Raw genomic sequence first — 57274 nt, 5'->3', positions numbered from 1 at the left:
AAAAAAAGCCGTCGTATCGCAGATAGATTTTCACGCGCCTTTGAAGCGGTGGCTTTGATTTTTAGAGCCGCCGCTTCTTTTTGTCTATTCTTGAACCAACGATAACACAGAATAATGAGTAGTGGCATTTAGGAGGATTGCCACTATGGGGATTTCTTTGTTGCTGTACAGCATACATAAGTTACATTCATTAAAAAAAGTATAGCTCCCCCACTGTGGAAGTCCGACTTTGAATATGAACTGACAAGTCATATTTATTCTACTGTTATTTCTTATGCACTCATTTTTATTTTAAAATGGGTGTATTTTTTTATTCAAAAATGCAACTGCACCCCCTGTCCTGTCGGGACTAAGAGCGAAAAGGGGGAAAGAAGCAGAAATTCCTATCAACTCGCTCCCTTTCAAGGCTGGAAAGGGGGTGAGTAATGATGAAGCCATCTGAATTTCAGACAACCATAGAGAACCAGTTTGATTACATCTGTAAAGTCGCTATGGAAGATGAACGCAAAGACTATCTCAAAGCGTTGTCCAGACAGTGCAAACGGGAAACCCTGTTTTGTGATATGGACGATTACACCGTTAATCTGTTTTCTTCCGAAGACACCTATCCATCCCACTTCCATACTTTTGAAATGGATGGATTTACTGTCCGTATTGAAAACAGCCTGTTAGCAGAAGCATTAGAAAATCTGGATGGAAAGAAACGTGATGTTATCCTGAGATATTATTTTCTTGGATTTGACGATACGGAAATTTCAAAAATTCTGGAAGTCAACCGTTCTACTATCCAGAGAAGAAGACACGCCGGACTAGAATTTATCAAAAAATTTATGGAGGAGGAAGCATGACAGCAAAGCACCCTATGATTCCGTTTCCTGTGATTGTAAGGGCTGCGGACGGCGATATTGAAGCAGTCAACCAGATTGTACGCCATTACAGCGGTTTTATTGCCAGCCGTTCCATGCGTCCCATGAAAGACGAATATGGGAATACCCACATGGTTGTAGATGAAACCCTACGCCGCCGGATGGAAACACGTCTGATTGCAAAGATTTTATCTTTTGAAATCAGGGAACCAAAATAAAAATAACGCTCTCCTGTGGAAGCATGGACAAGCCCATGCTTCCCAGACAGAGCTTGCCAGTCTATTAAAGTGCATTATCACCAGTGCATTTTAACAGGCTAACAAAGCCGGATTGTTCCTTGAAAAAGAAAGCGTCTAATCAACGCAGCATAAAGCAGCCGAATACGTTTCGATAGAAAGAGAGCCGTTGGGCTGGCACGCCGTAACCCACCAAAGGAGGGATGAAACCGGATAGCGATTCCTGCCAGCGTTCCATAAGCAGCTTACCGCAGAGCTGCCGCCATGACCTTTCTATCGTGATAATGATACTTCCGTACAGCCTTAGTCCGTGTGATGATCTAGCACCGTTGGCAAAGGGTACGGCTGGATGAGAACCATGCAGGGGTGAGATTCCCATGAGCTTTAGCGAAAGCTGTTCGGTTTGCTTCAAAGAAAATAACAGGAGGTTGTTATCTTATGGAAAACACAAAGAATCCTGTCCCTGAAATGATACGGGAATACCAGATAGGAAACACCTGTTATGTGGTAAAATCCCGTTCAAAAGAACAGGCACAGGAAGACGCAGTAACGAAAGTAAAAAGGCTTATCCGTAATGACTTGAAACAATAATTTTGCTATAAAACAGGGCAGACAGAAAACAGAAAATGCGGTACAATAAAGTTGCAAAAGCATTGTCTGTTTGACTGTCGGATAGGAGGTATTTATGTTACAGCAGTCAAACAACACTATCACTTCCATTTATCCGATTGGAAATCAAACAGAGGAATTAACCGCATTATACTGTCGGCTTTCACAAGATGATAAACAGGAGGGTGATTCAAACAGTATTATTAACCAGAAAAAAATCCTGAAGCGTTATGCAATCGAACATGGGTATCAGCCTTATGTGTTTTTTGTAGATGATGGATTTTCTGGTACAAATTTCAACAGACCAGATTTTCAAAGAATGATTGCAGAGGTCGAAGCAGGAAGAATCAAACGCGTTATAGTCAAAGATATGTCAAGACTTGGGCGTGATTATTTGCAGGTGGGAATGTACACAGAAATTATGTTCCCGAACATGGATGTCCATTTTATTGCTGTCAATGATGGCGTGGATAGCCATGTGGGGGAGAATGAGTTTACCCCATTTCGTAACATAATCAACGAATGGTACGCAAAGGACACCAGCAAAAAAATCCGTGCAGTCAAACGTTCTAAAGGAATGGCAGGCGAGCATATCGGTTCTCACGCTCCTTATGGCTACATGAAGAATCCTGACAATAAAAAGGAATGGCTTATAGATGAAGAAGCCGCCGAAGTGGTTCGGGAAATCTTCCGTTTATGTGTCAATGGTTATGGACCGACACGAATTGCAAATATTCTAACGGAAAGAAAAATTCTTTGCCCTACTTATTATGCGTTAGAGCATGGGGAAAAGCCACGAACCGTTCTTCCACCTGACAAGTATCTGTGGAGCGCAACTGTGGTATCTCACATCTTAGAAAGAATGGATTATTTAGGACATACTGTGAATTTTAAGACCCATGTTAAGTCTTATAAAAATCGCAAAAAAATTGATAACAGTCCTGAACAATGGAGGATTTTTGAGAATACCCATGAAGCAATCATTGACAAGGAAACCTTTGAGATTGTACAGAAAATCCGTTCCGGAAAACGCCGCCCTACCAAAATGGGGGATATGCCTATGTTCTCTGGTTTGCTCTACTGTGCAGATTGCGGAAGCAAAATGACATTTCATAGGCAAATGGCACAGAGCGCAGAGAAACATAATTTTGTATGCAGCAATTACCGGCACAATTCAAAATCATGTACTATGCACTATATTCGTAATGTAGTAGTCGAACAAATTGTGCTGGAAAACCTGAAAGAAGTTATCCGCTATGTATCAGATTATGAAGATGAATTTGTTCAGATGGTCATGGATACGGATATGCGGCAAAGAAATAAAGAACTGTCGCAAAAGAAAAAACGGCTTACAGAAATCCATTCCCGTATTCAAGAGTTGGACAAAATTTTTCAACGGATTTATGAAGACAATATTAGTGGAAAACTTTCAGATGAGCGCTTTATGAAACTTTCAAAAGGATATGAGGAAGAACAGCATACTTTGCAGAAAGAACAGACTTCCTTAGAGAAAGAATTACAGAAAGAAGAAAAACAATCTGTGGATGTAAAGCAATTTCTTTCAGTAGTCCGCAAGTACACTAACCTTACAGAACTAACACCAGAAATTGTACATGAGTTTATCGACAAAATTATTGTCCATGCTCCTGATAAGAGCAGCGGTAAACGCTTACAGGAAATTGAAATTATCTATAACCATATCGGAGTATTCGACCACTCAAAGGTCACTTTGTGGAAAGGGAAAGCGGTATAGTACGCAACATACTATACCGCAAAACCTAAATCTTAAAAACATCCTTACCAAACCCTCACATTATCAGGGGTTTTCGGCATTGAACCTGGTGTCCTTGGCGGGATTCGAACCCACGGCCTTTCGCTTAGGAGAACAACTAACTCTTTGCCCTACGATTCCCTTACACTGCATTCCACTTCGTTTTGTGTTAAATTAGCCCAATAGGTTTTTGGTTTTTCACGCCGTTTTGTGTCATTTTGCACAATTTCAAGGTGCTGGAGTACCTTTCGCGCAATTAGCAAAAAATTAGCAGACGGCATTTTTAAGCTTAATGCGAAAACGCAAATTAGCAGATTATTAGCAAAGAGGCCGCCCGGGATGTGTTGCTTTTATGCACATCCCGGGCTTATTTTATCATTTTTATGCAATAGAATCAACCTTAAAATTAGGAGGTTCCCATGCCAGCTTATCAATTACAAATTAAACAGGTGGTGGACTACCCACGCTGTCGAATTTATCGACAATTCATCCGCCATCTTATGGAAGACCGGAGCATTCGTGTAAGCGGAGGCTCCGGCCTTTTTTATTTTACGGCGCTTTGCAGCTATGCAAATTTTCGCACCTCATACCGCCGTATTGATGGTATCAGCTATACCGTCTACCCCGGCGAATGGGTCTGCACCTTGAAAGAGCTGTCGCAATGGTTCCGCACCCGGTTCCAGTGCCAGGCGCTCACGGTACTGGAGCAGCTGCAAAAGCAGCACCTTATTTCCTTTCAGACGCTGGGGCGAGGCAATGTGATCCGCTACAAGATCCGCGATTGGTCCAAGCACAACACCGTGCTGGAGTATAACGCCCCCTGCCAAAAGGACACCGGTTTCTTTTTCCTGCCGGTTTCTATCGTCACCGATCTGGTCAGCTCTGGACGATGTTCTGAGATGGACATCGTACTGGACCTTTGGGTATCGGCCATTTACAACGATAGCCAGGTCCAGGGCTCAGACCTTGGCCCGGTGGCCTATTTCCGCAACGGCACAGGGAATCCGCTGGTTACTTACAGTGAGTTGGCTGCCCGCTGGGGACTATCCCGCGCCACAGTCGGCCGCATTCTCAAAAAGCTGGCTGGCCTGGACTATATCTCCCTGATGGCTTTCCCAGGCCGGCATGGCAGCGTGATCTATTTACAAAATTACCTGTCTACCATGTTCGAGATTTCTGATGTGATGGTGGACAAAGAGGAGGTCGCTATGACGCTCAATATACGTCTGGAGCTCCCGGACGACGGTGAGACCGTGCAAAATGAACTGGCTTTGGAGCATGAAGTTACCGTTTCAGATGAACTCGCCAGCGTTTCAAAATCGCACATTGAAATTATCCTTCAGAAAATGGCGGAAATCCTGATGGCACAAGGGATTTCCTGCTTTGGATGCCAGCTCTCTTACTACAAGTTATATCCCTTATCGGGCGACTGCCGGGAAGATTTATTTCCCCGCGCGCGGGAACAGCCCCCGATCCGTTTCGGCCTTGCTGTTTTGTGCGGCAATCGGCAAGTCACTTCGTTTGAACTTACACTTACTCCCAATGCGGAGTTTTGAACCAAAGGAGGCATAACCATGAAGAAATTTGTTGAAAAAGATGTTGCTGAAAACCCTCTGTACCATGATACCTGGAAACTGCTCAAAAAATACCGTGATGTTGTGTGGAGCCTGGAGATCTCCGTCCAGCATGTGCGGGCTAAGTTCGAGATCGAATACGGTACCTCGATTGAGGACTTCCTGGATTCCGTCTATCTCGCTGGCGCCGATTTGAACGGCAGCGATATCGAACACCATGCCAAGTGCATCGAGCGCAGCCACAAGATGCTGAAACTCCTGGATTCGGCAATCGAATTGCTGCGCAACCGGCACAAGAACGGCGAGGCATATTATTGGCTGCTGTATTATTCCTTCCTCTCCCCGCAGCAGCTCAAAAATGTGGAAGAGATCATCGAAAAGCTGCGCCCGCACATTCGGGACATCTCCTTCCGCACTTACTATCGCAGGCGGCGGGAGGCCATTGACGCCCTCAGCTCCGTGCTGTGGGGCTACACCTCCAAGGACAGTCTGGATATGCTGGAACAGTTTTTCCCGGACTCAAAGACCACCGAAAAACCAGCAGGCAAATAATTGGCAGAACACGGGAATGAAATTGGCGCAGTCCTGCCCTTGAGCCGTAAATCCAGATGTGTTAGACTGAATATGCTCAAATTTATATCCAAACCCGAACACGGGCAGTCGCCGGCACCTTTTTGCAAAGTGCTTTTTTGCTGCCCGTTTCGGCTGGGAAGAGGTCCATATCTGCAAGGATGTGGGCCTCTTTCTGTTTTTGAGCAGTCAATATCACATTTGGATTGGAGGTCCGCAAATTGAAAAAACTGAAAATTCCTCAACAGCAGCACCGGGAAAATGACAGCAGCCCGCCTCGTCGAGTTCCCGTCGGCCGGATCGCCTACACGGCGTTTCTTTGCATTACGATGGCGATGATGTTTTGCCAGCCGGCCTTTGCCGCAGACGATGTTTGGACAAAGGCCAAGGAGATCATGCAGGATGTCTACACGCAGATCCTCGCCATCTCCACCATTGCAGCCATTGTGACCGCTTCGGTGGCATTACTGCTTATGAACTTCTCCCGCTCCGGCAGAACAGTCGATGAAAGCCGGGCATGGCTCAAGCGAATCGTCATAACCTGGGCTATCCTGAACAGCCTCGGTTTTATCCTGTCCTATGTCGTTCCCTTCTTCGAGGGAGGTCAGTGGACAGACGTATAACCGCCGCATTGATACCCATTGGAAGGAGGCATGAACTATGGGTATTCTGGACGGCATTGTTGAGTGGATCGCGGAACAGGTCATGGCAGGCCTCGACTTGATAAGCATCTCGGTTTTAGGCGCTCTGGGATGCGATATGGCGGTATTTCTCCGTTATTTCCCTGCTGCTGAAACGATGTACAGTGTTTTTGTGGCGCTAGGCATCGGTATCATTCTGCTCAACTGGGTATGGCAGCTGTTTAAGAACTTTGGCTTGGGAGCCGGCATTGAAGCGGAAGATCCGCTCAAATTGAGCATCCGGTCCGTCATTTTCATTCTTCTGGCGTTTTTCTCCAACGAGATCGTCGATTTAGTCCTGACCATCGGCGGCACGCCTTACAACTGGATCATGGACTCGGAATTGCCGGCGCTCAGTTTTGCGGACTTCAACTCCGTGATGCTGGTCATCATTGGCGTATGCGCCAACGGAGCTGTGGCCCTCATCACCCTGATTTTAGTCATCATTCTGGCATGGAACTACCTCAAACTGCTGCTGGAAGCGGCGGAGCGGTATGTCCTGCTGGGTGTGCTGGTCTACACAGCGCCGGTGGCTTTTTCTATGGGCGCAAGTCAGACCACATCGAATATCTGGAAATCCTGGTGCCGGATGCTGGGCGGGCAAATTTTCCTTCTTTTGATGAATGCCTGGTGCCTGCGCCTGTTCACGAGCATGGTTGGTTCGTTTATCTCCAACCCGCTTTCTTTGTAAGGAGGGGCGCTTTGAAAAGATTCAAAAAAATTTTATTCCTTGCGCTGATGGTTACGGCGCTCTCCTGCCTGTTCTGCCAGCCGGCCTTCGCCATTTCCGAAGAAGAAGTTCAGGCGCAGGTGGATGCCGTGGGTAAAGAAGCGGTTTCAGGAAATGTCCTGATCTGGTTCATGTGCGCAATCGGATTCCTCAAAGTATCGCAGAAGATCGATTCTTTCATGGCTAGCTTGGGCGTCAACGTCGGCCATACCGGCGGCAGTATGCTGGCAGAGGCCATGATTGCGGCCAGAGGGATCGGCGGTTTCAGAAGTTTCGCCAGCAATCATTTTAGTGGAGGCCGCAGCAGCCATTCCACCCATGTCAGTGCAAGCGGCGGTGGGAAAGGCGGCGGCGCCGGATTTGGCGCTGGTTTTGCCAGCGGCGGCTTGGCTGGCGTGATCAAGCGGAATGTTACCAACAATGCGGTCAAAACAGCTACAACTCCTTCTGATGCCAAACCTTCTGGATTAAGCGGTCTGGTCGGCGGTGCCGCAGGCGGCGTCGGTGGGCATATCTACTCCTCGTCGGTGAGCAAGGGAGGCAGTTTTGCCAATAATGTCATCGGCTCGGTCGCAACCGGAAATATCACGCAGATGGGGACCATTACCGGCGACAAGGCTGTGGAGGCCCTGCATTCCTACATGGGCCATGCGGCTTTGGAACCGGGAGCAGAGAACATCCCCACCTACCAGAATGTTGAGATTGGCGGTGGGCGGATTACTGGCACGGAAGTCACGCCGGAACATCCTGAAGGCATCGCTTTTGGTATGTATCACGCAGACCAGTATGTGGCGCCGGAAGGTCAGTACACAACCGTTCATGCGGTTGATGGCACCGCCTGGTACAAGCAGTATGCGGCCGATGCGGTGGATAAGACGCCTTACATGGCTCCGGACGGCTCGATTGCTTACAACGAGTCTATCGTGAAAAAGCTGCCGCCCACTCCCAAACGAAAGGATAAGATCTGATGGCTGAAGAACACAAGGACGGCTTTGCCGAAACGGTTGACACCGCCGCTTCTGCGGCGCACATGGTCAAAGGCGCCATCAAGGCCGGCAAGGCGATTTCCAGCGCCGCAAAGGGTGCGGCCGCCGGCGGCCCCTATGGAGCTGTCGCCGGAGCAGTCTGGGCCGGGCGCAAACACATCGGCAAGATCATCGCCGTCATCGTTATTCTGCTTTTGCTTCCGGTCCTGTTTATTCTGATGCTGCCTGGATTGATTTTCGGCGGCTTGCTCAATGCCTTTTCGCCATCGGACACGGAACAGCCTATCCTCAATAGCGAAACTGCCATTGTGGAGAGCGCCAATGACATCACTTTTACCATCAATTCTATCTTGGGTGAGGCGCTGGACGATGTAATGGTTCGCATCGAGGCGGACTTTGCTTCTTCCGGGGCTGACCAGATGGAAGTCAAAAATCCCTATTCCTCCGGCCTTGTCTATAATGCTAATCTCATCATCTCTCAGTATTGCGCTGCACGGGATGAGGATTTTGAGCGCATTTCACTGGATGACCTGGCTGCCGTCCTGCGGGAGAACAAAGAACATCTCTACTCCTATACCAGTACGCGGGAGAACCGTGAGGTCACAATCGAAGACCCGGAGACCGGGGAGGATACCATAACCATTGAGGTTTGGATGGTCTATACCATCCGCTACAACGGTGAGTCCTATCTTGCCGATAGTGTCTTTTCCCTTACCGACGAGCAAAAGGAACTGGCTGCGGATTACGCTTCTAACCTCAGTCTGTTCCTTGGCGATGGATTGCTGCAAAATCTGGTTGAATGGACCGGAAACAGCATCCCCTCACTGGGGGATGTGACCTTCAGCGATGGAGTGACGCCGGTGGTTTACTACAATCAGCTGGATGAACGCTACGCCAGCCAGCCCTACGGCACCGACAACATCGGCGGCTATGGGTGCGGCCCTACCGCCATGGCTATCGTTGTTTCCTCGCTGACAGATGACATGGTGGACCCCATAAAAATGGCACACTGGTCCTATGAAAACGGGTACTGGTGCAAAAGCAGCGGTTCCTATCACGCATTGATCCCCGCCGCAGCAGAGGAATGGGGGCTTCCGGTATCAGGCTGTACAACATCTGAACCCCAGCGGATATTGGACGCCCTTGCTGAAGGTAAACTGGTCGTGGCGATCATGTCCGAGGGCCATTTTACCTCCTCCGGCCACTTCATTGTACTGCGCGGGGTAAAAGACGGCCAGATCATGGTCGCTGACCCAGCCAGCTATAAACGCAGCGAACAGCTCTGGGATCTGTCCATCATCTTAAATGAAGCAAGCCGCCGTGCGGCAGCAGGCGGTCCTTTCTGGATTATTGGCTGACTGTACCGCACCTCGGCATCAGAAACGAGGTAATCAATGAGCAACAAAAATGACCATGATATTTACATCATACCGCCGAACTTCATAGAAACAGGCACCTTTTTCGGCGGTATGTTTCGTGCGCGGAATGTGATCGAGGCCGGCGTCCTGGCATTTGCCATTGGAGCGCCGGTCTTTGTGTTTCTTCCGTTTGGGCTGACCACCCGCATTATTGCTTTGTGCCTGACCGCTCTTCCGGTGGCTTTGGTTGCCCTCATTGGCATCTCAGGAGAAAGTCTGTCGCAGTTTCTGGTCACTTTTCTGAAATACCTGCGGAACCGCCGCGTTGTAGGCGGAGACAGTCAGCAACACAGCGAAAAAGCGGCAGGCTCAAAGCCCGCTGGCCGGCATCTCAAGCAGCGTCCTCCCCGTGAAAAGACGCCCAGAACCCCAAAACACCGGCGAACCAGGGAAACCGACTTCCCCGCCGAGTTTGATGAAGTCCGCAGCTATGAGATCCGTGAAAAGCTCCGGCCTAAGAAAAGTTCTAAAAAGAAGCCTTCTGTCAAGAAAACAGATAAAAAGGCAAAAAAGGCGCACCGGAAAGAACACCCGCCGAAACGGCCCGCCCGCATCAGGGAGGAAAAGCCGGCTTGCATCAATCCGGTGGCGGACTATCTTCCCATTGAGAAGATCGCAAACGGCATTATTTATACCAAAGATCATCGTTTTGTGAAGGTTGTAGAGGTCGTTCCCATCAACTTTATGCTGCGCAGCGCCAGGGAGCAGCGGAACATCATCTATTCCTTTGTATCCTATTTGAAGATCTCTCCCATCAAGCTGCAGATCAAGGTTTTGACCCGCCGCGCGGATATTGACCGGCATTTGGACACTGTGCGCCGTGAGATGGCCCAGGAAGAAAACGAGCAGTGCCGGCTGATGCAGGAGGATTACCTGAACTTTGTGCAGCAGGTCGGCTCCCATGAGGCGGTCACACGCCGTTTCTTCCTGATTTTTGAGTATGAACCCTGGAACAACACCCGGCGTTCCGAACAGGAGGATGAGGCGATCCAATCCCTGCAGAATGCGGTACACACGGCCTCCAATTACCTGCGTCAATGCGGAAACGAGGTCATTGTCCCTGAAAATGAAGATGAATTTACCGTAGATGTTCTCTACAACCTGCTGTGCCGGAATGAGAGCGCGGTCAAGCCGTTGTCGGTGCGGGCGCAGGAAGTCGTATCGCAGTATCGCGCCAAGGGCCGGGAGGATGAAATTGACCGTATCCCGGCGGCGGAATTTGCCGCCCCCCAAAGCATCGACTTCACCCACGGGCGGTATATCTGCGTGGATGGGCTGTACTACGCCTATCTGCTTGTCCCGTCGGATGGGTACAAAACTCAGGTGTCCGCCGGCTGGCTGAGTCTGATCGTCAATGCCGGCGATGGCATTGACCTTGACATGTTCCTTTCCCGCCAGCCCAAGGAGCGCATTATCCAGCGGGTCGGCCAGCAGCTTCGCATCAACCGCTCCAAAATCAAGGATGCCAGCGATACGAACACAGACTTTGACGACATCGACGGCGCCATTCGGAGCGGCTATTTTCTAAAGGAGGGCCTTGCCAATAACGAGGATTTCTATTATCTGAACCTGTTGATTACTGTGACCGCCCCCTCCGTCGAGGATCTGGAATGGAAGGTCAGCGAAATGAAAAAGCTCCTTCTTTCACAGGATATGGATGTCTGCACCTGCCACTTTCGGGAGGAGCAGGCATTTTGTTCTGCCCTCCCGCTGGTTTCTCTGGAAAAAGGGCTGTTTGAGCGTGGCAAGCGCAACCTGCTGACCGGCGGCGCAGCGAGCTGTTATCCGTTCACTTCCTTCGAGATGTGCGATGACAACGGCATTTTGCTGGGCGTCAACAAATACAACAGCTCTCTCATCATCGTGGATATTTTCAATTCCGCGATCTACAAGAACGCTAACATGGCGATTTTAGGCACCAGCGGCGCGGGTAAGACCTTCACGATGCAGCTCATGGCGCTGAGGATGAGACGAAAAAACATCCCTATTTTCATCGTCGCACCGCTGAAAGGGCACGAGTTCCACCGGGCCTGTGCCAATGTGGGTGGGGAATTTATTCAGATATCCCCTGCCAGTCCCCATTGTATCAACGTGATGGAGATCCGCAGGGTGGACCGGTCGGTCAGCGAACTGCTGGATGGCCCCGGCATCCAGCTTTCTGAGCTGGCGGCGAAGATCCAGCAGCTGCATATCTTTTTCAGTCTGCTCATTCCCGATATGAGCCACGAGGAGCGCCAACTGCTGGATGAGGCGCTGATCCGCACCTACAATGCCAAAGGGATCACCCATGACAACGCCTCGCTGGAAGACCCGTCCAATCCGGGGCAATATCGGGAGATGCCGGTTCTTGGTGACCTGCATGAGATTTTGAAGGCATCACCGGAAACCACCCGTATGGCTCATATCCTCAACCGGCTGGTACACGGTTCCGCCAGTACCTTTAACAAGCAGACCAATGTACGGCTGGACAACAAATACACGGTACTGGATATTTCCTCCCTTACCGGTGATCTGCTGACTGTGGGGATGTTTGTGGCCTTGGATTTCGTCTGGGACCGCGCCAAAGCTGACCGGACTGAGGAAAAAGCGATCTTTATCGACGAATGCTGGCAGCTGCTCTCCGGCGCCGGCGCCACTGGCACCCGTCTTGCCGGCGACTTTATTCTGGAAATCTTTAAAACGATTCGCGGCTATGGTGGCTCGGCGATTTGTGCCAGCCAGGATCTCAATGACTTTTTCAATCTGGATGAGGGGCGTTTTGGCAAGGGCATTATCAACAACAGCAAGACTAAGATCATTCTCAATCTGGAGGATGACGAAGCGGAGCGTGTCCAGGACACCCTCCATCTCTCTGACGCAGAAACGATGGAGGTCACACACTTTGAACGGGGCAACGGCCTGATCTCTACCAATAACAACAACATTATGGTGGAGTTCAAAGCCAGTCCGCTGGAGAAGGATCTCATAACCACAGACCGCAGGGAGCTGCGGGAAATTCTGGAGCGTAAGCGCCAGGAGCAGTCGGCCTCTGCTTAAAAGGCATTGGGGAGGTGCTGCCACACCTCCCCTTATTCCGCGGAGTGGTGTAAAGAACATGGTTGGATGCTTTACCAACAGATGGCGGGGCAGTACCGCCCTCCGCAACCATTTCGTATGAGGTGAGTCCAATGTATCTGATAGCAATGTAAACGAATTTCTTTTTGGAGGTGATATGAAGCGAATTCAAAAGCTTCTATAAACAAGTTGGTGGCAACGAAGGCGATAAATGCAAATATAACATCCGTCTGGATACTTACGGCTGTGGCTGCCAGCATAACTGCAACTACTGTTACGCCCGCTCATTGCTCCATTTTCGAGGTTTATGGGACGCAGCGCATCCCCGTGTTGCAGATATAGAAAAGGTGCGGCGGAAAATCCGCAGTCTTCCCGCCGGCAGCATCATCAGGCTGGGAGGTATGACCGATTGTTTTCAGCCCTGTGAACTCCAGTACCGCACTACCTATCAGGCCATTCAGGAAATGAACCTGTGCAGGGTAGGCTATCTCATAGTTACGAAATCAGCACTGCCCTCTTCCCCGGAGTATTTGGCGATTTTGGACAAAGACCTGGCCCATATCCAAATTACCGTGACCTGCTTGGACGATGAGAGGACAGCCCAGTATGAAAAGGCCAGTCCCCCCAGTCAACGCATTCGTGCGATCCAAACTCTGCAAGCGGCAGGCTATGATGCGGCGATTCGGTTAAGTCCCATCATCGAAGAATACATGGACTTTGATGTGCTGAATTCTCTGGAAATCGAGAAATGCGTCATTGAATTTCTGCGTGTAAATGCTTGGATCAAGAAATGGTTTCAAGGTGTTGATTTCTCTAAATATACTGTACGGCAAGGCGGTTACTGTCATCTTCCATTGGAGGAGAAACAGCGGATCATAGAGAAGATCCATATTCCGCAAAAAACAATTTGTGAGGATGTTACGGAGCACTATCAGTTCTGGAGGGATTTTGTTAATCCCGACAAAGAAGATTGCTGCAATCTCCGGAAGCATCATCACTGACAGACGATTTCAATACGCCGATAAGACGCCTTCTGCCCCATTATTTTGAGATAACGCCAGTTTGACGCTTTGATGGCGTCTTTCTGGTTTTCCTATGTTGGATAAGGCGCTCTGATGACGCCTTTAAGACGCCCATAAAGCAAAGGAGGTGAGCCCCGTGAAGACCAGGGCTGAAATCTATGCAAACGAGGCTGCGGATTTACTGCGAACAGTGACGATGTACCCCGGCCTCAGTGAACAGCAGCTTCTTTGTTTTCACCCTGGCAAAGAAGATATTGCAAAGGCCCTGCTTTCTCATTTGGAGAGGCAGGGCCGCATTTTTCAGGCGGATAGCGACGGCTTTTTTCTGACCGGGCAGACGCCCAAAACTGACCGGACGCTTGTTCGGGCAGTATGGGTCCTGCTGGATTTCATTCAGCGGGTGGATTACCACGCTCCGGCTGATTTTCCTGTTAAGCTCGTGTTTTTTGCCGACGGCGAACTATACGAAGTCGCCTGTGTCACCGCTGGGCAGGAGGCGCTTGTCTGCCATGCCCTGCGGAACAACAAGGGCGGGAGCCGCCGCATCATGCTGGTCGATACTCCAGCGCAGATCGCCAAAATCGACTGTCCGGGCGTATCCGGGTTTTGTACCGTAGATGCCAATGGACAAACAAATTACTTCAAGAAAGCAGGAGGCACATGATTGGACCGAAAACTAATATCCCACCGCATCGGGAGCATTCTCGACGACATATCTCGCCTGAGTAATGCGCTGTACGCACTGGACACAACCGACATCCAGCGTTATCCCGATAACTATGAGACTCTTTCTACAGACGCCGCCTTACGGGCGGAGCGGATCGCCTGCCGTCTGCGGCATCTGATTTATTCCAGCACCACCATCTGCAAAGGCGATTATCTCAGGTCCGCCGGCGTGATGCACGGCATTGTCGTTGCCTGTGCAGACGGGGTGCTGGAGGTGACGCTTCCCTGTCTGCTGCCGAAACGCAGGCAGCGGCAAAGCGATGAATTCCTGTTGGACCCGCTCTACTTTGCTCTTGAGCAGTATGCAAAGGAGCATCCGCTTCCGCACTACCGGGACTGCGTTGTCTGCTTCGCTCAGGTCTATGACCGGGCCCTTCCCGACAGACGGATACGCGATTACGATAACCTATCAGAAAAGCAGCTGCTGGATCTCCTGTCTTCCTTCGTAATGGCGGATGATACCGGCCTGCTGTGCGATGCCTACAACACGGCCGAGCTGGGTGACCAGGATTGCACCAAAATCTACATCATGGAAAAGCAGCGGTTTCCACAATGGCTGTCGGAGCATAAAGCGAGCCTAAAATCCATCTCGGATTTTTGACCATTTTGGGCCCTCCTCGGCCCGACATTCAGTAAAGCGGCTGAAATGCCCGGTTTCTCTGGGATTGCCCCGTATCGGGGAGGCCGTTTTTTACCGAAGTCCTCAGTCATTACGGTAAAAATCCCGCACCTGCAAAGGAGGTGACTACTTGGGAAAAGCACCAACACTTTTCCACAGCCGGACACGCTTCCGTTCCGGCTTTTATCTCTGACCGCGATTTCAGGAGAGTTCCCCACCAGCCAGCTCAACCGTCTCCCGGCCAGCCCTTACTATTTGGAGGCGGTCGTGACTGCGCTCAAAAAGAGCGGGCTGCTGCGCACCTACTACCGGGACAGGCTCCGGGGCTACCGGTTGGGCGCCAGGGCCAAGTCCGCTCTGCTGGATGGATGGCCTGAGCGTTTTGCATCCTACCTCACGGGAGAGGCAGAGACCAACCGGCTCAAGAGCGAGATGACTCGCCGGCTCCGGCTCCACCGCCTTGCGGAAACCTATGTCACCATGGACAATGCCGGAGTGGGGATTTACCCGGATGAAAAGCCGAAGGTTTTTGCTCCGCAGGGCTTTAACGGCGAAGCGGTCATTTATCCCGCATTTTACAGTTCCCGCGAAGTCAAAGACATGGGGGTGGATACCACCCAGATCCGAAGTTCCCGGTTCGCGGGAGTGCTTCTGTCGCCTACCGGCATCTATGCCACCTACAACAGCGGCGCCGCCTTGATGAAATGGCGCTACAAGTCCGAGCTGCGGGTAAAAACGCTGCTCTGGAGCGTCCTGTGTCAACAGCGCCTTGCTGGGCAGTACCGTACTGAGAATGTGTACGGGCTTGTGCTGGGCGACAGCATGGAGCTTGGCTACCAGATCCTCACCAGCACCGGCGGAGCTAAACACGATTATTTCATGCTGGATGGCAGCTATGACCACTTTTATTTTCTGACCAATGACCATCAGGGGGAGGTGATACTGGCTTTACTGTGCGACCCTGTAAAAACTGCGGAACTTGACCGTATTCTGTCCCAGGGGCTTACTGTCGGAAATCCCGGCAGGGCCATAGAGCAGGATGCCGCAGAACCGGATGGAACGCCGGTGCTGTTCGGTTATTTCTGCGATTTGCCCAGGATCGTGCGCTTCAACACCTCCCTCGAACTGATGGAACGCCCCGGCACGCTGATCTGCTTCGATTTCCAGGCAGATGTGTTGCGCCGCTACTGCGGTGGCCGGGTGCGCCTGCAAACCATTGACTTCACAAAATTCGAGGGGAGGTTATTCCCATAAATAAGAAGAAACTCATTGTCGGCCTGATAGCTGTGCCTTTGGCCATTCTCACTATCCTCTATGCCGGTGGCTTTTTGGCACAATTATTGGGCAATTACGCAGCTTGGAAACAGGGCGGCGGCATCCCTGGAGACGGAACTTCTCCGGAGATGGCGTCGCCCGATTTTTTTACCTGCCTGACATCTGTGCTCCATCCGCCCTATGGGGTGTACGGGGCGCTGATCTGCATTGGCCTACTGGCAATTTTGCTGCTCATGGTCATGCGTATGGGCTATAGCGATACCGGCGAATACGACACCGACCGGAATTTTATCTATTCGGCCAAAGGCACCTACGGAACTTCCGGCTGGATGAGCCGCAAGGAAATGGCCGGCGTGCTGGACCTGGTTCCTGACCTGCGCAAGCATAAAGGCGTTGTGCTGGGGATGCTGGACGGCAAAGCGGTCTGTATTCCCGAAGAGCCCCGTATCAACGGCAATTTGGCCGTGTACGGCTCCAGCGGCAGCATGAAGACCCGTTCGTTTTGTATGAACCGCATCCTTCAGGCAGTGGTGCGCGGAGAGTCACTCATTATCTCGGACCCGAAATCGGAATTGTACGAGAAGTCAAGCGAGTATCTCAGAGATCAGGGGTACTGCGTAAAAATTTTTAATTTAGTCTCACCTGAAAATTCGGACAGTTGGAACTGCCTTTCCGAAGTGGAGGGGCAGGAACTGCTGGCTCAGATATTTGTAGATGTCATTATCAAAAATACGACGAACAACGGGAAGAGTGACCACTTCTGGGACAGCTGCGAAATGAATCTGCTGAAAGCCCTGGTCCTCTATGTGGATCAGAGCTATGCGGAGCAGAACCGCAACATCGGCGAGGTGTACCGCCTGCTGACTTTGAGCGGGGAGTCTGATTTGGACAGCCTTTTCGAGAACCTGCCTCCCACGCATCCGGCAAAAGCGCCGTACAGCCTGTATAAGCAGGCCAGCGACACAGTGAGGAGCGGCGTCATCATCGGCCTTGGCTCCCGGCTGCAGGTATTCCAATCAGAACTCATTAAGAAGATCACGACCCGGGATGAAATTGACCTGGAACTGCCCGGTCAAGAGCGGTGCGCCTATTTTCTCGTCACCAGCGACCAGGACAGCACCTTTGACTTTCTGGCAAGCCTGTTCCTATCGTTCTGCTTCATCAAACTCGTGCGATATGCAGATAAGAACTGTGAAGGCGGCAAGCTGCCGGTGCCTGTTCATATCCTGGGTGAAGAATTGACGGCCTGCGGCACTATTCCGGATCTCTCCCGCCGGCTGAGCGTCATCCGCTCAAGGAATATCTCCATGAGCTGTGTGTTCCAAAATTTGGCTGGCCTGCAAAACCGCTATCCGCTCAACCTTTGGCAAGAGATACTGGGCAACTGCGATGCGCAGCTGTTTTTGGGCTGCACCGACGAGCTGACAGCGGAGTTTATTTCTTCGCGCACGGGCCTGGCTTCTGTGTCAGTGTCCAGCAAATCGAAACAACTTGGTACTTGGCGCATCTCCAACTACACACCGGAATACCGGGAGACCTCCGGCGTCGGTAAGCGTCCCGTCCTCACTCCGGATGAAGTCCTGCGGCTGCCTATCACCCAGGCGCTGGTCATCATTCGTGGGCAAAAAGTCCTCAAGGTAGACAAAATGGACTACTCCAAACACCCGGAGGCGTCGAAGCTCCGTTCCTGCAAGGCATCCGCGCACATCCCCGACTGGCAGAGAGCAGCGCAGGAAACCCCGCCGCCTTCTGCTACATCGTCCACCTCGCAGGCTCCCACTCCCAAGAAGCCCGTGAAGAAAAAGCCGAAAGCTGCCACTACTTCGTCCGGCGCCAAAAAGGCCGCGGCGGCTCCTGTTGGAGATACCCCTGATGGCATTATCACGACAGACAAGGACTCGATCCTTTCTTAAATATCAAAATATAGGAGGTTTTTCATTTTATGGCAACCAAGAAAAAAGTATTGCAGGAACAGGAGATCCCTGTTCCCGAAAACGCTGTCCCCATGGACGGTACCGTTTCTTCCGATGGCATCCTGGCCGATGCGGCGGCTCCGCCTGACAACGACGATCTGAATGCGCTGCTGGCCTCTATGGATCAGGCTGATGACGATACCTCTATGGGCCAGTCTGACGGTGGCGCCACTTCGGAAGGCTCTGATCCTCTCCCTGAGTTTTCGGAAACGGAGGAGCCTGACGAAGCTGCCAGCGAAGATGGCAGCGAGGATGGCGGCGCTGCCGCCGGCACTCCTTCTGATTTGGATGAGCCTGCCGAACCGGTGGCCGGGGAGGACGGTGACGGCGAGGGGGAAACTTCTGCCGATTTGTCTGCGGAAAGTGCAGATGACACCCCTGCGGAGACCGCTTCTGAAGATGCCGGGGAACCGGCTCCCCCCAAACCCAAACGGTCCCCTCGCCGCAAAAAGGCCGCGCCTGCAGAAGACGCGGCTCCTGCGGAGGATGAAGCCTCTGCGGAGGAGCCGATCACCGAAGATGAGAACGAGGTTTCCCTCGCTCCCTCCGAAGATCTGGTGTCCCCTGGTGAAGATGTGTTTCCCGCATCAGCAGATGAGGCCCATCAGGAAGGCTCTACGGCGGAGGATACTCCTGCTGCTCCCCGGCGGGCCGCCGCGATTCGCCGCAGCGAACCCTCCATTTTGACCATTCGCAGCCGTGAAGAGGTGGAAACGCAGGAAGACCGGGAGGATGTCATTTGGCATGAGATCCACAACGCCTACCGCACCCGCCGCATCCTCACAGGGCAGCTGGGCGGCATCGAGCAGCTGGACAACCGCAAAACCGTGGCCGTAGTGGATTACAAGGGATTCCGCATCATCATCCCCCTCAAGGAGATGATGATCAACCTTGGCCGCAGTCCTTCCGGTCAGGAGTACGCTGATTTGATGCTGCGCCAGAACAAGATTTTGGGGAATATGCTGGGCGCGGACATTGACTTTGTGGTGCGCGGCATCGACTCCAAGACCCGCAGCGTAGTCGCAAGCCGCCGTGAGGCCATGATGCGGAAGCGACAGACCTTCTATTTTGATCTGGATTCCGAGGGCAAGTACCGCATTTACGAGGGGCGCATCGTTCAGGCCCGCGTCATTGCGGTAGCGGAGAAGGTCGTTCGTGTAGAGGTGTTCGGCGTCGAGACGTCGATCCTGGCCCGCGATTTGGCATGGGACTGGATCGGCGACGCCCATGAGCGTTTCTCCGTAGGCGACGAAGTGCTGGTCCGCATCCTCGGTGTGCGGCGCAACAGTCTGGAGGATCTTGGCATCCGTGCCGACATCAAAAGCACATCGGAGAACACGGACCGGGACAACCTGCAGAAATGCCGTATCCAGGGCAAATACGCCGGGAAAGTGACCGATGTACACAAGGGCGTGGTCTATGTCCGGCTTGCCAATGGCGTCAACGCGGTGGCCCACTCCTGCTATGACTACCGGACGCCCGGGAAAAAGGATGATGTATCCTTTGCCGTCACCCATTTGGATGTGGAGCGGGGCATCGCCCTGGGCATCATCACGCGGATCATCCGGCAGAACCTGTAAATACAACAAAAGCCCCCATTCTGATCGCACATTACAGTGCGTAACCAGAATGGGGGCTATATTCACTAAGGAACCAATATGTTATCGTCATCCAAGCGCAAGCAGGACTTCTCCGAGTTTTCTCCACTGTTTCACTACATAGTCAAAAGATAGCACATCTTCGTTCTCAAAAACATAGTTCTGCTGCATACTTTGATAATTCTTATAGAGTGCATCGTTGTCAGCAAACCCTTTAAGCAACTGAAAGTCGGAAAACTTCTTTTCGGCCAAATCGCTGCCTGTTCTCCTGGTCTCTTCCAGCCTTTTATACCCCAGCATCTCAAGGAACATCTGTTGATTTCCAAGCATTCCCTGAATCTGTTCCAAATCCAGCATGATACTGACATCATAAAGGTGTTTTGCCACGTCAAAATACATCTCACGTTCATAATAAAACTCGGCAGCAAAAATCTTGTCTGCAAAAATTCTCTCCAACCGAATCGTGTTGATCAAAAACGGTTCAACCTGATATTGTGTCTGAAGGATTTTTCGTTGTTCTTCCGTGGCATAAGTATAAAGTATGGGCTCGATCTCAAGCGCCGTAAAAGGTTCACTGACGGTGAAAGAAGTCCCTTCTACTTTTACATACCCGAAACGCTGGAGTGGATCATCCGAGTCCACCTCCACAAGCGGAGTATAGTCATAAACTGTCGTGATACTGCCCTTCCGATCATCTTCCAGCTCTTTTCGGGCTGTACGAGGCAAAGCCTGATACTTCTTTGTTGCCAGCTCTAATCGCTTCTTTGCCTGACTGTTACTGCAATTATCAATGCACACCGTTAAATCAATATCTTCCGAAAATCGGCGGATACTTTTCTGTGCTTTATACAGGGCTGTTCCCCCTTTGAAATAGGCCGGCAGCTCTGCCTGCTTATCCGCCAACTCCCTAAGCAACAGCGTGACATAATAGTCTTTTTCTAAAATATCAGATCGAATGCCGCTGGCTTCGTGAATCAAATTTATGATATTCAAAAAAGCAAACTTATCCTCGTGTAGCTTCATAACTGCCCTCCAACATAATATCTATTGTCCTAATCAAAGTCTTTTGTCCGTAATATTTTCGAGCCATCAGAATCAGCTGATCCGTTTTTAACGCAAATTCCTGAGCAGTTGCTCTTACCACATCAACAGGTTTTGCAGTATCTACCGGCGCCATGTCCAGCTCTCTGATTGCATCCAAGATTTGCAAATATCGAAAATTGTCCGCATTGACTCTGATCGGTGGTTTCCGAATCTCTATCTGCATTCCTTTCGGAATCCTTTTCGTATGCAGGTTCGTTGCAATGCATCTTTTCTTTGGCATCTGAGAAACCAAGCCGATGCGATTAAGCGCAGACAATCCTGTTTCGTATCCAATCACTTCGTTTTCATCCCGAAGCAGCTGCTTGCAAAAAAGTATTTCTTTATCTGGGGTATAGTATCCAAATGCTGTTTTCACTTTTCTGCAATAAACACCTTTCGTCAACCGCATAATTTGCCCTTCTTTTTCAAGGCGGGCCATATTTACATTGACGGTCTTTTTTACTGCCGCTGTTTCCAGATGAAGTTGCATTGCCACATACTGAGCGATTTTTTCTGTTGTAATTACTTGATTGGGGTCCAATGCAGTAAGATACTGCATGATTAAATCTTTATATTTTGTCTTCTCCATACAGCTCTCCTTCCTGCCGCAGATATGCTCGTTATTATAATAACCATTTTGTTCTCGTTTTATGTAATCATAATAACACTTTTTTCTGTTGCAGTCAACGCCGAGTGAGAAAGTAAATTGAAACACCTTCCACAGAGCAGTAGCGAAATGATCTCTCTTTATAGTATGCAGCCGATTGGCACAGGATTGCCCCTACATTGGCACGGTCCTGCCCTTGAGCCGTAAATCCATATCTGTTATACTTTGTACAGTCAAAACTTTGTAATGCAGCCGCTCCGGCAGGGGCGGCTGCTTTCTATTTGTAAGAAAGGGTGGTGGTTCACATTCATATTTTCCTGCAAAAGCTCCGCAGGACATTAAAAAACGAGCGGGGTGAGGCCAACTACTTCTCCACAGTGGTGTTTATCTTCATCGCTGTTATCCTGCTGGCCTTTATCATCGACTTGTTCAGCATCATCTCTACGAAACAGGAGCTGGACCATGCGGCCGATCAGATGGTGAAACAGATCCAGTTGTCCGGCGGTATCAACCGAGAGACCGAATCACTCTTTGACTTTCTGTGCTCGGAGATCGAAGGCGCGGAGAATATCACATATTCTATCGACGCCACATACAAGTCACCCACTCCGTCCGGGATGTTGCGGGCTATCCAACTGGGTACGCCTTTCTACATCACTATCGAAGGCGATGCCAAGCTGGGCGGTTTCTGGAACCTGGATCTGGTCAACATCACGGTGGTGGCCCGCGGCTCCGGCGTCAGCGAGCACTACTGGAAGTGAGGTGGCCCCCTATGAAGCGTTTTTTCTCACGGCTGCGCCGGCCACTTCGCAACGAGAAGGGCGAGATCACCTTCTTTGCCTGTTTCTTTGTGGTCGGAGTCGTCATGCTCATTTCTTTTCTGCTTCTGTATGCCTCTGTACGGATCACTTGCATCAACATCCGCAACGGGGCTAAAATGGAGCTGAACAACCTGAGCGCCACCATCTATGCGGACACCTACCGCTCTCAGCGGGAAACCAACTTTGAAGAGTACCTGCGCACTCTTTACTCCAGCAATGACTATACGGAAATGCTTGAGGCCACTGTCGCCGGCGGCCTGGCGGAGAAGATCTCGCTCTCCACGGATGACTATGAAGTCTCCAATATCAGCCTGGAGTTCAATGTGGTGGGTGACCGGGTAGAGTACATCTTTTATTGTGATGTGGAGTTCTATGTACGGATGTTCGGACACAGCTACCCTACCATCACTCAGCGCGTGGAGCTGACCGGCTACCACAACACCAAATTTTAGCGGTGCTGTTGAAATTTCAGTCAGCTCCGCAGTATAGGCTTAATATAACGCAAAAAAGGAGTGTGGATACACATGAAGAAGTTTTTTCAATCCAAAGGCTTTATTGTTTCGGCTCTGGCCGTCCTCTGCGTCGCCATTCTGGGCGTGTGCTGGTTCGTGAGCCGAGATCGCTCGGAAGAATTTCGGCCGGATGAGTCCCCGCCCAGCAGCACCAGCAGCGATTGGTCGGATGGCGGCGTGCAGTCTGGTGACGGGAGCGGGGGCGCAGACGCCTATGCACCCGGCCAGTCTTCTGGCTCTGAGGAGGAATACCCCAAGGTGACCTCGGAAACGGATGATGAAGTCGTGATCGACTTTACGGATACCCAAAAGCCGGAAGATACCCCTCCCGCAGTGCCGGAGGGCAAAACCGAGCTTGAAGATCCCGGTGAAGACCACCCCGTCAATCCCGATCCGGCTGTGCCGGAAGTCACGGCGCCGCCGGCGGAGGAATCCCCCTCCAGCAGTGAGCCCGCCCCCGGCTCCAGCAACGGCAGCGGCGCGGTGTATGACCCTGTGTTCGGCTGGGTAGTTCCGGGCAACGTGCAGCAGTCCACTGGCGACAGCGATGGTGACCTGAACAAGCAGGTCGGCAATATGGGCGGCTGAGAAGAATACAACTGAATATTGAGCAGGAAGGCCGTCACGCAGTTGTGGCGGCCTTCCTAATTTTAAAAAGAATGGAGTGTGATGCAGTTGAAACGATTTCTCGCCCTCCTGTGCAGCCTTGCCCTGATGCTGTGCCTCCTGCCCTCTACTGCTTTTGCGGACGGCGGCAACGGAAACATAGATGGAGGCGGAGGCGGTATGGGCCAGGGAACCAGCAGCAACTTTTGGAACCCCGGAAACGATGGCGTTCGCATCACCGTTGTAGATGCGGACAGCGGGGCCGCGGTATCCTCTCCCCTGGACTTCTCAAACAGGACTCAGAAAACCAGTATCCTCCACTTTGGAAAGGTCAACAAGCTGCAATACCTGAGCGGGACAGGCCTCTCCCTCCAATCCGGCGCGGCCTATTCCTGCATCAAGCCGGCGCAGTCCATGCCCACCATCGTCAGCAGCAAAGGGCAAAACAATATTGACGCCATCAAGCGGTACTTCTGTTCGGAATATGCCTGCATGATGGTCGCCCAAGCGGCGGGGGTGGACTATGAGCGAATGATCGCCGGTGAATATAAGCTGCTGATCGAGCCCATCGCCTATTTTACTCATAATGGGCAGTATTACTGCATGACTGCCACAGAGGCCGGTCTTTATGATCAGATGTCCGGCGGCGCGCTCAGGAAGACCATGACTTCGCTTACCCATAAAAACCTGCCTCTGGCGATGTTCCTGGAGTTCAGCGATCTTGGTATTTCCGCGTGGACAGGCAACACCACTGGAACACAGAACAACTCCGACATCATCAGCACGCTGGGCGTCGGCATCGTCTGGTTTGATGAAGCTCCGCCGGAAGGCGATATCGAAGCGCCCGATGTGGAGTACCGGGTAGACACGGATGTGATCACCGCTGTCACTCTGCGGACAGATACTGACCTGACGCCGGACAACCCGGCTTCCGTAACTTTCCATATCCTTGGCACCACCTACCGGGTCAATGATGTGGTGATCCCCGCAGGCGACAGCCAGGTGGTTTGGGTCAAGTGGCATACCCCCTCCACACCGCAGACTGTTATCATTACCGTGTCCGTCAGCGGCGCCTATACTGCCCAGGACACCTTTGTGGCGGAAATTGTGGATCTGAATGAGCATATCCCGCCCGATCCGATGGCAACAGACACCAGCCCTGGTTATTCCATTCCCGCCCTGCCCAATGAGTCCCAGAAGCTCACTGCCAACTGGGGCGTCTGGAGCTGTTACTGGGTGCCGGTATGGGTCTGGTGTGACCATGGAGAAGATGGCGGTCACTGGGTCGATGAAGGGTACTGGGAGTATGAATACACCGGCTATTCCGCCTCCATCAGCGGAGTGATGTCCCTGATGCCGGACGATATTGTTCCAACGGCATCCGGTAAGAGCATGAAAAGCGGGTACGGCGTCAAGCAGGATGTGACGGCTACGCTTTCCACCGACGCGCCCACCAGCCACATTACTCATCCGCAGACCGCGTTTTCCGTATTCCCGGAATTTCAATATGAGACTTACCTGCGCCTGCTGCAGCGGGTATCCGGCGGCCGGAGCGCGAAATTCACCTTCCAGCCCAATGAGTTCTCAACCTACAACCGAACGGTGCATTTCACACCCATTTGGTTCCCGGATGCCACAAGCTACACGATCTTCACACAGGTCTGGGATACCTGGACGCCGGATGGGATGCTGAGCATCAATCTCAACGATTATGTATCCATTGACGGGAGCCTTTATGATGACTGGTACACCAATCGAGAATAACGTCTGGACAGGTTATCTGCTCATCATTTTTCTTGTGGTGGCAGGTTTCGCTGTTTACGACACACTTTACAGGCGGGTGCCCGACCGGGCGCTCGCCTTTTTTCTCCCGCTGGCGGCACTGGCCCCGCTGATCCAGGTCTATTTCATTCTGGAGTATGACCGGATGCCTATTTTCATCGGGCACATCGTCACCAAGGCGCTGGTGGGTGCGCTGCTTGGCTTCTGCATCCCGCTGGCGGCTGCTATGGCGGCCGGCGGCAACGGTATGGGCGGCGGGGACATCAAATTCTGCGGGGTGCTGGGACTGGTCTACGGCCCTTCCGGGATGGCGCTGGTCTTCCTCGTGGCTGCGGTCTTTGCCATGCCGGTAGTGCTGCTGTTCCGCCGGCTCTTTCGGAACCAACAGCCGGTTGCCATCCCGTTTTTACCTTTTCTGGCCTGCGGCTGCTCCGTGGCGACGCTGGCTGAACTATTTTTATGACAGGAGAATATGCTTATGAAACTCAACAACCGATTTATCTTCGGTATTTTGTCCCTGGTTTTGGCGGCAGTCATTGCGTTTGTGGCCCTCCCCACCATCGCCCGGCAGACCAATGGTAAAACGGAGATCGTCCGCATCACCCAGCCTGTGCTGAAGGGTGAGCAGATCACCGGCGACAATGCCGAAGTCGTGGAAGTGGGCGGGTATAACCTCCCCTCCAATGTAGCCCACAGCCTGGACGACGTGGAGGGGCTGTATGTAACCGCTGACTTGGCTGCGGGAGACTACATCCTCACAAGCAAAGTCAGCACCGTACCGGTATCCTCCGATGTGGCGCTCAACGATATCCCTTCCGGAAAGGTAGCGATCTCGCTGACTGTAAAAACACTGGCCTCCGGCCTGTCTGACAAGCTGCAGCCCAATGACATCATCCGTATCTATCATTTCCTGGAAACCGCGGAGGAAGTTCCTGAACTGCGTTTTGTCAAGGTCCTTTCTGTTACCGATTCCGACGGCATCAATGTGGACAATGCAAAAGAACCCACTGAGGACGAGGAGCCGCAGCAGTCCGCCACCATCACAGTGCTGGCAAGTCCGGAGCAAGCGCGGATCATCACCGAGCTGGAGAATGACGGCGTGGCCCATGTGGCGCTGATCTCCCGTAACAATGACCAGCTGTCTGAAGAACTGCTGGCTGAGCAGGACAGGACCCTCCAGGAGATCTATTTCCCTGAGACGCTGACAGAAGAAGGTGCTGAAGCCGATGAAAACGCGGATGGGGAAAACGCATCGCCCGCTGAGGACAATGGCGCTGAAACGGTTCCCGAAGATGGCAGCCAGCCGGCGGAGTAACGGAAAGGAGGTCTAACCTATGGGAAAAGTCATTACCGTCTGGGGCAGTCCTGGGAGCGGGAAAAGCATGTTCTCGTGCATCCTGGCAAAAGCCCTTACGCGGGACAAGCGGAAGGCCATCATCATCAATGCGGAGATCAGCGTACCCATGCTCCCTGTCTGGCTTCCGGAGCAGATCATTCAGACCAACGCCTCTGTGGGGCAGGTCCTGAGCAGCGTGGAGATCGACACCACGCTTGTCGCAAGTCATGTCACGGTTCTCAAAAGCTATCCGTTCATCGGCCTGATGGGCTATTCTGCAGGTGAGAACCCGCTCAGCTATCCTGAAACCAAGTACGGGATGGTGCTCCAACTGATCAATGCCGCCGCCAAGCTGGTTGATTTCGTAATCCTGGACTGCGGTTCCAACATGACGAATGTGTTTACCCCTGCGGCCATTGAAGCCGGCGATCTGGTGATCCGCATCCTGACGCCCGACTTGAAAGGCGTCAACTACTTGAAGGCTCACCAGCCTCTGCTGGTAGACGGACGTTTCCACTATGAGCAGCACATGACCTTCGCCGGCATGGCCCGTCCTTTCCACGCTCTGGATGAGATGGGCTATATCATCGGCGGTTTCAACGGACTCCTGCCTTACGGCAAAGAGATCGACCGCTGTGCCACGGAAGGCGGAATGTTCCAAGCCATCAAATACTGCAATCCCAAGTACACCGCCTCGCTCAACAAGGTGCTGGATGCGCTGGAGCAGATGGAACTGGCGGAGCAGGCCGTTGAGGAAGATCCCGATGACGTGGACGAATTTGAGGAGGACGATTCCGATGAATAATCTCAACGATATATTCTTCGCACCGACGGCCAATCAAGACCTGACCTATGACCAGGTGCTGGAGGATGTGCAGCGGTATTTTGCTGAGAATCATGCCTCCACCATTGCCGAGGCCGGTGAGGGCAACGCCGAGCGGGCCACCACTCTGCTGAAAGAGCTGATGGTGCAGTACATTGTCAAGCGGAAATATGCCATTGAGGGACTGAGCTCTGAGGAGCTGTGCGAAAAGCTGTATGAGGACATGGCGGGGTACTCCTTCTTGAAAAAATGGATCTACCGCCCCGGCATCGAGGAAGTTAACATCAACGCATACAACGACATCGAGGTGATCGAGGCCGGCGGGCGCAGCATCAAAATCCCGGACAAATTCAGTTCTCCCCAGCATGCCATTGATGTGGTGCGCCGTATGCTCAACGCCTGCGGCATGGTCATCGACGACACCATGCCCAGTGTGGTGGGCTTTCTGGACAAGAATATCCGTATCTCTGTGGATAAAACGCCGATTGTGGACCCGGATGTGGGGATCAACGCCTCCATCCGTATCGTCAACCAGCAGACGGTCTCAGAGCAGAAGCTGCTGGACTCCGGGAGCGCCACGGCCGAAATGCTCCATTTTCTGATGGCCTGCATCCGGTATGGCGTCAGCGTGTGCATCGCCGGTTCCACCGGTTCCGGCAAGACCACCATCATGGCCTGGCTGCTCTCCAATGTACCCAACAACCAGCGCCTGATCACCATAGAGGAAGGCAGCCGTGAGTTCGATCTGGTCAAGCGGGACGAAAACGGGAAGATCCTGAATTCAGTCATTCACCTGCTGACCCGCCCCAGTGAAAATCCGGCGCTGAACATCAACCAGGACTTCCTTTTGGAGCGGGTATTACGCAAGCATCCCAATGTTATCGGCGTCGGCGAAATGCGGTCTGCCGCAGAAAGCCTTTCAGCCGCTGAAAGCTCCCGGACCGGCCACACGGTCTGCACCACCATCCATTCCAACTCCTGCAACAGCACTTACCGCCGTATGATGACGCTGGCCAAACGGAAATACAGCATGGATGACGCGGTGCTCATGGAGATCATGGTAGAGGCCTATCCCATCGTGGTGTTTACCAAACAGCTGGAGGACCGCTCCCGAAAGATCATGGAGATTTTAGAGGGCGAAGATTTCCGGGATGGGCAGTTGATCTCCCATACTCTCTACAAATTTGAGGTAGAGGACAATGTAACTGACCAGAACGGAGAAGTCCATGTGGTGGGACACCATCGGAAAATGGGTCTGATCTCCGACGCCTTAAAGAAACGGCTGCTGGACAACGGCATTTCCAACAAAGAGCTCCAGGAGTTCATGCAGCCCCCGAAGGAGGTGGATTAAAGGTTGCAGTGGATCTACATTATCTGCTTTGCGCTCATCAGCGCGGGCCTCCTGGCTCTGTTCCGGGTTCGGCCGGGCGACTTCATTGACGCTCTGTTCCGCTCTCAGCGCAAGGCGGCCACCCTGACGGATGAACTGAATGTTCTGATGGGAACGCCGGCCAAAGGATTCTTCAACCAGGATTATGAGTTGAAACAGATTTTGAAAGGCACCGGCCGGGCCGACCGCTATGAGTCGGTCAAACGCCTGTCCCTTATCCTGTTTGCGGTGGGCGCCGTGCTGGCGCTGCTGATCAACAATGTGTATATGGTGCCCATTTTGGGCATTGGGTTCTCTCTGGCTCCCATTTGGTATCTGCGCAGCACTGCCGCCAGCTATAAAAAGCATCTTAACGAGGAACTGGAAACGGCTATTTCTATCATCACCACCTCATATTTGCGCACCGAAGATCTGATTCGGGCGGTCAAAGAGAATCTGCCCTATATCAATGAGCCGGTAAAGGCCAACTTCGAGGCGTTTGTGTATGAGGCGGAGCTGATCAACGCGAATATTACCAGTGCCATCAACAGCCTCAAGATGAAAATTCCCAACCGGGTATTCCATGAATGGGCCAATATTCTGATCCAGTGTCAGTCAGACCGCTCCATGAAGAACACGCTGCCCACCATCGCCCAGAAATTCTCCGATGTCCGCGTCGTGCAGTCGGAGCTGGAGGCCATGATGCAGGGGCCGCGCCGGGAAGCTATCACAATGATGTTCCTGGTAGTCGCCAATGTGCCGCTGCTCTATTTCCTGAATGAAGACTGGTTCCATACCCTCATTTTCACGACGCCGGGGAAAATTGCCCTGGCGATTTGTGCGGCCATCATCCTTTTTGCGCTGACACAGATCATGAAACTGAGCAAGCCTATTGAATACGGAGGTGACGGCGCATGACCCTACTGGCTCTTGTGGCAATCATCTTCTTTGGCTTTGCCACCTATAATCTGACCTGCGCTTTCGTGGACATTCCCACCAAGCGCACCTCCCGGATGATGATGCTGGCCCGAAAGCAGCAGGGCACCAAGGCAGAAAAACTGTTGGATGTCTACATCGCAAAAATAGCCGGACTGATTGCCCCGTATCTGAAACTGGACAAGCTCAAACGGAACAAACTCCAACGGGCGCTGGACATTGCCGGCCTTGAGTTGACGCCGGAGGCCTACACGGCCAGAGCATGGGTCATAGCCGGCGGCGTGGGGCTTACCTCCATCCTGGTGGTATTCATCATGCCGTTGCTGGTTCCGGTTCTGATTGGCCTGGCGGTGGCGCTGTGGTTCTCCACCTATTACAGTGTCTTTGACTTTGTAAAAAAGCGCCGCAAGCTCATCGAGGGTGAGATCCCTCGCTTTGCCTTGACGATTGGGCAGAATCTGGAGAACGACCGGGATGTGCTGAAGATCCTTACCTCCTACCGTCGGGTAGCAGGCAAAGATTTTGGCGCGGAGCTCGACCAAACGATTGCCGATATGAAGACTGGCAACTATGAAAATGCCCTCATTCACTTTGAGACCCGTATTGGCAGCCCCATGTTGTCCGATGTGGTGCGTGGCCTGATCGGTGTGCTGCGCGGCGATGACCAGCGGATGTACTTTAAGATGATCTGCTTTGATATGCGGCAGATCGAGCAGAACAACTTGAAAAAAGAAGCGGCCAAACGCCCCAAGAAGATCCAGCGGTACTCCATGATGATGCTCATCTGCATTATGATCATCTATTTGGTGGTGCTTTGCACAGAGGTCATGGGGTCTCTTGGCGCGTTCTTTGGCTGACAGGTATCCGCCCGTGTTCTGCCACGGGCTTAACATATACCCGCTCCTCCGGGAGTGATTCTTTGATGGAGGTGATGCCTTGTACTATAGCGGCTTCCCATAACCGCCGGTCTTTCGGCTGGCGCTCCCCTTGATCCAGGCCGGCCTGTTCTCAGGCCGGCCTTTCATTTACCGTCTGAACAGGAGAACTCCATGACGAAGAAACGATATATCCCGCCCAACAGCGAAGATGGGCAGCGGCAGCGGTTCCACTGGCTTCTGCGCCAGAAACCGAAGGCTTATCCCGCCACGCCCCGCTCCAACAAAAACGGCCTGCTCAAACCGATTCGCCGTTCCTGAGCGGCCATAGACAAACGCAATTCAAATATCACATTCACAGGAGGTAGTTCCATGAAGAAGTTTATGACGCATATCCACAGCAAGGCAGACGCCCTGGCCCTCCGGGCCCGTATGGCGCTCTCCAACCAGCGCGGAGATTTTTACATTTCCGACGCGGTCAAGATCATCATCGCCGTCGTACTGGGCGCCCTGCTCCTGGCAGCTCTGACCCTCATTTTCAATGACACGGTGATTCCGAGGATCACGTCTGAGATCGAGGGCCTGTTCGGCTAAGTCACCATTGGTGGGGATCGGTTTGTGGATTTTCACGACCGGTCCCCGCTTTTATTTTTTCAGAAAACGAATAACGGAGGTGAAGACATGGATACACCTTGCAGAATTTACCCCTTTCTGCGGGCCGTCCGCGGAAACTGGCGCAATGCCATTTTTGTTCGCTGTGGATGCGACAGCTGTATGGATGGACGCCCATCTCCCTGTGCCGGTTTTCTTCTGGCTGTAGATGAGTGCGGACAGATCATGCTGCTGCCTGCTGAAACCATTCACACCCTGACCGGTGAAGAGGTGGAGCCGTCCGAGTGCAGCGCCACATTGTCCCGCCGTGCTTTTGATTCCGCCTTTTCCAAATACATCGAATGGCATGCTCCAGACCCTGCCGCATGTACGCTCCTGCAGCTTTGCCTGCAAGCCGAATGCGGCCGGGATAGTTGATTTTTGCACGAAAAGACGCCATTACGCCGTCTTTGGTGCGCCTTTGGAGGTGATGATTTTATGACGAAGCAAAAACAGATCAAATGTCCATACTGCCACGCCGGCGCGTCTCTTCGCCCGGCCAGCGTAGTTTATGGCTGTAACCGTAGGTCTCAGGGGAAGTTTCTCTATCTCTGTGATCGCTGGCCGGCTTGTGACGCCTATGTGAGCGCCCACGACCGAACACATCAGCCTATGGGGACGCTGGCAAACGGAGATCTCCGGCACAAGCGTATCTTGGCGCACCGGGCATTGGAACATCTGCAGCAGGTCCGCCACATGGAGAAGTGGGAGGCCTATATCTGGCTTCAGGCAAAGCTGGGTTTGAGCGACCGGCAGGCTCACATCGGCCAGTTTTCAGGCTGGATGTGCGATGAGGTGATCCGCCTCTGCCATCAGGCCGCTGCGCCTCTTGATGGCCTTCAGCCGGCAGCATGACAGGAGGAGGTGAAACCATGACCAGCCTGACAAAACAACAGCAGGAACTCGTTACCCAGAACCTATCGGTAGTGCACTGGGTCATTTGTGATTACATCCATGTCAATCCCACCATCTGCGGTTTGGAATACGGAGACCTTTTTCAAGAGGGCTGCATTTGGCTCTGCAAAGCCGCAGCCACCTATGAGGACGATGGACGGGCACAGTTTGCCACCTATGCCAAAAAAGTGGTACGCAACGGACTGATCTCCTACTGTCGGACCGTCTGTGCGCGAAACAAGAACTTCAGCCGTCTCGTCATTGGAGAACACGGAGAACTGGCGGCAGACGGGGATACCTTAGATCCGCAAGCCAATCAATTTGACGCGCAGGTATCTCTAATCGAAACGCTTTCTCTTTTGGAGGCCAGCAAGAAGGAGTATGACGGCGTGGCCCGTCTCGGCATTGAGGCGCTTGCACTCAAACTCCGGGGGATGCGGATCACGGATATTGCGGAGCTCTACCAGGTACCGCCTTCCCATGTGGGAGCGTGGATCTCACGCTCAGTCGCCAAACTGCGCAATGACCCCCGTTTTCTGGAAAGCCTGCTTTAAATTTGTTGAAAACTACGGCCTTTCCGCAGTAGAGGATATATAAAAGGAGGCATTGATAAATGGAACAGAAAATTCTATATACTGCAATCGGCCGTCTGGAGCGGGAGACAAATAGCTGCGGCCGATCCTGCCCGCTCATCCGGCTGGGCGGGCAGCCCTATATGATGGATATGCAGGAGATGGTCGTTTGGACCACCCTGAACTGGCGGATCTCCAAACGAGAGGACATCTCGCTGCAGTGCGATAAGCTGGCGTCTTCCCTGGGAGATTGTGTCTCCCGCTCTTGGGATGCCTGCGTAAACCGGCTGCTCACCCGCGGACTGCTGGTATCTGGCTGCGGTGAAACGGAGTACGATGCACTATATGATTTGCTGAGTTCCCTTGGCATCATTCCAACCAGCGGCTCTGTATTGGTGCGGTGCCTCTCTTTCGCCAAGCTGGTGCTGAGCCACCGCGTCCCTATTGCGCAGGCGCTAAAGCTATTCCGAAAAGACCGGCGCACGGACTACGAGGCCCGCGTTATGCGGCTGGCCCGGCAAGCTCTGCTGTCCACTGCCGAAATCGCCAAGTGCATAGAGCAGGATGTTACCGTTCTTCCCAATGAGCAGTTTTTGATGGAAACCGTGTATGGTGATAAAGAAACCACATGCCATAATATTGCCAGCATCATGAAAAACAGCCGAAGCAGTCAGGCCGTGACGCTGGCCGTCGCCAACCTGTATTTGCGCCAGCAAATCATCTTTGAGAGGATCAGCACATGAAAAACCAATGGAGTCAAATGCCCTTTGTCCTGCGGCGCAAGATCCTGCTGACATATCTGGCCGGCATTGCCAGTATTGCGGTCAGCCTTGTAATCTTCATTGCAACCGCAGACCGCATCCTTCTGGCGCTGGGCGGGATTATTTTTGTCGCCTCCCTGGTACTGGGTAAAAGCCTGTGGAGCATCGCCGCCCGGGGCCAATACGAAGTGGTGGAAGGAATCTGCACCGGTGTCAGCACGCCCATGCTGCGGCGCTACCGCAAGATCCAGCTGATGGATGAACTGGGCACGGAGCGCACCTTGCTGTTGAGCAAAACCGCTAAATTCCAAATTGGCGCCCGCTACCGTTTTTATTTCCAAAAAGGGAGTAGGCCTGCCATCGGCAACGACTATCTGGATGCCACTCTTTCCACCAACAGTTTCCTGGGATATGAGGCACTGGAGGACACAGTTTCCCTTGATGGAGAGATGGGAAGCAGGAAGTAAATACCCCAGAATAAGAAATAGGGATACGGCACTAAAGTCATAGCTTCAGTGCCGTATCCCTCTATTTTTTTATTCTCATCCGGTATCCATGTCCCCAAACTGTTTCAATAATATCGGCGCCCAACTTACGGCGGAGCTTATAGATCATACTGGAGATTCCGGTCCAACTGGTGTCAAAAGACTCTGCTGCAACGAATTCGTAAATCTGGCGAGCGGAAAACACCTGACCCGGTCGGCGAGCCAACAAAAGCAGAATATCGAACTCCATTGGGGTCAGCTTAACGGGCATACCAAACAGCCGTACCAAGTGTTGCTGAGGGTAAATTTCTAATGAATTCATCAATAGTGGCGCATCTTCGGAGGCTGACAGTGTAGAAAAACCCGAAATTGCGGAAAGTCCAGAAATAAGTTCTTCTAAAGCTTTCTCTTCATCATCACTGAAAGACAGTATTATAAGTTTTCCCAAAGCAACACCTCACGATGACTTTACTCCATTCGCAGACGCTCCACAACGCTGTGTTTTTCCAGATTGCGGAAGCACAGATACGGGATCAGCACAGCGAAGATCAGCAGGACAGGTGTACAGAGAACCAGAGGCAGCAGCGTAAAGCGGAAGGTGGTAAATCCGCCCTCCACCATGGCCCGAACCACCACTCCTACAGCCAGGCTGCTGAGCAGATACGATGCCACCAAAGTCAACGCTGCATAGAGCAGTCCCTCGCCCACCAGCATCCGATTGAGCTGTTTCTTTGTCATACCCACACTCTGAATTACCGCAAACTCCCGCTTGCGGGAGACAATAGCTGTCACCATGGAATTGATGAAGTTCAGCACGCCCACCAGGGCAATTACCACGCTGATCGCGTTGCCCATCACAGCAGAGGAACGGGTTTGCTCCTCATACTGCTGCGCCATAGACTGACGGGACGCCACTGGCAGGCTGGGATCGGTGGTATCCATATAATCGTCCAAGAATCCCTGCACCGTGTCGATATGTGCATCGTCCACATTCAGGAACAGTTTTCGGAGGGTGTGATCCGGCCATTGCTCCCGAAAGGTCTCAGCGGGGAGGATGAAGCTCAGATTGAACTTGTTGCCTGCCCCCTGCTGCACCGGCAGCCCGGTCACCGGATTCAGCGGGTATACCACCGCCATCACTGTATAGGCACGGCCATTTAATTCCACGGCGCTTCCAGCCGAGGGAACCGGCAGCACAGGATATTCCGTTTCCAGTTCTACACTGGGCCCTACGGCAAGGATATAATTCCCACTGGCGAAATCCTCAGCGTCAAAACTGCCCTCTATCACATACTGCTCCTGGGTGATGGCCTCCAAGGGAATACCGTCCAAGCCGTACAGAATGGCAGAGCCCTCCCCAGTTTCCAGCGTATCCCGCAGCGCCTGTGCACCGGCGGTGTCGTAGGTCTCCCAATCGGCCAGCTTATCCTCTGTATAGAAAGCTGCCACATTTTCCAGGGTGCCTGCGTCCATCTGCCAATCGATTTGGGCAGAATAAAGGTGTCCGGCGGTCTCCACTCCCTCCTGGCTCTCCATCTGTACCACCAAGGAATCATTCAAAGTGGTGCCGTGGGGATCGTAATTGTTGATATAGTCCTCGCTGGTGGCATCGGACAGTTCAAAATCGGCCAGAATCAGGTCGGCCAGATATTTGTCCATATCAAAGGCGGCATTCTTGGAATAGAAGCTGCTCAGGAGTACCAGTCCCAGGGTCAGAGAGCAGATTACCGTGATAGTACGCTTTTTGTTGCGCCATAGATTCGCCCAGGACATGGAAAGAATGGACGCAGTACCGAGATGACGCTTGTGTTTCTTTTTGCTGGCGCCGTCGGCATCGCTCATGCGCAACGCCTCAATGGGCGACACCTTTCCCGCCAGCCTGGCAGGCCGCAGGCAGGAGATTAACACCGTCACCCAGGCAAACAGTGCAGAGCCGATAAAAATCACGGGGCTGATGGATACTACCGTTTCCCCCACCGCGGAGCCCATCAGGACAGGAACCAGCTGAGCGCCCAGTAACCAGCCCAGAATCAGGCCCAGAGGAATCCCAATGATACAGAGTCGATTCGCTTGGCCGTAAATCAGTTTCTTCAGTTGCCTGGTGGTGGTTCCCAGGGTTTTCAGTTTGCCGTAAAACTGCACATCGGCAGTAACGCTGATCTGGAAGATGTTATAGATAATTAAATACCCAGCCAGGAACACCAATGCCATGCCCAGATACATGGGCAGACTCTCCTGTGCGGCCATAGCCCCCATCTCCGGGGTGTAGGCCAGATTTACATTGTATTCCAGACCAGTGAGGCCGGTATCTGCCAGAATGCGGTCCATGGTGGTCTCAATGTTCTGGTCGCTGGTCAGATTGACCTGTACCATATAGAGGCCCAGCACCTGGCCTTCATCGGTGGAGATGATGCCGCCAGTCATTTCATCGGCATAGGCCCGGCTCACCCAGGCCATGGAGGAATAACTGGACGCATTGCCCTCCCAGAATCCACAGAGGGTAAAGTCAGCGGTGGTCACTTCGTCGCTGTTCAGGTCCTTACGCCACTCCAGAGTGACGGCCTGGCCCAGTTCGTGGGGGATGCCCAGCCGGTCCAGCGTCATGGTGTCCAAGGCGATCTCATCCACCGCCTGGGGCATTTGCCCGGTGGTGGGGGCAGCGAAGGAGTGCTCGGCATAGGCATCGTTGGCCCATCGAATTTCCACCGACTGCCCAGCGAGTCCCCGGTTTTCTGCCGGTCCCAGTACAATACTGCGGCCCAACTCCTCCACATCCGGGTGTCCATCAATCAGGTCGGCCTGTTCCTCCGACAGCCCGCGCAAAGATGCCTGTGCATCATAGCCAGTCTGGCGGAAGGTCATCTCCACCAGATTACGGCTCATGCTTTGGGTTAGGGTGAACAGGGTGGCAAACATCATGGTGGTCAGCAGGATTGCCAGAATCGCCACCAAATTCCGGCCCCGATTGGTATGGAACATTCGCCTTGTCAACACTGGGATGGGACGAAAGATGTTTTGCTTTTTCATGCTGCCCACCCCCTCACTGTGCTGCAATCCGCCCGTCCTCGATGCGGATCACATGGTCTGCCATGGCGGCGATCTCTGGGTTGTGGGTAATCATCACAATGGTCTGGTCAAATTCCTGGCTGGTCATTTTCAAAAGGCCAATCACGTCGTCACTGGTTTTGCTGTCCAGGTTGCCGGTAGGCTCATCAGCCAGAATGATGGAAGGCTTGCTGGCCAGGGCACGGGCAATCGCCACCCGCTGCTGTTGTCCGCCGGAAAGGTTGTTGGGCAGACTGTCCAGCTTCTTCTCCAGCCCCAGCAGTTTCACGATCCCCATAATGAACTTCTTGTCCGGCTTACGGCCATCCAGAGAGATGGGGAAAATGATGTTCTCCCACACACTGAACACTGGCACCAGATTATAGTTTTGGAAGATAAAACCAATCTGCTTGCGGCGGAAGATGGTGGCCTGCTCACTATTCAACTTGGCGAGGTCAGTATTTCCCACTTTAACGCTCCCCGCCGTAGGGGTATCCAGACCGCCCAGCATATTCAGCAATGTAGACTTGCCGGAGCCGGATGTGCCGATGATGGCGGTAAACTTGCCCCGCTCGATGTCCAGATCCACCCCATCCAGAGCATGGACCTCTGTTTCTCCTTTGCCATAGTATTTCTTCAGCCCGCGGGCCTGCAAAATCGTCTCCATACGAGGTTCCTCCTTCTTTGCTTGAGAAGTCTCTCCTTCTCTTTGCTCTTAGCATAGCAGAAGAATGTCTCATTTCAGGTACAGCAAAGGTACAGTTTTGTAACATACGAGGGGAAACGCAGAAAGCTCTTGTCTTCAAGATAAAATTATGATAAAATTATGCCATAAAGGAGGCGATTGTATGCTGAATATTCGTCCCATCTCGGATTTGCGAAATCACTTCTCTGAAGTAGAGGAGGATGTTTTGTCCAAGGGCGAGCCGGTTTTCCTCACGAAAAACGGTTATGGCTCCATGGTACTGCTCAGTCTGGAGCAATACGAACAGCTGACCAATGATGTGGAGCTTGCTTTGGACGAGGCGGATCGCGCCGCGGACCTCTCTGATACCCGCTATTCTGCCGACGAGGTTTTTGGTCGGGTAAGGAGGCGTATCCGTGAACGGAAAGCACTATGAACTAAGCATCCTTCCGCTCTTTGAAGAAGATCTGAGTGAAATTGTGGACTATATCACCTATCGGCTGCGGAATCCCGCAGCGGCTGAGCGGCTGGTCGATGATGTGGAAAATGCGATTCTGGAGCGACTCTCCTGTGCGGAATCTTTTGAACCGTACCATTCCTCCCGGGAGCGCCAGCATCCTTACTATCGGATTCAGGTCCGTAATTTCACCGTTTTCTATGTGGTAATCGGAAACACCATGGAAGTCCGCAGGATTTTGTATAGCCGCAGGAACTGGAAAGATCATATCTAAGGAACAGCGCCCCTGTCCATCATACATGAGGACAGGGGCGCTGTTGTGTTGCTTAATTCTTGATTTACTCCACGGTGCCCAGCCGCTCCTGGATGGTGCCTTTGGTGACAAATCCCAGGCAGAGGAGCGGCGTAGCCAGCGCCAGCACTGCTACCACCGGAAGGATCACCCAAAGGGGCAGCACATCAAAGGTGTAGACGGCCACCCAGGAGGTCTCCGCAATGACTCCGGGCATCACCCATAGGGCAAAGGTGAGCGTGGCCGGAATCAACACCGCCGCCATTCCTGCGGCGGAAACGGCGCCCTCCAGCAAAACCAGCCTGCGCAGCTGGCCCAGTGTCATGCCGAGGCTCTGATAGACAGCGAACTCTTTCCGGCGGCTCACCGTCTGGGTCACCAGCAGGTTGATAAAGTTCAGCACGGCGATGCCCAGCAGGACCGCGCCCACCATGCCGATGATCAGCACCATGTTGAGACGCGAATTCTCAAAGTTCTCCTGGTAGTCACTTCGCAGGGTGATGCTGATGCCCCGGTTGACGCCCTGCTCATATTGATTCAGAAACGCCTCGAAGGGCGCCTGCTGGCTGTGGTCGATGTCTACCGCCAGCTGCCGGTAGCACTGACCGGGGAACAGTTCATCAAAAACAGACAGGGGCACCAGATAGTAGAAAGTAAAGGAAGCCTCCGGGCTGTTGCTTCCCTCCAGATAGGTGTTGTCGTGCATCAGCGACCCCATCACAGTGAAGGTTTTCTCGCCCAGTTGCAGGGTCTCCCCCGCTTCCAGACAGGAAACGCCATCGTAATTCACCCCTCCGGCGATCACAGAGTCCCCGCTCTCGAATGCCGTCTGGTCAAAGCTGCCGCTGGTGAAGGGACAGTATTCCAGAATATAGCGAAGATATGCTCCATCCAGGCCCACTACAACAGCGGTATAGTCTCCACTCTCGGTAAACCGATCCAGGCCTTCCATCCAATCCGGGTAAGCGGCCTGTGACTCCTTCAGAGTCATGGTCTCATCGTAGGGCTGGTTGTAGTAGTCCACCACCCTCTGGTGCAGGGTATCGTCTGCCGTCAGAGTGACCTCCCGGCTTTTCAAGGCGCTCACCGAAGTGACCTCCGGGCGCGTTTTCAATTCGTCCACCATCTCCTGGGGAATCCCCTGGTTGCGTTCGTTGTACCGCTGGTAACTGGTGGCCGCCGAGGCGTCCGCAATGGAGTAATCCCAGGGGGAGAAAGCGGAGAGGTACAGATCCTCCTGCAAACTCACATACTGCATCCGAATATCGGTCAGCAGCAGCACCGCCAGGAGCATGATCAGCACGGCAAGGGCCCCGCGGCCCTTGCTCTGACCCAAAATCCGCAGGGCCAGCCGGGGCAGCGTCACCATTCCATTGTCCGAACCGATACTGTGACCGATGCGGGGCGCATTCTCCCGCATGGTCTGCGCCGGCGTCATCCGGGACAGACGCCAGGCGGGCAAAAGATAGGCCAGCAGCACAGTGCCAAGGGTACACAGTGCCGCCAACACAAAGGGAATCCAACTGAGGAAATAGAAGGCCGGGTTCTGCTCCATGCCCACCACCACCCGGGGCGTGATGGCAAGGTCCAGCCCAAACCCAATCAGGAAGCCGGGAATCAGGCCCAGCGCCGTCACCGCAATCCCCTTTTCCAGCAGATAGCGCCGCAGCTGGCGGGGCGTCAGGCCCAGGGCTTTCAGCCCGGCCAGCCAGGTCCGATCCTGCCGGGCGGTCACCTGCACAATGGCAAAGACCATCAGAAAGCCGCACAGAAGGACCAGAAGCGCCGGGGCGTAGTAGGGCTGGGCCTGTTGGCTGGCAGCCTCCATCCGGGCATCGTTATAGGCCAGGTTGGTGGTAAAGGGCAGTTCTGGTAAGCCCTGATCCGTCAGCAACTGGGCGGCCTGAGCCTCCAGATTCCGGGGCTGATGCAGGGTAACACCCAGAGTTAGATTGGCGGTGGTTTCCCTGTCGTAGTCGGGAACTAGGGTCTTTGCTGTATCCGCTGTGATCCAGGCGCAGGCCTCGGTGAAGTTGGTGGGACTTGCCCACCAGCCGCACAGGGTAAACTCGTCTGTGTGTGTCTGCCCCACAGCGTCCGTCCATTCCAGCGTTACCGGCGCGCCGATCTCCTTCAGCACCCCCAGGGAGCCCATGGTAAACTCGTCCAGTGCGATCTCTCCGGGCTGTTGGGGGAGGCTGCCGGTGGTGGGGATGGACAGGACCGTTTCCGCATAGTCCTGGTCGGTCACCGCCAGCTTCACCAGCCGCTGGCCCATCATGGGATCGGACAGGACGCCCACCGTACTCAGCCGGACGGTGCTTTTCACATTGGGATGCTGGGAAAGCAAATCCGCCTGATGCGCCGTCAGGCCAGTGTAAAGAATGTGGCTGGTGGAGCCGTAGGTGTACTGGTAGTTGAGCAGGTATGCGCCCTCTACTGCTCCTCCTAGCAGAAAGACAAAGGTATAGAGCCCCGCCACCAGAGCCACCGCCAGGGCAAGCACCGCATTTTTGACCCGGTGAAAGCAGAAATCCCGTCGGGCCAGGGTCCAGCAGACCTTCAGATTGTTATTTGCTAACATGGTCCGGCCTCCTTTAGTCGTGGAGGCGGCCATCCTCGATGCGGATGACCCGGTCAGCCATTTGCGCCAGCTCCAGATTGTGGGTAATCATCACCAGGGTTTGGTGATAGGTCTCCACTGACAGCTTCAGCAGGCCTAGCACATTCTGGCCGGTTTTGCTGTCCAGGTTACCGGTAGGCTCATCGGCCAGCAGGATGGAGGGCTTGGCAATCAGGGCGCGGGCAATGGCCACCCGTTGCTGCCCACCGCCAGAGAGTTCCCCCGGATAGGCGTTCAGCCGGTCGTGCAGGTGCAGCAGCTCCATAATCTCGTCAAAAAACACGCCGTCCGGGGTGGAGCCTGCAAGACTCAGGGGAAACAGGATGTTCTCCTTCACGGTCAGGGTTGGGACCAGGTTGAAGTTCTGGTAAATAAAGCCTACCTTGCTGCGGCGGAACACGGCCAGTTCCTTTTCCTTCAGGCCCCGCAGATTCACGCCGTCCACGATGATCTCTCCCTCATCGGGGATATCCATGCCGCCGATCATATTCAGCAACGTGGTCTTACCAGAGCCAGACGCCCCGATGATGGCGGTGAATTTCCCTTTTTCAATGGCAAGGTCGATGCCGTCCAGGGCTTTCACTAGGCTGTCGCCCTTGCCGAAGTATTTCTTTAGATTATGTACGGTAACAATGTCCATGGGTGAATTCCTCACTTTGCTCAACTCAATAAATAGACTGAAAAGGTGGTGCCTGTTCCAACCTTTGATTTCACACTGATATACCCCTTCTGCCGGATGATGATGCCGTTGGCAAGGTACAGTCCCAAGCCAACGCCCTCCTGTGCCGCCACCTCTTGAGCACGGTAGAACCGCTGGAACACATCGTTATAGTGCTCCTCTGGGATGCCGATTCCAGTGTCAGTAATGTCTACCCGGGTGTAAAACTGCCAGGGGCGCACGGTGACCATTACTTTGCCGCCTGCCGGAGTATATTTCACGGCGTTGTCCAGAATGTTGCCGACAGCCTCCGCCGTCCATTTCGGATCATGCTGCACCGTGATGGCTGGATCGCATTCTGCCGACAGGTCGATCCCCTTGGCCTCCGCCTTTGCCCATACAGTGCTCATAGCTCGGGCAATGGTGTTGGAGAGATGGGCTTCCTCCATGTGTAGGGTAAATGTTCCGGTCTCCAGCCGGGACATTTTAATGAGCGACTGCATCAGAAAGTCCAGCTTGTCGATCTGGCCGTCCATCGTCGCCAGAAACTCCGCCCTCTTCTCCGACGGCAGATCGTGGCCCCGCAGGATGCCGGTGAACATCTTGATGTTGGCAATGGGCGTCTTGACCTGGTGGGATATGTCGCTTACCAGACTTTGAACAGTCTCTTTGTCACGCTGGCTCTGACGCTTGCCCTCACTCATAATGTCAAAATACTGCATCAGCTTGCCTTGCACCTTTGCGGTCAGGCTGTCCTCGTAGGGCTGATAGCCCTCCACCGCCCGGCCGGACATGAGCGCATCCAGTGTCTCGCACAGGTCGTCGGCAAACAACGATACCTGCCGTCGTTGATACCAAGCCCATAGGCCAACCACTAGGAAGATGGCTACACACAGGGCCAAAATTCCGTAGCGCACCGATGCCCGGGGAACCGTCTGCCACAATACCCACACCAGGGCGGCAAACAATGCAGCCGAGAGTAATACCATTCCCACACGCAGGACGCTCATCCAACGCTGCTTCATGACTTGCCTCCTGTCCAGATGTAGCCCATGCCCCGCACAGTCTTGATATAACTGTGCTGCTCGTCCTCAATCTTGGACCGCAGCCGGTTCATGGTCACCGTCAGGGTGTGATCATCAATGAAGTTTCCCGCGCTGTCCCACAGACGGTCCAGCAGCACCTGCCGGGTAAGGATCTGTCCACTATGTTCCGTGAGGGTCTTGAGCAACTTATATTCATTTGGGGTGATGGCGAGTTTTTCCGCTCCTCGCTGGGCGGTGAGGGCGGTAAAGTCCAGGGTCAGCCATCCATCGCTCCAACGGTCGGCCTGTGCCGCAGGCTGCTTTGCTCCCATCCGGCGTAGTGCCACCTCTATCCGGCGCAGGAGGATCTGCATATTGAAGGGCTTGGTAACATAGTCCTCGGCACCCATATCAAATCCATTCAGCACATCCGCCTCCAGGTCATTGGCGGTCAAAAAGATCACCGGCAAATCAGACTGCTGCGCCTTGATTTCCCGGCACAGATCAAAGCCGCTGCCATCTGGCAGGTTCACATCCAGCAGGGCCAGATCAAAGGCATCGCCCGCCAGCAGCTGACGGGCCTTTTGGCAGTTATAAGCGGCCACGGTGAGATAGCCCTGACTGTCCAGTTCAAAGCAGAGGCCGGCACTTAAAGCAAGATCGTCTTCTAAAACTAGAATTTTGTTCATCTTTTCACTCCAAAACACGCGATGTATTCAGTATAGCAAATTCTGCGCTCTGTGTAAAAGGAAAGTTGATCAGAAAGATCATCTCTATCGTGCAATGCCTTTGCAAGCATCTTTCAGCTTTTATTGCCGGGAACGCAAAATCGAATTATGCCTTCTTTTTTCAAAAGGTTTGATCAATTTGCAGAAAAAGCGAAGCTTTTTCCTATTTAATAAGTAGAACACTGAAAAAGGAGGTTTACCCCCATGTACAAGCCACACACCATTGAGCAATTCAAAGTCCAGCAGTTTCTGGAACACACTTTTGCCATCGACCACTTTCTGGTTTCTCCACTGTCCCGTACCGCACTCATGCTGGAGGATAAGGACGGTGAACGGATCGCCTTTTCCTTCTCGGATAATGAGGTCCGCGAGATCCCGATCCCTCCTGCCGCAGATTTGGAAAAGGTAAAGGCGTTCATCCGCCAATTTCATGCGCTCGACCCTAAGCCCCATCTGCGCACCTTTGAAGAAATCACCCGTTGGTGGCTGGACCATCCTAATCCGCTGACTTACCAGCAGGCCCTTGGGCTGTCGGACGAGCTCTACCGCCGCTTTCTCTCTCATCCGATGATTGACGATGAAGACGCATGGCGCATGGCTTCGTCCGGCCTTGTCTCGGAGGATGGTTATCGTGACATCCAGCTCTGGTATTTTAACGGCAACTCTTTTACCTGCTGGCTGGGGCCGCTCGGTGTGGACGGAACCGGCAATTTGTACGCTCTGACCTTCAACTATGGCACGCCCAGGGCCAGGGAGTTGAGATTCTATCTGTTGGACGATTACTACCGCGACATGAACCACATATTGTAACTCGCTACGGCGAAATATCTATATACAGTATTATACCGCTTGACAAACGCAAGATATAGTGTTACACTTAGCTTGTAATTGATTTTTGTGCGTTCCCCATGTGGGATACAGATCTTGTATCTGTACCGCGAGGCCAAAACCCTTGCATTGCACACGCAGTTAAGTTTGTATGCTGTATCAAGTGTCAGTGGTATCGTTGCGCCCATTCAGGGCCGATATCTGCTGGCACTTTTTATATATAGATATTAACGCCGACGGCGAAGAAAGGAAGTGTTATGGCACAAATCCATGTATTTGGCCGGGTCATGCACGATCTTGTCCCAAAAGAGAGCCAGTCAAAACAGCCGTATGTCTGTTTTGACCTGATGGAGCGTTCCGGCAACAACCCGCCGGACTTCTACCAAGTGTGGGCTCGCGGCGACCAGGTTGCCCGGCTCGTAAGGCTCAAAATCAAAAAGGGAAGCATGATTTGGCTCACTGGATCGCAAAAGCTGGTAGATGTACGCCAAAAGGACGGAACCACAGTTAAGAAGCTGAAAATATGGCTGACGGACTTTGGATTTCTTCCTGGGCAAACCCCCAGAGCGAAGACTGAATGTGAGCAGCATGACTCCGACACAGCGGCAACCGCTCCAGCGCCTTCCGAGGTAATGGACGGTGACCGCGAATCCCTGCCGGAATAGATCCGGCGCTGTAAGAGGGACCGTATCAAGTTTTCAGAATGAACTGAAGCTTGGTGCGGTCCCTCTTTTTTTGTTTTCAGGCAAAAATCGAAAGAAAGGACGGTAACCACATGAGTAATGACAAGGGACTTTTAAGTGGCAGCATTACGATCCTGATCGGTGCTGTCATCGCTATCATGGCTCTGGTTCGCGGGCCCTGGCAAGCATGGCTGTTGATTGGGGTATTCACCCTCTGGGGGCTTTGGATCGTGCTGATCCTCCTGCTCCCGTATATGCAGCAGGCCAAGCGCCGCCGCCAGCGCCAGCATCGGGAGCGTCAGCTCCATGCCGAGGGCATCGCACAGAACACCTTTACGGTGCCGGAACTTGAAGAACCGGTACCGGATGATCTGCTGCTCCGCTATGCCAACCATCGAATTCTGACCTATCTGCGTTCATCGTTTTCCAACGCCTGCTTCGAGTGGTGTGAAAAGCGGCCGGTGGATCTGATCCGTGGAAATGGTACTGGGCGCATCCGCCTTTACAATGTGGAGGCGTTTGACCACGCCGACATCACATTTGGCAAAGACGCAACGATCCGTTGTGACCTGCTCAAGATCGTGCCGCTCACCAAAGCAGGGACGGAGCAGGACGAACAGGCAGACATTCCGCCCAACAAGCAGCCCGTCGATCCGCGCATCTGGTATGAAAACAACGGGCGCACGGTCATGGAAACGCTGATCGCTGACCTGAACTCCCGTGGGCACAGCAAGCTCACGCTGAAAGAAAACGGAGATATTTGTATTCAGCAGGGCGAAGAGCTTGTTCCGCAGGAACACCTCTCCAATTTTCCGGCAAAGGTCTATTGGCCCCGTCTGGTGGAGGTGCTGGAGAGCAACGGTCTGGCGGCTGAAACAACGACACAGGGCATTCAGGTCTCCTGGTGACCACTATTGTTGCAGGAAGGAAGTGAAATAATATGAAATCAGGGATCAGTCTTGTGGAAATGGCACAGGAAATCCAGCGGCAGAACGATTTGAAGGCCGATTATATGCTGGACACCCGGAGTCTCCGATTGGAGCCCTTCGGGGATGGGCTATATCTCAACGCTTACGACAAATCCGGTGATTATGCCGTAGAGCCGTTGGAGGTCAACGCCATCGCACACAGGCAGATCGGAACGCACCTCAAGATCCCGGCAGCTTATTATGACAAGATGTTGGAGGAATATCCCGAACTGCTGGCGCAGAATGTGAATGCATGGTTCCAGCGGGAGCCAGCTGTGCGTATGGTTCGCACCATAGACGGCACAGCACGGGCGTTTCTCAGCAACCGCTACCGGCGCATCGACAACCTCGATATTGCTGGGATTGTCCTTCCAGTCCTTCAGGAAATGGAAGGGATGCACTTCGAGAGCTGCCAGCTCACCGACAGCCGTATGTACATCAAGGTCGTCAATACCCGTCTGGAGGCAGAGGTCGTACCCGGTGACATTGTGCAGTCCGGTATTATTATCAGCAACAGTGAGGTAGGCCTGGGCTCGGTGAGCATCCAGCCGCTGGTCTATCGTCTGGTGTGCAGCAACGGTATGGTGATAAACGATGCCCAGACGCGCCGCAACCATGTAGGCCGCGTCAATGAGGCTTCAGAGAACTATCAGCTGTATTCGGAAAAGACGCTGGAGGCCGACGACAAAGCTTTCGCCATGAAGATCCAGGACACTGTTCGAGCCGTGGTAGATGAGGTTCGCTTTACCCGTGTGGTCAACATGATGCGGGAAGCCAAGAATGCTCGCATGAATACTGTCGATGTTCCTGGCATTGTGAAGCTCGTCAGCAAAGATTTCCATATCACGGACGATGAAAGCTCCGGTGTTCTGCAGCGGCTGATCGAAGGCAACGATCTGACTTTATATGGTCTGTCCAACGCCGTGACCCGCCACAGCCAGGATGTCCAGGATTATGACCGGGCGACTGCTCTGGAAGGCATTGGCTACAACATTCTTTCCATGCCGGCGCGGCAGTGGAGCCGAATTAACCAGATGGCCGCTTAGATGGCTGCCATCCATCTAAATTTGACAGGAGGAACGAACTATGTACGAACAGAACACTTCTATGATGACCGCAAACGAGCAGAACAAATTCATGCTCCCGGCAATGGTGGATGGGGATTTCAGCAGTGACGAGATCGCGGAGGACGCGGACGGCCTGCAGATGATGAGCTTCCAGCGGGTCAAAATCCCCGCCGGCGGCGCCCTGCAGTTTGAGATCCCTACGGAGGACCCCGACAACCCGGACTATGCCCGGACGCTGGAGGGCGTCATCCTCTACAATCATTCCGCCTATACCCTTTGGCCGGAAGGCAGCGAATACGATGAGGACACCAAGCCCCTCTGCTCCTCTGTGGATGGCAAGACTGGTATTGGCGAACCGGGCGGCGCCTGCGCCACCTGCCCGATGAACGCATACGGTTCGGCCCGGGATGGCGGCCGCGGCAAGGCATGCAAGAACATGCGGGACATTTACTTGCTGCGCAGCGGCGAGTATATGCCTCTGCAGATCTCTCTGCCGCCCACCAGCATTAAGCCGTTCAAGGAATTCCTGAACAGGGCCTTTGTCTACCGCCGGCGCGCCACCTATGGCAGCCTGATCCAGATCGCGCTCAAGAAAGAGAACAATGGCAACGACTACAGCGTCGCCACCTTCCGCCTTGTACGCGACTTCCAGGGTGATGAGCTGGCTCAGATCCGCGCCTATGCCAATGTCTTCAAGGAACAGATCAAGGCCATCAACATCCAGCGCGCCCTGATCAATGAGGAGCAGCGCACCAGCGACTGCGACTATGTGATCCCGGAATCTGCGACTGCGGCGCCGGGCCCGGACGGAAGCTATGTGGTCGGGGAAGTCAACGGCGACTATGAGAAGTTGCCGGCGTAACTGTTTTTGTTGCGGCGATGCCGCATGAAATGTCAGCAAGTGGATACCTTCGGCTCAGGCCGGGGGTATCCCTTTTTTCATTTTAGAATGGAGGAAATAAGATGTTAAGCGAAGTACCGTTGACCAAAGAACAGCAGGAGTTTGCCGCAGAGCACCACGGCCTGGTCTATAAATTTCTCAATGACAACCATCTGCCGGAGAGTGAATTCTATGATGTGGTCATTTTCCCGTATTTGAAAGCTGTTCAAGATTACTGTAACAACCTATCTGCTCAAAAGTATTCTTTCAGTACAATCGCCATTCGGCAAATGAAATTTCGTCTATATGATTATTTCCGTAGACAGGATTGTCGTAAGCGTAATGCAGAAATCATCAGTATCCATTTGGGCCTGTACCCGGACGGTGTTCCGCTGGAGGAATTACTATCGGCTCAAGACCGCGTGATGCAGGAATTTGAAATGCAGCAGATGCTCCATGAACTGGCCGCCCATATTTCTGAGCAGCAGATGAAGATCGTCCGCATGAAGGGTTACGGCTATGGCATCAGGGAGATCTCCCGCCACGAGAAGCTACCGATGAAACGCATCCAGGAGCTCCTTGAGGAAGCCCGCACCGTGTTTCTCCGATTATGCCACGAGTGATCATCGACTTATTTTGAATAGAATGGAGGTCGAATTATATGACGAAATCAAAGAAATCCATTGTGATGCGCGGAGCTCTTCTGCGCCCTCTGGCGCTTGGGCAGAGCGCCCTTCTTCACGCGGGCGGTAAGGTTTACCATACTTCCCGTGTGGTTGCCGTCCATGAGCAGTCGGATGACCTGGTGCGCTTTGAAACGCTCAATTCCATCTACTGCCTCTCCATGTCCCCTTTTCCGCTGGCGGTCTGCAACCCGCTCCCGATGATGAGCTTGGCCGCATGTGCGTAAAGCGGTTGTAAGATGACACGGGGACAACAGAATTTGTCCTATATGTTTTGGGCCGTGACGGATCTCCCGTCACGGCCTTTTTCGGAGGATTGCCATGGATAAACAAGAAACAATGGCGGTGTTGGTCCACACAAAAGACGTTGTTAACTATCAATGCCGCAAATGCGGTCAATGCTGCCGCCATATTGAGAACAGTGTGATGGTGGAAAGCCTAGATGCCTACCGGCTGGCAAAGTATTTGCGTGACCGAGATCCCAGCATCTCCACCATAGATGAAATGCTGGCCCGATACTGCGAGCCCATGCCGCTGACGGATACTTGCTTCCCCATTTTTACACTGAAAACCACCGGACCGGATGATTCCTGCATTTTCTTGAAAAACGGCCTGTGCAGCATCTATGAAGCGCGTCCCCGGACCTGCCGGCTTTACCCTTTTTCTGTTGGGCCTGGCGAGCGGGGCCATGATTTTGAATACTGCCTCTGTTTCGACAGCAATCAGCAATATCATTTCAGCGGTGGGAAAGTCTCCGTCAAAGACTGGTTCTATCACAACTTCCCCAGACTGGACAAAGAATATTTGAAACAGGAGTATGCATCCATTGCAGAAATCGGAAAACGGATGCGCTCTATTGATCCAATGTTAGATAAACAGATAGTCTTTCAGGTGATGTTCTACCGCTACTATAACTTCGATTTGGATGCGCCCTTCCTCGCTCAGTACGAGCAGAACACCCGTCTGCTGCTGGAGCGGCTCCGGCGGTTCGAGTCGGAAAGGTAGGATGCCGCTATGATTTATGCGTTGGAGCATCTGACCATTCAAGGGCCGAAACACTCACAGCGGCGTCAATGGAAGCAATATGCCTTCTGCGCCAACAAAGCCCTTTTAGAACGAATCCGGCTGAAACAACCCCATCCGGAAGAATGGCGTGTCAGGCTATCTGTACAGCAAAGCAAAAAGAAAGCAGCATAGGAGGCTATCTATGGAGCAGAAACATTATTTTCCGCCTCTTTATGGCGGTGTGGATTGCGGGAAATGCGAGGTGCAAAATTGCTGGTGCCGAGGGAAATACCAACGGAACCGGCGTGATATGACTCACACATCCGGAAGATGCCCCAGACTACCAGACCTAAAAGGTTTTGTGGAAAAGGAAGAACGTGAGTTGTATAAATCGACTTTTATGCTCGTTCATGCGGAGTGTGGCGCCGGCGGTCTGCATTTGACGCTCACGATCCCCGGTCACAAGAGAACTCGGAAGGTCTACCAGACCAAAAGCGGATACTGGTACTGCAACTTGACCAATGCGGAAGGGCATTCCGAACGGCAAGTGCTGAATTTGGAGGGTTACCAATCCAAAGATGATATTTTACAGCACATGAAAAGCCTTCGGACCGATTACATCATCCTGCGATGCAGTATGGAAGGCTTTACTGTCTAAGCTGTTCCGAACCAGTCAGGGAATCTGCCGCTATTGGCGGCTTCACATGGACCGCCGCAGGCTCCAAGCTGCGGCGGCTGCTTATCGACAATAGGAGGTGTCAATTTTTTGAATTTCCACGAAACAAAATATGGGCATATATTTTACGAGGTCCAGCTGCCCAGGCTCATCAAGGCGCTGGAGAGAATTGCTGATGATCTGTCCAAGTCCGCTTCCTCTATGACAGGCGGTGTGACGGTTGACCCCAACTTCCTGCACGATCTTTATTTTGGCGAATATGAGCCGAGCGTGTTTACAGAACAGAGCGCAGAACAGCGGGCGCTTGACCGCAGGGTCTCTGCCGCTGAGCAGGCGCTTCAGCAGATATTCGCCGGTATTCCTGCGGCCGCAGCCGCTTTTGAGACCTACCAGCTTACCGTCAGCGAACGCAACGGCGCCACGGTGGAGCAGGCGTTTGAGTCCGGCTATCGGACTGCTGTGAACATGCTGGCGGCCGGCCTTATACTGCCTGGAAGCAAACAGGATGCCGAAATTCCTCTTACCACGCAGGAACTTCGGAAGATGGATGGCAAGCAGGTCTTTTGCCTCGATATGAACGAGGACGTCAGGGTTGTAGCCCGCAAAAAAGGATTTATCCAGATCACCAATGACAAGGAGATCCACCGCATAGCAGGCCTGACCTTATATCGACACCGGCCGAGCTGGTGCCAATAAAATCCCAATGATCGCGGCGGAGGATATAGCATGAAAATCTCCGAAGATGAAGCCAGGCGATTCCTTGAAAGCCTTTTGCCGATGCAGGAAGCAGAACAACAGCTTCTCTGTCCGAGGTGCGGTCGCCATGAATTATACACTGGGAAACACTCTTTTCTAAACCCTTTGAGCAGGTACGCTCATGTGCATATCTGCGAAAGGTGCTGGATGGATGAGGCGTTGAGAGAGATCGACAACGATCCTGTTCCCTTGACTATTTGGAGCGCGGTTTTTTCTTTTGTTATGAGCGGCAAAGCCCCTCCGACAAATAGCTCCCATCAGGACAGCGACGCCCCCACAGGCTTTATAGGCTGGAGATAAGCACAATGGCTGGCAGACTTTGTTTGGCACAGTCTGCCAGCCATAATTTTTACGAGGTACTGAGGATATGAATCAGGAGAACTATAAGCTGCCCGGAGGAGTAGAATTCTCTTCCATTACCTATGAGGACATCCTCTGGCAAACCGGTGTGTTCCGCTATGAACGAACAGGCTCTGGCAGAGACAAAAAAACTTTTTACTGGAACGCTGTAAAAACCAAGCTGGGGGAAATCGAAGAAAAAAACTGGTGCAGATTGGCGGAGGCCCTGATTGAGCGAGAAAATGAGACACAGCTGCTGAAAGACCTGATCCAGTGGTGCACTGAGCACAACTATGTCAAGGCTTCTGCTGCTGAGATACGAAAAGATGCCCTGCAGCTCCATGTGGCCAGATTCTTCGATGATCCGCAATGGATCGACTTTATCCCATTCAACAAAAAATACCGTCCAGAGGTCTTGGAGACCGCCAATATCGTTTTTGTGCGAAATGAGTGCTGTCAGAAGGTCGGTCCCGTCACACAAGAGCAAATTGACCGCTCCCATGCCGGAACCATCGCTTGCCCTTTTTGTGGGAGATGGAGCAGGTATATCGTCTTAGGGACCCGGCTCCGGCCAGAACCACTCGATCCTTGCTGGGACTGTGACTGTAATGACCCTGACATGGGCTGTACCATGCCCAGCATTGATAAAAGCTACGCCTGCCCCCTGGGCAGCACTGATGATAAGCAAATGGAGGTGTTAGATGAGTAGATATTTGAAGCCGCGGGATCATGGCTATTTGATGGAAGCGGCAGCCTGCACGAAAGTGCTTCGAGATCTGCACCGCATAGAGGCTAAATTTGCCCGGGCGGTGGAGAAAGAAGGCGATGCCCGGCAGGCTGAATTTAAAAAAGTGATGCAGTACCGCAACGAGCGGGAGATCCAGGATGATTTCGGCTGGGGCTTCATCACCGAAGCCCAGTATGACCGGTATCTGCTTCTCTTCCAGCAGGGGCAAGCTGCTATGGAGCAGCTACCTCCGACAAAGAACGAACTTGCCATGCGTCTGGTACGCCGCATCATCGCGGATATTGACAGGGACCGCCGGGAGTGGGAATTTTCTGCTCTCTCCCCGGAAGATCAGCAGGCGGAACTGGCGCGCGCTGAGCAGGCAAAAAAGGCATGGAAACAGAAAATTGCAGAATTAAAGCGAAAGCGCGGCATCATTGAGGCCAGCGAGGCACAGGAGGAAACATGATGGAAACTTTATGCGAATTGGCCTTTGAACGGGCCGTAGAACTGATCCGGGACAGGCCGCAGGTCTACTATCGGCATGGCGTATGGAATGCGTATTATCAGAGAAGCACAGCCGATGTGATCACCTCGATCATGCGCAGCGGCTATGGGGCCGATGTTTATGAGAAGGATGGAGACCTGTATGTTTCTGTTCCCGCCGACTGCGATATGTGGTAAAGCCGCAGCAAATGCAGGGAGTCCCCGCAAGGATGCTCCCGACATCTTCAACGGGCGCTGCCCCATTCGATCAAGGAGGGCGATAAAGGTGATGCAAATCTCTATCGAAAAGAAACTCAAAAATATCAAGAAACCAGCCGTTTACAGCATCGTCAAACGGTCTGTTGGTCATTGGCAGGACCCGCCCAAGAGTCTTCAGGCATATCGTTCCTATTCCGCCGCCCATTTTCATGTTTATGAGCGGTGCCGTCATTTTCGGCGCGGATAGCGAACATATCTTGCCGATGAAAATTGGGCAGTCTTCTGATTCAATTTTTTAAGGAGGAGTTGCTATGATTTACAAAGAACCGGGCGAGAAGCTCATGTATGAAAACGCCGCCTATATAGTAGGTGGGCGCGTTCTCGCCAATGAGGCAAGCGAGTATGATGGACTCTTTGGGCGCATCCTTGAGATCCGCACGGATGATGACCGGGAAACCGAAAATGATACGCCGGACATCTATTGTGCCTTTGATCCGCCGCCTCTTTCTGTCGCCCGCGCTGCGCTGGAGCAGACCTTTTCTCAACTCTATGATACGCCAAAGCGCGTGGAAGAGCTGGGGCTGGATCTGGTCATCATGGCGCCTGAGATGCTGACGCCCCTCGCCGTCCCGGAGCAGGAATACGCTCAGGCAGACCTCTATGTGGTCGTATCGCACTGGGCCACCGATGGAGAATTTGGCTCCTATGAAATCCCGTTCACCAATTTGGTGGACGCTCGGCGGCAATTCCATGATGACTTAACCGCTGAGCTGAACGACGGCTGCATCGAGAAGTGGCGTGAGAACAGCCAGTTTGTAGAGGAGGAAACAGCAGAAAGCTACGAGTGCTATCTGGATGGAGAATACTGCGAGAATCATTTCCTAATTGCGGTTGAGAAGCGGTCCTTGCCGCTGGCTCCCCAATTTATCCGTACTGTGGCCACGATTTATGACGATGAATGCGCACAAAAGGATCTTCTTGAGAAGGCTGGGAAACTGCCTGAATATCTGGCGCTGACGGAGGCGCAGAAAAAGCAGCTGCTCCAAGACGAGGATATTCGGGGGCGCATCAACCACTATCTGGGGCGCTGCGATGCCTATTGGGATTGTTATTGGGACGCAGTATCCGAGGCTGCACAGGAACTTTTACGGAACTATCATTTGTAAACGGCCTCTACATGGGTAGCAGGCTGGTAATCTCTTGGGAAAGGGAGGAACACTATGGACGAAAAAGAATTGCGCAAGACACTTGAAATTCAGTTGGATACCCTCCGGCGCAACTTGGAGGTCGTATCGCTGGACGTGCTGAAAACAAAATACAAAAAGCCTTATGATGAACTGCGGAAAAAGATCTGCAAGGCGGCCACAGCCTACACTCGTCATGTGGCCCTGAGCAATATCCGCATCAGGCATAGCCTGTTTGATGAAGCTAAAACCTATATTGATGCGGCGATTCAGCAAACGCAGTGCCTGAAAAAGATTTCTAATGCAGCTTTCCAGCGGCAGGATATGGATGAGATCGAAGCATTGGCCCACACCTTGCGGGGAGAGATCGAGCAGTCCCTTCACTATTTCTACCTACAGCACATGTGCCTGCTTGTTTCTCACGAATGCATCAACGATCCCCAGAAAGTCCCGGAGATCTATAACAAGGCCACCTCTTGCATCTGGCGTGACGGCGCCTGGCAGCCGATGGAGGATACCGGAATGGACCTCTTGCTTTCCGCTCCCGTCATCCATGAATTGCCCCCGGCGGATGAAGCGGATAAAGCCGCATGAAAATGCCAAGGTGTCTAAACGATGATTGGCCTTTCAAACTCCAGGCAAAGATTCATCTCCATTGCAAACGGCGATGCGGGTGAGCAGGAACTGCATGACTGGATCATTCGGCACCTAAAAGCGCCTTCCGACTGATTAGCCAGCGCAACTGGATATACTTTTTTCAACAACAACTGCCTTGCCCTCTGGCAAGGGACACTTTTGAAAAGGGACCGACAAACAGCGCATTTGCTGTTTGCCGGCCCTTTTGCTTTTTAGAGAATGTCATTGTCTGAAGAAATTAACAATTACTATGGAGGGATCTGCAATGAAAAGAATTCAACTTACTTTTCTGTTTGAGGACACCGGCTTCTGTAAAGATGTGTTCCGGTCTGTCAGCCAGCCCCACTACTACTGCAATCGTGATATGGTAGACGGCACCTGGTACACTTCTACGCCGGATTGCTATGAAAACGACAGCCGCATCCGAAAGGACGTTATCATTGAGGTCATCTCGGATGGCCGGGTAATTGCGCTGGATGGGAACGGTGATTTTGAAGAGAAACGGCCTTTCATCCCGTTCGACACCTTTAGGAAGGAACTGGAGCAGTCGTTTTTGAAAGAGCACCCGGGACTTCATGGCTATGAAGACATGAAGCAAAAGCTCCTGTCCCTGCCGGGCGGGGAGGCATACGCTGATCCGGACAGCTGCCGGGACAACTGGGTCTTTGACCTTGATTTTGATAACGAAACCGAGCAGGTGCTGGAACCTGCTCACTGGATGGGCCGGGAGTACCATGTCCTCGCTGTCCAGTACACTCACAGGCCTACCGGCTTTGTTTTTACAAATTATCGGTTTCGCGCTGCGGCTCTACGCCCCAACACATCCAGCCATGACCTCCTGCTTTACGACTGGCAGGAGGACTGCTGAAGGAGGGGAGTTTATGGGAATGCTGCTGATTCGGGAATTGAACATCAACGGCTGCGGCGATTTTGCCGATGTGCTGGTCCAAACCAATCAGCCGGTAACACCGGAGCAGATGAAGAAACTGCACCACGAGCTGACACGCCTGAACAACGAACAGGAGTGCCCGGATACGGATGATGTGGTCCAAGAGGCAGTACGAAATATTTTGGGCAGCACAGCCCGTTGTATCGACTACAATTTGCTTGAATATGGGGGAAGGATGACTTTGTGAGCAAACATTTTTCAGGTCAGCCGTATTCCTCCAGCAAAGAGCTAGCCTGAGCAACAACATTTAAAGGAGAAACACCATGAATATACTGGATGATAGATCTTTTATCAATAACTCCAGCACAAAATGGATGGACCGGGGCTATGCCAGGGAAGATGTTCATTCCCTGAGACTGCAATATCTCTACACCGAAGAGCAGCGGGAAGCAAATCGCCAGATGTCCGACGCCAGCCCCGATCAGGCGTACCACAATATTAGACGGGCCGCTGAGTCCAGAAATGCTGTAATGGCTTCTGTTATGGCGGCTATCGCCAGAGAGTTTATATGCTATCAATATGAAGCGGAAGATCCTGCTCCTTATGGAAGCCCCGCCTGGGACTTGTTTTTCTGGTGCAATGACTTCAGCAATACTCTTCACGGCTATGGACTTTCCGGCCGGGACTACTCCTATTTCACACTGACATTTAATTCTGCTCAAACTGTAGAACAAAGGGCAGGGGTTTGTGGGCGTGTCCTGGACTTTTTGGAGTCACAGTTCAGCTCAAATCCCAATCTGGTGGTTGCCGTACAGCGCGCCATTTGGTATGACGAGAGAAAGATCTTTGCGGACGCCAAAAAGATACAGTATCTTCTGGATGGCCGCCGCTATACCTACAACTCCAAAGAAGGCAAATTTTTCATGGAGGATGGGCAGCTTTTCTTTCATCCCAAATATGCCAGACGATATAACTACCGTGTGGGTCCGTCCGATATTCTCTCAATATGCTGGGAACTGGATTTGATCCCCAATGTTGGAACGGCGCCAGTCAAGGCCCCAGCACCGGCTTTGGGCAATCATGGGCCCCTTACGTTCCCTTATGAGAAATACGGCGCCATACATCCTATCCAGCTAAAAGTATCCACATATATGGACGGGAACCTGTCGATTGCCATGCTTACCTGGGAGAATGGTTATGGGGAGCCTTGGGCGTCCCTGACGGTCAACCTGGAGGGTACTCGGCAAAAGGGCTGTGCTTTCATCAACACCAACGGAGACCCTGATTTCCCTGTCTGGCTGATCCGCCACGGCCTGGCGATCCCCACGGGAATCGTCCAGCACAGCGGAAACTGCAAATACCCGGAATACCGATTCCGGGCGGAGCGGCTTCAGCAGATCGACGCGGAGGGATATTCCGGCTACCTGGCTCTGCAGAATGGGAGGCACAGCGCATGAAATACAAAGAAATATATGCGGCCTTGAACCAGCGACGCCAGGAGGTTCCAGGGTTCTCCTATTCGGATTACAGCGGATGGCGGTGTCTGGAACAGTCCTCCGCTACGCTCCCACTGTGGGTCGAGGCAGAAGATCCCGTTCATCACCGGCGCTTCATTTTCAAGCACTATGGCATTATGATCCAAACAATCATCATTGACTGCGATACACACACTGAGCAAAAGATTTTACATCGCCGGCGCGATGACTTGGGGACTGATCTGCTGGCCTTATTTCAAAGCGAATTGCCTGCCTCTTCTCCATGGCCCGAGGCACGGCATCAGAAATGCGATTTTTTCAAGGACTAAAGATCGGATTTACAAAGAAGTCTGCAAATAAAAAGTCAACAGGGAATTGAGGAAAGTTTGCAACCTTAGTAGGAGGCGAAAGAGAGCAAAACAAAAAGACCGCCGCGCAAG

Annotated in this window: 66 protein-coding genes; 57 read left to right on the top strand and 9 right to left on the bottom strand. The window is 52.8% G+C overall.

Annotated elements, in window-relative coordinates:
• Positions 1–425: 425 nt before the first annotated feature.
• The 17 genes from EDD77_RS12805 (at position 426) to EDD77_RS12715 (ending at position 19689) form a co-directional block, all read left to right on the top strand.
• Complete coding sequence (locus EDD77_RS12805; protein WP_022615780.1) at positions 426–848, top strand: RNA polymerase sigma factor; 423 nt, start codon at positions 426–428, stop codon at positions 846–848.
• The gene (locus EDD77_RS12800; RefSeq protein WP_009255079.1) at positions 845–1084 is read left to right on the top strand and encodes a helix-turn-helix domain-containing protein; all 240 of its coding nucleotides are present in this window, start codon (positions 845–847) and stop codon (positions 1082–1084) included. The genes EDD77_RS12805 and EDD77_RS12800 overlap by 4 nt, the downstream gene beginning before the upstream one ends.
• A 456-nt stretch (positions 1085–1540) precedes the next feature.
• A complete protein-coding gene (locus tag EDD77_RS12790) occupies positions 1541–1693 on the top strand; it encodes a transposon-encoded TnpW family protein (RefSeq protein ID WP_077138574.1) in 153 nt (50 codons plus the stop codon).
• A 94-nt stretch (positions 1694–1787) separates the two neighbouring features.
• Entirely contained in the window at positions 1788–3464 is a 1677-nt protein-coding gene (locus EDD77_RS12785; RefSeq protein WP_058965461.1) for a recombinase family protein, read from the top strand.
• Between the two features lie 437 nt (positions 3465–3901).
• Positions 3902–5038, top strand: a complete 1137-nt coding sequence (locus EDD77_RS12780; protein ID WP_058965460.1) for a MarR family transcriptional regulator — start codon at positions 3902–3904, stop codon at positions 5036–5038.
• A gap of 18 nt (positions 5039–5056) precedes the next feature.
• Positions 5057–5608 (top strand): hypothetical protein, encoded by a 552-nt coding sequence (locus EDD77_RS12775; RefSeq protein WP_058965459.1) that lies wholly within the window; start codon positions 5057–5059, stop codon positions 5606–5608.
• Between the two features lie 239 nt (positions 5609–5847).
• Entirely contained in the window at positions 5848–6249 is a 402-nt protein-coding gene (locus EDD77_RS12765) for a fimbrial protein (RefSeq protein WP_187120506.1), read from the top strand.
• Between the two features lie 37 nt (positions 6250–6286).
• Complete coding sequence (locus EDD77_RS12760) at positions 6287–6997, top strand: hypothetical protein (RefSeq protein WP_058965457.1); 711 nt, start codon at positions 6287–6289, stop codon at positions 6995–6997.
• 11 nt (positions 6998–7008) lie between these two features.
• Entirely contained in the window at positions 7009–8004 is a 996-nt protein-coding gene (locus EDD77_RS12755) for a hypothetical protein (protein WP_058965456.1), read from the top strand.
• A complete protein-coding gene (locus EDD77_RS12750) occupies positions 8004–9380 on the top strand; it encodes a C39 family peptidase (protein WP_058965455.1) in 1377 nt (458 codons plus the stop codon). Before EDD77_RS12755 ends, EDD77_RS12750 begins: the two co-directional genes overlap by 1 nt.
• A gap of 36 nt (positions 9381–9416) precedes the next feature.
• Positions 9417–12476 (top strand): PrgI family protein, encoded by a 3060-nt coding sequence (locus EDD77_RS12745; RefSeq protein WP_058965454.1) that lies wholly within the window; start codon positions 9417–9419, stop codon positions 12474–12476.
• Between the two features lie 242 nt (positions 12477–12718).
• Complete coding sequence (locus EDD77_RS12740) at positions 12719–13495, top strand: SPL family radical SAM protein (RefSeq protein WP_341439633.1); 777 nt, start codon at positions 12719–12721, stop codon at positions 13493–13495.
• 157 nt (positions 13496–13652) lie between these two features.
• Positions 13653–14180 (top strand): DUF5697 family protein, encoded by a 528-nt coding sequence (locus EDD77_RS12735; RefSeq protein ID WP_058965452.1) that lies wholly within the window; start codon positions 13653–13655, stop codon positions 14178–14180.
• Positions 14181–14843: a DUF6100 family protein gene (locus tag EDD77_RS12730; protein ID WP_058965451.1), complete on the top strand. Its 663-nt coding sequence runs from the start codon at positions 14181–14183 to the stop codon at positions 14841–14843. It begins immediately after the preceding gene.
• Between the two features lie 285 nt (positions 14844–15128).
• A complete protein-coding gene (locus EDD77_RS12725) occupies positions 15129–16115 on the top strand; it encodes a hypothetical protein (protein ID WP_242868423.1) in 987 nt (328 codons plus the stop codon).
• 14 nt (positions 16116–16129) lie between these two features.
• Positions 16130–18049 (top strand): VirD4-like conjugal transfer protein, CD1115 family, encoded by a 1920-nt coding sequence (locus EDD77_RS12720; RefSeq protein WP_394326285.1) that lies wholly within the window; start codon positions 16130–16132, stop codon positions 18047–18049.
• 29 nt (positions 18050–18078) lie between these two features.
• A complete protein-coding gene (locus EDD77_RS12715) occupies positions 18079–19689 on the top strand; it encodes a S1 RNA-binding domain-containing protein (protein WP_132587411.1) in 1611 nt (536 codons plus the stop codon).
• Positions 19690–19776: 87 nt separating this feature from the next.
• On the opposite strand, the gene EDD77_RS12710 is transcribed toward EDD77_RS12715, so the two are convergent.
• On the bottom strand, positions 19777–20730 hold the full coding sequence (locus EDD77_RS12710) for a nucleotidyl transferase AbiEii/AbiGii toxin family protein (RefSeq protein WP_058965448.1): 954 nt from the start codon (positions 20728–20730) through the stop codon (positions 19777–19779).
• Positions 20711–21379, bottom strand: coding sequence for a DUF6088 family protein (locus EDD77_RS12705; RefSeq protein ID WP_058965447.1), 669 nt, complete (start codon positions 21377–21379; stop codon positions 20711–20713). The genes EDD77_RS12710 and EDD77_RS12705 overlap by 20 nt, the downstream gene beginning before the upstream one ends.
• 314 nt (positions 21380–21693) lie before the next feature.
• On the opposite strand from EDD77_RS12705, the gene EDD77_RS12700 reads away from it, so the two are divergent.
• From EDD77_RS12700 to EDD77_RS12625, 17 genes are all read left to right on the top strand, one after another.
• Complete coding sequence (locus EDD77_RS12700; protein ID WP_242868422.1) at positions 21694–22158, top strand: DUF4320 family protein; 465 nt, start codon at positions 21694–21696, stop codon at positions 22156–22158.
• An 11-nt stretch (positions 22159–22169) separates the two neighbouring features.
• Complete coding sequence (locus EDD77_RS12695; protein WP_050005780.1) at positions 22170–22670, top strand: hypothetical protein; 501 nt, start codon at positions 22170–22172, stop codon at positions 22668–22670.
• A 72-nt stretch (positions 22671–22742) separates the two neighbouring features.
• On the top strand, positions 22743–23318 hold the full coding sequence (locus EDD77_RS12690; protein ID WP_050005779.1) for a DUF6550 family protein: 576 nt from the start codon (positions 22743–22745) through the stop codon (positions 23316–23318).
• 81 nt (positions 23319–23399) lie between these two features.
• Complete coding sequence (locus tag EDD77_RS12685) at positions 23400–25100, top strand: hypothetical protein (RefSeq protein WP_058965445.1); 1701 nt, start codon at positions 23400–23402, stop codon at positions 25098–25100.
• Positions 25072–25581 (top strand): prepilin peptidase, encoded by a 510-nt coding sequence (locus EDD77_RS12680; RefSeq protein WP_058965444.1) that lies wholly within the window; start codon positions 25072–25074, stop codon positions 25579–25581. Before EDD77_RS12685 ends, EDD77_RS12680 begins: the two co-directional genes overlap by 29 nt.
• Before the next feature lie 15 nt (positions 25582–25596).
• Positions 25597–26433, top strand: a complete 837-nt coding sequence (cpaB, locus tag EDD77_RS12675; protein ID WP_058965443.1) for a Flp pilus assembly protein CpaB — start codon at positions 25597–25599, stop codon at positions 26431–26433.
• Positions 26434–26452: 19 nt separating this feature from the next.
• Positions 26453–27259 (top strand): hypothetical protein, encoded by an 807-nt coding sequence (locus EDD77_RS12670; protein WP_050005775.1) that lies wholly within the window; start codon positions 26453–26455, stop codon positions 27257–27259.
• Positions 27252–28628 carry a CpaF/VirB11 family protein gene (locus tag EDD77_RS12665; RefSeq protein ID WP_058965442.1) on the top strand — a complete coding sequence of 459 codons (1377 nt, stop codon included), beginning with the start codon at positions 27252–27254 and terminating at the stop codon, positions 28626–28628. The genes EDD77_RS12670 and EDD77_RS12665 overlap by 8 nt, the downstream gene beginning before the upstream one ends.
• 3 nt (positions 28629–28631) lie before the next feature.
• Positions 28632–29564 carry a type II secretion system F family protein gene (locus EDD77_RS12660; RefSeq protein ID WP_050005773.1) on the top strand — a complete coding sequence of 311 codons (933 nt, stop codon included), beginning with the start codon at positions 28632–28634 and terminating at the stop codon, positions 29562–29564.
• Positions 29561–30439, top strand: a complete 879-nt coding sequence (locus EDD77_RS12655) for a hypothetical protein (RefSeq protein ID WP_058965441.1) — start codon at positions 29561–29563, stop codon at positions 30437–30439. Before EDD77_RS12660 ends, EDD77_RS12655 begins: the two co-directional genes overlap by 4 nt.
• 192 nt (positions 30440–30631) lie before the next feature.
• Positions 30632–30778 (top strand): hypothetical protein, encoded by a 147-nt coding sequence (locus EDD77_RS18115; protein WP_167541535.1) that lies wholly within the window; start codon positions 30632–30634, stop codon positions 30776–30778.
• A gap of 51 nt (positions 30779–30829) precedes the next feature.
• Positions 30830–31051 (top strand): DUF6133 family protein, encoded by a 222-nt coding sequence (locus tag EDD77_RS12650; protein ID WP_058965440.1) that lies wholly within the window; start codon positions 30830–30832, stop codon positions 31049–31051.
• Positions 31052–31231: 180 nt separating this feature from the next.
• Entirely contained in the window at positions 31232–31486 is a 255-nt protein-coding gene (locus EDD77_RS12645; protein ID WP_058965960.1) for a hypothetical protein, read from the top strand.
• Positions 31487–31546: 60 nt separating this feature from the next.
• A complete protein-coding gene (locus tag EDD77_RS12640) occupies positions 31547–31963 on the top strand; it encodes a zinc-finger-containing protein (protein ID WP_058965439.1) in 417 nt (138 codons plus the stop codon).
• A gap of 17 nt (positions 31964–31980) precedes the next feature.
• The gene (locus EDD77_RS12635; protein ID WP_058965438.1) at positions 31981–32556 is read left to right on the top strand and encodes a sigma-70 family RNA polymerase sigma factor; all 576 of its coding nucleotides are present in this window, start codon (positions 31981–31983) and stop codon (positions 32554–32556) included.
• 59 nt (positions 32557–32615) lie between these two features.
• Positions 32616–33317, top strand: coding sequence for a hypothetical protein (locus EDD77_RS12630; RefSeq protein WP_058965437.1), 702 nt, complete (start codon positions 32616–32618; stop codon positions 33315–33317).
• Entirely contained in the window at positions 33314–33802 is a 489-nt protein-coding gene (locus EDD77_RS12625) for a hypothetical protein (RefSeq protein ID WP_058965436.1), read from the top strand. Before EDD77_RS12630 ends, EDD77_RS12625 begins: the two co-directional genes overlap by 4 nt.
• 61 nt (positions 33803–33863) lie before the next feature.
• Here the strand turns inward: EDD77_RS12625 and EDD77_RS12620 are convergent, their stop codons facing one another.
• The 3 genes from EDD77_RS12620 to EDD77_RS12610 are packed head-to-tail and all read right to left on the bottom strand — an operon-like array spanning position 33864 to position 37532.
• Positions 33864–34268 (bottom strand): winged helix-turn-helix domain-containing protein, encoded by a 405-nt coding sequence (locus tag EDD77_RS12620; RefSeq protein ID WP_058965435.1) that lies wholly within the window; start codon positions 34266–34268, stop codon positions 33864–33866.
• Positions 34269–34288: 20 nt separating this feature from the next.
• Complete coding sequence (locus EDD77_RS12615; protein WP_058965434.1) at positions 34289–36847, bottom strand: ABC transporter permease; 2559 nt, start codon at positions 36845–36847, stop codon at positions 34289–34291.
• 13 nt (positions 36848–36860) lie between these two features.
• Positions 36861–37532 carry an ABC transporter ATP-binding protein gene (locus EDD77_RS12610; protein WP_050005764.1) on the bottom strand — a complete coding sequence of 224 codons (672 nt, stop codon included), beginning with the start codon at positions 37530–37532 and terminating at the stop codon, positions 36861–36863.
• Between the two features lie 181 nt (positions 37533–37713).
• Here EDD77_RS12610 and EDD77_RS12605 point away from each other — a divergent pair, with 181 nt between their 5' ends.
• Together EDD77_RS12605 and EDD77_RS12600 are read left to right on the top strand one after the other, a co-directional pair.
• The gene (locus EDD77_RS12605; RefSeq protein WP_082052248.1) at positions 37714–37986 is read left to right on the top strand and encodes a type II toxin-antitoxin system Phd/YefM family antitoxin; all 273 of its coding nucleotides are present in this window, start codon (positions 37714–37716) and stop codon (positions 37984–37986) included.
• Entirely contained in the window at positions 37967–38281 is a 315-nt protein-coding gene (locus EDD77_RS12600) for a type II toxin-antitoxin system RelE/ParE family toxin (protein ID WP_058965433.1), read from the top strand. The genes EDD77_RS12605 and EDD77_RS12600 overlap by 20 nt, the downstream gene beginning before the upstream one ends.
• A 64-nt stretch (positions 38282–38345) precedes the next feature.
• On the opposite strand, the gene EDD77_RS12595 is transcribed toward EDD77_RS12600, so the two are convergent.
• The 4 genes from EDD77_RS12595 to EDD77_RS12580 are packed head-to-tail and all read right to left on the bottom strand — an operon-like array spanning position 38346 to position 43294.
• Positions 38346–40883, bottom strand: coding sequence for an ABC transporter permease (locus EDD77_RS12595; RefSeq protein WP_058965432.1), 2538 nt, complete (start codon positions 40881–40883; stop codon positions 38346–38348).
• 13 nt (positions 40884–40896) lie between these two features.
• A complete protein-coding gene (locus EDD77_RS12590; RefSeq protein WP_050005761.1) occupies positions 40897–41562 on the bottom strand; it encodes an ABC transporter ATP-binding protein in 666 nt (221 codons plus the stop codon).
• Positions 41563–41582: 20 nt separating this feature from the next.
• Positions 41583–42605 carry a sensor histidine kinase gene (locus EDD77_RS12585; protein ID WP_058965431.1) on the bottom strand — a complete coding sequence of 341 codons (1023 nt, stop codon included), beginning with the start codon at positions 42603–42605 and terminating at the stop codon, positions 41583–41585.
• On the bottom strand, positions 42602–43294 hold the full coding sequence (locus EDD77_RS12580) for a response regulator transcription factor (RefSeq protein WP_058965430.1): 693 nt from the start codon (positions 43292–43294) through the stop codon (positions 42602–42604). Before EDD77_RS12580 ends, EDD77_RS12585 begins: the two co-directional genes overlap by 4 nt.
• Before the next feature lie 243 nt (positions 43295–43537).
• Between EDD77_RS12580 and EDD77_RS12575 the strand changes: the two genes are divergently transcribed.
• From EDD77_RS12575 to EDD77_RS12475, 21 genes are all read left to right on the top strand, one after another.
• The gene (locus tag EDD77_RS12575) at positions 43538–44143 is read left to right on the top strand and encodes a hypothetical protein (protein ID WP_058965429.1); all 606 of its coding nucleotides are present in this window, start codon (positions 43538–43540) and stop codon (positions 44141–44143) included.
• Between the two features lie 275 nt (positions 44144–44418).
• On the top strand, positions 44419–44826 hold the full coding sequence (locus EDD77_RS12570) for a single-stranded DNA-binding protein (protein WP_058965428.1): 408 nt from the start codon (positions 44419–44421) through the stop codon (positions 44824–44826).
• A gap of 110 nt (positions 44827–44936) precedes the next feature.
• On the top strand, positions 44937–45752 hold the full coding sequence (locus EDD77_RS12565) for a hypothetical protein (RefSeq protein WP_058965427.1): 816 nt from the start codon (positions 44937–44939) through the stop codon (positions 45750–45752).
• A 32-nt stretch (positions 45753–45784) separates the two neighbouring features.
• The gene (locus EDD77_RS12560; protein WP_058965426.1) at positions 45785–46858 is read left to right on the top strand and encodes a DUF932 domain-containing protein; all 1074 of its coding nucleotides are present in this window, start codon (positions 45785–45787) and stop codon (positions 46856–46858) included.
• A 40-nt stretch (positions 46859–46898) separates the two neighbouring features.
• A complete protein-coding gene (locus EDD77_RS12555) occupies positions 46899–47741 on the top strand; it encodes a hypothetical protein (protein WP_058965425.1) in 843 nt (280 codons plus the stop codon).
• Positions 47742–47842: 101 nt separating this feature from the next.
• On the top strand, positions 47843–48382 hold the full coding sequence (locus EDD77_RS12550) for a sigma-70 RNA polymerase sigma factor region 4 domain-containing protein (protein WP_058965424.1): 540 nt from the start codon (positions 47843–47845) through the stop codon (positions 48380–48382).
• 38 nt (positions 48383–48420) lie between these two features.
• The gene (locus EDD77_RS12545) at positions 48421–48669 is read left to right on the top strand and encodes a hypothetical protein (RefSeq protein WP_058965423.1); all 249 of its coding nucleotides are present in this window, start codon (positions 48421–48423) and stop codon (positions 48667–48669) included.
• A 94-nt stretch (positions 48670–48763) separates the two neighbouring features.
• Positions 48764–49447, top strand: coding sequence for a YkgJ family cysteine cluster protein (locus EDD77_RS12540; RefSeq protein WP_058965422.1), 684 nt, complete (start codon positions 48764–48766; stop codon positions 49445–49447).
• Positions 49448–49456: 9 nt separating this feature from the next.
• The gene (locus EDD77_RS12535) at positions 49457–49639 is read left to right on the top strand and encodes a hypothetical protein (protein ID WP_132587410.1); all 183 of its coding nucleotides are present in this window, start codon (positions 49457–49459) and stop codon (positions 49637–49639) included.
• 10 nt (positions 49640–49649) lie between these two features.
• Positions 49650–50105: a hypothetical protein gene (locus tag EDD77_RS12530; protein ID WP_132587409.1), complete on the top strand. Its 456-nt coding sequence runs from the start codon at positions 49650–49652 to the stop codon at positions 50103–50105.
• Positions 50106–50213: 108 nt separating this feature from the next.
• Positions 50214–50819: a DUF6809 family protein gene (locus tag EDD77_RS12525; protein ID WP_058965420.1), complete on the top strand. Its 606-nt coding sequence runs from the start codon at positions 50214–50216 to the stop codon at positions 50817–50819.
• A 30-nt stretch (positions 50820–50849) separates the two neighbouring features.
• Positions 50850–51179: a hypothetical protein gene (locus EDD77_RS12520; RefSeq protein WP_058965419.1), complete on the top strand. Its 330-nt coding sequence runs from the start codon at positions 50850–50852 to the stop codon at positions 51177–51179.
• Between the two features lie 67 nt (positions 51180–51246).
• Positions 51247–51927: a hypothetical protein gene (locus EDD77_RS12515; protein ID WP_058965418.1), complete on the top strand. Its 681-nt coding sequence runs from the start codon at positions 51247–51249 to the stop codon at positions 51925–51927.
• Positions 51920–52414, top strand: coding sequence for a hypothetical protein (locus EDD77_RS12510; protein WP_050005295.1), 495 nt, complete (start codon positions 51920–51922; stop codon positions 52412–52414). The genes EDD77_RS12515 and EDD77_RS12510 overlap by 8 nt, the downstream gene beginning before the upstream one ends.
• On the top strand, positions 52411–52629 hold the full coding sequence (locus EDD77_RS12505) for a hypothetical protein (RefSeq protein WP_132587408.1): 219 nt from the start codon (positions 52411–52413) through the stop codon (positions 52627–52629). The genes EDD77_RS12510 and EDD77_RS12505 overlap by 4 nt, the downstream gene beginning before the upstream one ends.
• Before the next feature lie 332 nt (positions 52630–52961).
• Positions 52962–53816 (top strand): hypothetical protein, encoded by an 855-nt coding sequence (locus EDD77_RS12500; RefSeq protein ID WP_058965417.1) that lies wholly within the window; start codon positions 52962–52964, stop codon positions 53814–53816.
• Between the two features lie 54 nt (positions 53817–53870).
• Positions 53871–54428 carry a hypothetical protein gene (locus EDD77_RS12495; RefSeq protein ID WP_058965416.1) on the top strand — a complete coding sequence of 186 codons (558 nt, stop codon included), beginning with the start codon at positions 53871–53873 and terminating at the stop codon, positions 54426–54428.
• Positions 54429–54735: 307 nt separating this feature from the next.
• On the top strand, positions 54736–55338 hold the full coding sequence (locus tag EDD77_RS12490; RefSeq protein WP_058965415.1) for a hypothetical protein: 603 nt from the start codon (positions 54736–54738) through the stop codon (positions 55336–55338).
• Positions 55339–55351: 13 nt separating this feature from the next.
• A complete protein-coding gene (locus EDD77_RS12485; protein ID WP_050005290.1) occupies positions 55352–55606 on the top strand; it encodes a hypothetical protein in 255 nt (84 codons plus the stop codon).
• A 76-nt stretch (positions 55607–55682) separates the two neighbouring features.
• Positions 55683–56816: a DUF4313 domain-containing protein gene (locus EDD77_RS12480; RefSeq protein ID WP_058965414.1), complete on the top strand. Its 1134-nt coding sequence runs from the start codon at positions 55683–55685 to the stop codon at positions 56814–56816.
• Positions 56813–57163, top strand: coding sequence for a hypothetical protein (locus EDD77_RS12475; RefSeq protein ID WP_058965413.1), 351 nt, complete (start codon positions 56813–56815; stop codon positions 57161–57163). The genes EDD77_RS12480 and EDD77_RS12475 overlap by 4 nt, the downstream gene beginning before the upstream one ends.
• The last annotated feature ends 111 nt before the right edge of the window (positions 57164–57274 follow it).

This window comes from Allofournierella massiliensis, from assembly GCF_004345265.1.
Classification (GTDB): domain Bacteria; phylum Bacillota; class Clostridia; order Oscillospirales; family Ruminococcaceae; genus Allofournierella; species Allofournierella massiliensis.
Note: the sequence above shows the minus strand (reverse complement) of the source record. Positions and strands in the feature narration are given on the sequence as shown.

Bases quoted from the DNA above. Each gene is read 5' to 3' on its own strand.
- EDD77_RS12695 (WP_050005780.1), top strand. From the start codon at position 22,170: ATGAAGCGTTTTTTCTCACGGCTGCGCCGGCCACTTCGCAACGAGAAG.
- EDD77_RS12715 (WP_132587411.1), top strand. From the start codon at position 18,079: ATGGCAACCAAGAAAAAAGTATTGCAGGAACAGGAGATCCCTGTTCCC.
- EDD77_RS12570 (WP_058965428.1), top strand. From the start codon at position 44,419: ATGGCACAAATCCATGTATTTGGCCGGGTCATGCACGATCTTGTCCCA.
- EDD77_RS12505 (WP_132587408.1), top strand. From the start codon at position 52,411: ATGATGGAAACTTTATGCGAATTGGCCTTTGAACGGGCCGTAGAACTG.
- EDD77_RS12625 (WP_058965436.1), top strand. From the start codon at position 33,314: ATGAAAAACCAATGGAGTCAAATGCCCTTTGTCCTGCGGCGCAAGATC.
- EDD77_RS12640 (WP_058965439.1), top strand. From the start codon at position 31,547: ATGACGAAGCAAAAACAGATCAAATGTCCATACTGCCACGCCGGCGCG.
- EDD77_RS12595 (WP_058965432.1), bottom strand. From the start codon at position 40,883: ATGTTAGCAAATAACAATCTGAAGGTCTGCTGGACCCTGGCCCGACGG.
- EDD77_RS12655 (WP_058965441.1), top strand. From the start codon at position 29,561: ATGACCCTACTGGCTCTTGTGGCAATCATCTTCTTTGGCTTTGCCACC.
- EDD77_RS12555 (WP_058965425.1), top strand. From the start codon at position 46,899: ATGTACGAACAGAACACTTCTATGATGACCGCAAACGAGCAGAACAAA.
- EDD77_RS12745 (WP_058965454.1), top strand. From the start codon at position 9,417: ATGAGCAACAAAAATGACCATGATATTTACATCATACCGCCGAACTTC.
- EDD77_RS12535 (WP_132587410.1), top strand. From the start codon at position 49,457: ATGATTTATGCGTTGGAGCATCTGACCATTCAAGGGCCGAAACACTCA.
- EDD77_RS12590 (WP_050005761.1), bottom strand. From the start codon at position 41,562: ATGGACATTGTTACCGTACATAATCTAAAGAAATACTTCGGCAAGGGC.
- EDD77_RS18115 (WP_167541535.1), top strand. From the start codon at position 30,632: ATGACGAAGAAACGATATATCCCGCCCAACAGCGAAGATGGGCAGCGG.
- EDD77_RS12710 (WP_058965448.1), bottom strand. From the start codon at position 20,730: ATGAAGCTACACGAGGATAAGTTTGCTTTTTTGAATATCATAAATTTG.
- EDD77_RS12790 (WP_077138574.1), top strand. From the start codon at position 1,541: ATGGAAAACACAAAGAATCCTGTCCCTGAAATGATACGGGAATACCAG.
- EDD77_RS12585 (WP_058965431.1), bottom strand. From the start codon at position 42,605: ATGAAGCAGCGTTGGATGAGCGTCCTGCGTGTGGGAATGGTATTACTC.
- EDD77_RS12800 (WP_009255079.1), top strand. From the start codon at position 845: ATGACAGCAAAGCACCCTATGATTCCGTTTCCTGTGATTGTAAGGGCT.
- EDD77_RS12665 (WP_058965442.1), top strand. From the start codon at position 27,252: ATGAATAATCTCAACGATATATTCTTCGCACCGACGGCCAATCAAGAC.
- EDD77_RS12705 (WP_058965447.1), bottom strand. From the start codon at position 21,379: ATGGAGAAGACAAAATATAAAGATTTAATCATGCAGTATCTTACTGCA.
- EDD77_RS12540 (WP_058965422.1), top strand. From the start codon at position 48,764: ATGGATAAACAAGAAACAATGGCGGTGTTGGTCCACACAAAAGACGTT.
- EDD77_RS12480 (WP_058965414.1), top strand. From the start codon at position 55,683: ATGAATATACTGGATGATAGATCTTTTATCAATAACTCCAGCACAAAA.
- EDD77_RS12650 (WP_058965440.1), top strand. From the start codon at position 30,830: ATGAAGAAGTTTATGACGCATATCCACAGCAAGGCAGACGCCCTGGCC.
- EDD77_RS12485 (WP_050005290.1), top strand. From the start codon at position 55,352: ATGGGAATGCTGCTGATTCGGGAATTGAACATCAACGGCTGCGGCGAT.
- EDD77_RS12575 (WP_058965429.1), top strand. From the start codon at position 43,538: ATGTACAAGCCACACACCATTGAGCAATTCAAAGTCCAGCAGTTTCTG.
- EDD77_RS12775 (WP_058965459.1), top strand. From the start codon at position 5,057: ATGAAGAAATTTGTTGAAAAAGATGTTGCTGAAAACCCTCTGTACCAT.
- EDD77_RS12500 (WP_058965417.1), top strand. From the start codon at position 52,962: ATGATTTACAAAGAACCGGGCGAGAAGCTCATGTATGAAAACGCCGCC.
- EDD77_RS12805 (WP_022615780.1), top strand. From the start codon at position 426: ATGATGAAGCCATCTGAATTTCAGACAACCATAGAGAACCAGTTTGAT.
- EDD77_RS12605 (WP_082052248.1), top strand. From the start codon at position 37,714: ATGCTGAATATTCGTCCCATCTCGGATTTGCGAAATCACTTCTCTGAA.
- EDD77_RS12780 (WP_058965460.1), top strand. From the start codon at position 3,902: ATGCCAGCTTATCAATTACAAATTAAACAGGTGGTGGACTACCCACGC.
- EDD77_RS12630 (WP_058965437.1), top strand. From the start codon at position 32,616: ATGGAACAGAAAATTCTATATACTGCAATCGGCCGTCTGGAGCGGGAG.
- EDD77_RS12680 (WP_058965444.1), top strand. From the start codon at position 25,072: ATGATGACTGGTACACCAATCGAGAATAACGTCTGGACAGGTTATCTG.
- EDD77_RS12670 (WP_050005775.1), top strand. From the start codon at position 26,453: ATGGGAAAAGTCATTACCGTCTGGGGCAGTCCTGGGAGCGGGAAAAGC.
- EDD77_RS12495 (WP_058965416.1), top strand. From the start codon at position 53,871: ATGGACGAAAAAGAATTGCGCAAGACACTTGAAATTCAGTTGGATACC.
- EDD77_RS12760 (WP_058965457.1), top strand. From the start codon at position 6,287: ATGGGTATTCTGGACGGCATTGTTGAGTGGATCGCGGAACAGGTCATG.
- EDD77_RS12520 (WP_058965419.1), top strand. From the start codon at position 50,850: ATGAAAATCTCCGAAGATGAAGCCAGGCGATTCCTTGAAAGCCTTTTG.
- EDD77_RS12635 (WP_058965438.1), top strand. From the start codon at position 31,981: ATGACCAGCCTGACAAAACAACAGCAGGAACTCGTTACCCAGAACCTA.
- EDD77_RS12545 (WP_058965423.1), top strand. From the start codon at position 48,421: ATGACGAAATCAAAGAAATCCATTGTGATGCGCGGAGCTCTTCTGCGC.
- EDD77_RS12580 (WP_058965430.1), bottom strand. From the start codon at position 43,294: ATGAACAAAATTCTAGTTTTAGAAGACGATCTTGCTTTAAGTGCCGGC.
- cpaB (WP_058965443.1), top strand. From the start codon at position 25,597: ATGAAACTCAACAACCGATTTATCTTCGGTATTTTGTCCCTGGTTTTG.
- EDD77_RS12490 (WP_058965415.1), top strand. From the start codon at position 54,736: ATGAAAAGAATTCAACTTACTTTTCTGTTTGAGGACACCGGCTTCTGT.
- EDD77_RS12690 (WP_050005779.1), top strand. From the start codon at position 22,743: ATGAAGAAGTTTTTTCAATCCAAAGGCTTTATTGTTTCGGCTCTGGCC.
- EDD77_RS12560 (WP_058965426.1), top strand. From the start codon at position 45,785: ATGAAATCAGGGATCAGTCTTGTGGAAATGGCACAGGAAATCCAGCGG.
- EDD77_RS12750 (WP_058965455.1), top strand. From the start codon at position 8,004: ATGGCTGAAGAACACAAGGACGGCTTTGCCGAAACGGTTGACACCGCC.
- EDD77_RS12645 (WP_058965960.1), top strand. From the start codon at position 31,232: ATGGATGGACGCCCATCTCCCTGTGCCGGTTTTCTTCTGGCTGTAGAT.
- EDD77_RS12510 (WP_050005295.1), top strand. From the start codon at position 51,920: ATGAGTAGATATTTGAAGCCGCGGGATCATGGCTATTTGATGGAAGCG.
- EDD77_RS12685 (WP_058965445.1), top strand. From the start codon at position 23,400: ATGCAGTTGAAACGATTTCTCGCCCTCCTGTGCAGCCTTGCCCTGATG.
- EDD77_RS12515 (WP_058965418.1), top strand. From the start codon at position 51,247: ATGAATCAGGAGAACTATAAGCTGCCCGGAGGAGTAGAATTCTCTTCC.
- EDD77_RS12530 (WP_132587409.1), top strand. From the start codon at position 49,650: ATGGAGCAGAAACATTATTTTCCGCCTCTTTATGGCGGTGTGGATTGC.
- EDD77_RS12550 (WP_058965424.1), top strand. From the start codon at position 47,843: ATGTTAAGCGAAGTACCGTTGACCAAAGAACAGCAGGAGTTTGCCGCA.
- EDD77_RS12565 (WP_058965427.1), top strand. From the start codon at position 44,937: ATGAGTAATGACAAGGGACTTTTAAGTGGCAGCATTACGATCCTGATC.
- EDD77_RS12785 (WP_058965461.1), top strand. From the start codon at position 1,788: ATGTTACAGCAGTCAAACAACACTATCACTTCCATTTATCCGATTGGA.
- EDD77_RS12615 (WP_058965434.1), bottom strand. From the start codon at position 36,847: ATGAAAAAGCAAAACATCTTTCGTCCCATCCCAGTGTTGACAAGGCGA.
- EDD77_RS12610 (WP_050005764.1), bottom strand. From the start codon at position 37,532: ATGGAGACGATTTTGCAGGCCCGCGGGCTGAAGAAATACTATGGCAAA.
- EDD77_RS12475 (WP_058965413.1), top strand. From the start codon at position 56,813: ATGAAATACAAAGAAATATATGCGGCCTTGAACCAGCGACGCCAGGAG.